This window comes from Legionella stuttgartensis (genome assembly GCF_977063405.2).
Genome location: NZ_CDRUHA020000058.1, coordinates 230,687 through 288,357, shown reverse-complemented (window position 1 = coordinate 288,357; position 57,671 = coordinate 230,687). Strand labels below are relative to the sequence as shown.

Sequence of the window (57,671 nt, the reverse complement as noted above, 5' to 3'; positions counted from 1 at the left end):
TCCGGGTTAGGTAAAACTAGTGGTAAAGGGCATAAAGGTCAAAAGGCTAGAGCTGGTGGTTTTCATAAAATTAACTTTGAAGGCGGTCAAATGCCAATTCAAAGACGTTTACCAAAAATGGGCTTTAAGTCACGAGTTGGTAGAACTATAGATCAAGTTTGCCTTAGTGAACTTGCAAAATTATCTGCTGATGTAATTGATTTAAATGTCTTACGCGAAGCTGGTCTAATCAATAGTTCTATTAAAGATGTAAAAGTTATTTTATCCGGTGAGTTAACTACAGCCATCAAACTTAAAGGTTTAAGGGTCACTAAAGGAGCTCGTTTGGCCATTGAAGGTTTAGGCGGCAGCATAGAAGAGTGACTATGAAAAACCAAAAACATAATGCAAGCCAATCACGTGGAGGATTGGCTGAACTAAAATCAAGATTATTGTTTGTTGTTCTCGCTATTCTGTTTTATCGTTTAGGCGCCCATATTCCTGTTCCGGGTTTGGATCCTGCACGGTTAGCGAATTTCTTTAATGAGCAACAGAATACAATTTTTGGCTTATTTAATATGTTTTCTGGTGGTGCTCTATCGCGTGTGACGGTTTTTGCAATTGGTATTATGCCATACATTTCAGCGTCTATTATTCTTCAGCTTTTTACAGTTGTCTCTCCCAAACTTGAGCAACTTAAAAAAGAAGGTGAATCAGGGCGTAGAAAAATAAACCAATATACTCGATATCTAACTTTAGTGCTTTCAGTGTTTCAGTCTTTAGGAATGGCACGTTGGTTAGCTGGACAACAAATTGCACTTCAAGCTGACTTTTCATTCTATTTTACTGCAGTTGCTACCTTAGTTACGGGTACGATGTTTTTAATGTGGTTAGGCGAACAAATTACTGAAAAAGGTGTTGGTAATGGTATTTCACTGATTATTTTTTCGGGTATTGTATCAAGTATGCCTACTGCAATTGCTTCAGTTCTTCAACAAGTTAAAGAAGGACAAATGCAAGCATTAACTTTAATCATTGTTGCTGTAGTGGTTGTTGTAGTAACAGGATTTGTAGTATTTATGGAGCGTGCGCAGAGACGTATAAGAGTTAATTATGCGCAAAGGACACAAGGTAGAAAGGTATATGCTGCACAAACCAGCCATTTACCTTTAAAGATAAATATGTCTGGGGTAATTCCTCCAATTTTTGCATCCAGTATCATATTATTACCAGCAACCTTAGCACAGTTTTTCTCTCATACTAAAGGTTTAGGTTGGCTTGCTGATGTTGGAATGGCTTTATCTCCTGGACAACCTTTATATTTAATTGTTTATGCAGTAGCAATTATATTCTTTGCGTTCTTTTATGCCGCTCTGGTGTTTAATCCCAAAGATACTGCTGATAATTTAAAAAAATCTGGTGCATACATTCCTGGAATTAGACCAGGAGAACAAACAACTAAGTACATTGATGGTGTAATGACTCGTTTGACATTAATCGGAGCAATTTATTTAGTTTTGGTCTGTCTTTTGCCTCAGATCTTGATGTATACATGGCATGTCCCTTTTTATTTCGGAGGAACGTCTTTGCTGATTATCGTAGTTGTTATTATGGATTTTGTAGCTCAGGTACAAGCTCACTTAATGACTCAGCAATATGATTCTTTAATGAAAAAGGCTAATTTCAAAGGTACAAAATTACCTGGTCTTTTATGATTTTTATCGGAGTTTGGAATGAAAGTAAGAGCATCTGTAAAGCGAATTTGTCGCAATTGCAAGATTATTAAAAGAAGTGGCACTATACGGGTTATTTGTAAAGATGCCAGACACAAACAAAAGCAAGGTTAATATCTGCTTGATTTAATTTTATAAAAATAGTATTCTTCTGTCCCTTTCGACAGAACAAATAACGTTCGGAGAAGTTAATGGCTCGTATTGCAGGAGTAAATATACCTGATCACAAACATGTTGTGATTGCTTTAACAGCTATATATGGTATTGGTAAACCTACATCCTTAAAATTATGTTCTACTGTTGGGATTGAACCTTCTAAAAAGGTATCAGAACTAACTGATGCTCAACTTGAGTCTTTGAGAACAGAAATTGCAAAAATAACAGTGGAAGGTGATTTGCGTCGTGTTGTGACAATGAACATTAAACGCCTTATGGATCTAGGATGTTATCGTGGTCTAAGACACAGAAGAGGGTTGCCATTGCGGGGTCAACGTACGAAAACTAATGCTCGTACTCGAAAAGGCCGCAGAAAGGGCACTACCGTTTGATTTTTCATGTAGGAAAGTAAGATGGCAATAACTAAGTCAAAACAACAAAAAGTACGCAAGAAGGCAAAACGTGTCGTATCTGATGGTATCGTTCACGTACATGCTTCTTTTAACAATACTATAGTGACCTTTACTGACAGGCAAGGTAATGCTCTGTGCTGGGCAACATCTGGTGGTTCAGGATTTAGAGGCTCAAGAAAAAGCACACCTTATGCTGCGCAAGTTGCTACTGAGCGTGCTGCTGCTGTTGCTAAAGAATACGGTATGAAATCTGTGGCTGTATTTGTTCATGGCCCTGGCCCTGGAAGAGAGTCCACTATTCGTGAATTGATATCACAAGATTTTAAAATTGTTGAAATTACCGATGTTACGGGTATACCTCATAACGGGTGTAAATCACCTAAAAAACGTCGTGTATAAGACTCAGGAGTAATTAATGGCTAGATATCTTGGTCCAAAATGTAAGTTATCACGTCGTGAAGGTTGTGATTTATTACTTAAAAGTGGTGTCCGTGATCACAAGTCCAAATGTAAATCAGAAAAATTACCTGGACAACATGGCGATAAGAAACCACGCCTGAATGGTTATGGAATCCAGCTTAGAGAGAAGCAAAAGATCAGAAGATTGTATGGTGTTCTTGAAAAGCAATTCCGTGGCTATTACAAAATGGCTGCTCGTATGAAAGGCTCAACAGGTGAAAACCTAATGTCTTTACTTGAAAGACGTTTGGATAATGTTGTGTATCGTATGGGTTTTGCAACCACACGCGCTGAAGCACGTCAATTGGTTACGCATAAAGCCATACTTGTTAATGATAAAATAGTTAACGTCCCATCGTTTTTAGTAAAACCTGGTGATGTTGTATCTGTTCGACAAAGAGCTAGAAGTCAAGGTCGCATCCAAGCAGCTTTAACTTTGTCTGAACAAAGAGCTCCATGTGATTGGATTACTGTAGATACTTCTTCTTTTAAAGGAACTTTCTCTACAGCACCAACGTTAACTGACTTATCTTCAGACTACAACGTAAACTTAGTTGTAGAACTTTACTCTAAGTAAGCTCGGAGAAATAGCTGAATGTATACTGAAATCAATGAAATGTTGACACCTAATGTTCTTAAGGTCCAGGCAGAATCGCCCTATAAAGCTAGAATAGTTTTAGAGCCTTTGGAGCGTGGCTTTGGTCATACTCTCGGCAATGCTTTGAGACGTATTTTACTATCATCAATGCCTGGAAGTGCAATTACTGAAGCCTCAATTGACGGTGTTCTACATGAATACAGCACAATTGAAGGTGTGCAGGAAGATGTCGTTGACATATTACTGAACCTAAAATTAGTTGCGATAAAAATGACAGTCGGTGAAGAAGCTATGATAACACTGAACAAGCAAGGTCCTTGTCAGGTTACAGCTGGAGATATTCAACTGACTCATGGATTAGAGATTGTTAATCCAGAGCTTGTTATTGCTAATTTGAATGAAAAAGGCAAATTAAATATGACATTGAAAGTTGAACGAGGAATTGGTTTCCACAGTACTGATTCATTCATTAGACATTTCGATGATGAAGTAGAAAGAAAATCTGTTGGGAAGCTTAAAATTGATAATAGCTTCTCTCCAGTTAAGAAAGTGGCTTATTATGTTGATAGTGCTCGTGTAGAAAATCGTACTGACCTTGATAAGTTAACTATCGAATTAGAAACGAATGGAACTATTGATGCTGAAGAATCAATAAGAATTTCTGCTAGTATTCTTCAAAGACAACTTCATGCATTTGTTGATATGAAATTTGAAGAATCTCGATCTGATAATAAAGAACGCAATGATTTTGATCCTATTCTATTACGTTCCGTTGACGATTTAGAGTTAACTGTGCGATCTGCAAATTGTTTGAAAGCAGAAAATATTCATTATATCGGCGATTTAGTACAAAGAACTGAGAATGAACTCTTAAAAACACCTAATTTAGGTAAGAAATCTTTAACTGAAATTAAGGATGTTTTAGCTTCACGTTCATTATCGCTAGGTATGAAACTTGAGAATTGGCCGCCAGCAAATCTTGGCGAATAATGTTTAGGAGTTTTGGTTATGCGTCACCGTAATTCTGGCCGAAGTTTTGGCCGTACAAGTAGCCACAGAAAGGCTATGTTTGCAAACATGTGTTGTTCTTTGATTGAGCATGAGTTGATAAAAACAACTTTGCCTAAAGCTAAGGACCTGCGACGTTACATTGAACCTTTAATTACTGTATCAAAGGTTGATTCAGTGGCTACTCGTCGTCATGCGTTTGATATTCTAAGATCCAAATCAGCTGTGGGTAAATTATTCAAAGATTTAGGTCCACGTTTTGTTGAGCGTCCTGGTGGTTATGTGCGTATCATCAAATGCGGATTCAGAGAAGGTGATAATGCACCTATGGCTATCGTTGAACTATTAGACAGACCTACCGTCAGTGACGAAACTGAAGAATAACGTACTATTTTTATTATTCTAAAACCCGCACTATGCGGGTTTTTTATTTATATACGGATCAAAGTTGTATCTAGGTAATTTATAGTGCCCTTCGAATTTGGCAATATAGTTATAACTTTTCGCACCTTATGCTTTAAAGTGTTTTAATAAAAGTTAAATCCACGGCTGTTGATACACCAGTAAATTACTTTCAATACCACCTGTTTGTTCTGTTGATTTTGGCTCTAACAACATGACGTGCACTTCTTCATCGGCTACCGGTTTATGTTCCACACCTTTGGGGACAATATAAAACTCTCCTTCTTTTAAAGTAATTATTTTATCTCTAAGCTCGAGTTTGAGTGTTCCTTTCAATACTAAAAAAAGCTCATCTTCTGTGGCATGGGTGTGCCATATAAATTCACCTTTGAATTTAGCAAGCTTGACATACTGACCGTTTAACTCCCCCGCAATACGTGGAGACCAGTACTCATTAAAGAGTTTAAATTTTTCTGTTAAATTCACTTTATCCATAATTACCTCATTGTATTAGTTATGTAGACATTGCTTAATTATTTTGTACTATTGGAAGAAATGATTGTTTAGTATAGTGAATTCCATGTAGTTTCGGTACGGAGGAGAAGTATTTGGCGAGAATAGTATTCCTGGGTTTCGCTTCGCTGCACCCAGGCTACAATTAGTTGAAACAACGTATATTTACATGTTTAGAATGGAACATCATCATCCAACTGATCAAAAGCATCTTGTGGTACTTGTGGAGATTGTTGTCTGCCAGAATTTTGATTGCTTGGTGCAAATTGAGCTTGCGGTATCTCATCGAAACTTGATGAGGCCGTTCCTTTACTGTCTAGCATTTGAATGTCATTTGCTACAATCTCAGTAGTGTATCTATCTTGGCCCTGCTGATCCTGCCATTTTCTGGTTCTTAAACTGCCTTCGATGTAGAGCTTAGAGCCTTTGCGCACATATTCGCCGGCTATCTCTCCTAAGCGGTTAAAACATACTACACGGTGCCATTCAGTTCGTTCTTGCTTTTCACCGGACACTTTATCTTTCCACGCCTCACTAGTGGCAATTGATAGTGTGGTTACAGCATTTCCATTTGGTAAATAACGTACGTCAGGGTCAACACCCACATTACCAATGAGGATGACTTTATTTATACCTCGTGCCATTTCTGATCTCCTGTATGCGAAAGTTAGGAGAAGAGTATACCTAATTTATATATCCCTTGCACGGATGAGTTGCAATAGAAATTCGCTAGAAAAAGGAACAAGCATACCCATCTCGTATGCTTGTTATTAGCTTATAATTCGGAAATTTTTTTAAGCCAATCTTTTGCTTCGCTACTCACGTGTTCATCATGCATTATCTTATCGTAAACAGCTGTTCTTAACTCACTTGAATTTCCACAGATGTTTTCCATGAGTTCATTCCAAGCGGTTATTGATTCAGCAAAGTGCATTTTATTCGCTTTTGCGAGTACTTCATGAATGCATTCAAACCAATATGCATCTATAGCACGATCGAGCCAGTCCACAATTTCGGTTGTTAGTCCATGATCTTCAAGACCTTTTCCTTCCTTAAAACCTTTTTCCCATTTGGTGGTTCGCAGATGTGCATGCTCCTTACCATATAGATTATTGATTAAAGTCATGCATTGTTTTGCTAAGGAAATACCAATTGTTGATTGAGGAGCATTATGTAAATTATTCTGAATTTCGTTTACCAAATTAAACCAATTATCCTCAAACTGTTTCTTTTCTTTTTCGTTAAAACGAGATTGCAGATTTGCTTCAAATTGCGCATATTGCTCTAACTCTTTGGGATTAAATACTTCTTTAATCCAAGAACTTTCAAGTTGTTGTGTCATACGATAAACCTCTATTAGCTGTATTATTTGTTCCCAAGGAATAGACTTTTCTCGGCCACAGTTTTCAGTTACTTGCTTTAGAATACTACTTGCTTGCATGAGTGTTTCTGCTTTTTCTTGCAAAAACTTTGCTTGTAGGCTGAAGTGCTCTAGCACCTCTGTATTGTGGGCAAGTAATTGTTTGATTTGCGCTAATTCAAAACCAAAAAATTTCAGCGCAATAATCTGTTGCAGCTTTAATAAGTCTTGTTCAGAGTACAAACGATAACGATTGCTTAGACGTAAACTGGGTTTAAGTAAACCAATTTTGTCATAGTGATGTAGCGTCCTTACTGAAATTTGTGTAAGTTGGCTAAACTCTTTTGCATACCATTGTTTCATCGTTTTTCCTCCTTGTTACCAAGGCTAATGTATGACGTAAGGTTAGAGTCAAGCAGGTTAATCAAAAAGAGTTTTGTCCGAACTGGAAACAAGTTCATACAGACGCGTAATTTGTTTTTGGGTCACCCGATGCGTTGAAAGTGGCGGTAAGCTGGTTATGTCAAAAAAATCAATTTCAGAAATTTCTAGATTTTCTGTTGCTGTTCCCGACAAAATGTCGCAATGAAAGAAACATTTATAAGTATGGGGCCATTGTAGTGGATGATCATGTTTTTGTTTATCCCATAATGCAAGTAGTCGGATTACTGAAACATCAAATCCAGTTTCTTCTTTAGCCTCTCTTATTACTGATTCTGAGGCAGATTCATTTGTTTCCGCCCATCCACCAGGTAAGGTCCAGAGTTCATCAGAGCGTTCCTTAACTAATAAGACTTTATTATTTTTTAAAACAAAAGCACGAACATCTATTTTAGGTGTTGCATATCCTTTTTCTAATGAAAAAATCTGCTTTATCTCTTTAAGTGGTGTATCCGAATAGTTTGCCATAAACTCAAACGCAATCTCCCGAAGTCTTAGGTAGCGTTCTTTATCAAACTCATTATTTGAGTAACATAGCCCATTTTGAGCAATTGCTTGAATTTCAGTAATGTATTTTAGCCAATTAAAATCAATTTTAGGCATAGTGTATAATCCCTGTGTATTTTCTTTCATTTTCAGTATTGACTCTCACGTTACGTGATAGTTTAGAATCAGCTCTCCAGGAGAAAGTTGAATGAAATATTACCAAATTAAAGAGATTAGCCAAATGACCTCATTAACAATTAGGTCATTACAGTATTATGATGAAATCGGTTTATTGAAACCAACAAAACGTTCTGATAGTGGCTATCGTCTTTATTCTGAAATGGATTTAATAAGATTACAACAGATCACTACTTTAAAGTTTTTGGGTTTTTCTTTGTCGACAATCAAAAAGATTATAGAAAGTCCAAATTTTGATGTGATGGCATCCATTAGCATACAAGCACGTGAATTAACTGAGAAAGCAAATCGGATTAATGAGGCGGCTTCTTTGCTTACTTACATTTCCAGTCAAATGGAAATGAAGCAACCAGTGAATTGGAAAAGTACTGCAAAAATTATAGAAATATTGGAGTTAAATACAATGAATGATCAAGTTCTGCAGAAATATAAAACTGAAGCTGAAAAATCCGAATTAGGTAAAAAGTCTGCCTATGATGATACGTATAATCCGGATCGATTATTCCCAATTCCGAGAGCGGGGAAGCGACAGGAAATCGGCGTTGATCCCATGCAATTACCTTTTTATGGCTTTGATTGCTGGAATCATTATGAAGTTTCCTGGCTTAATGCGAAGGGTAAACCTATGGTCGCAATTGCTGAATTATTTTATGACTGCAGCTCACCTAACTTAATCGAATCAAAATCATTAAAACTTTATTTTAATTCGTTCAACAACACGCGAATACAAAATGTCGATGACTTGGAGCATACGATTAAAAAAGACTTGCAAGAACGTGTTGGTGCAGAAGTTTGGGTGAAGGTTCATCCTTTAGAAGCAGCCAATCAGTTTGCGATACAACCATCTTTTACAGGGGAGTCACTCGATCATCTTGATATAGAATGTTCTGTGTATCTTGTTGAACCTTCGTTTCTTTTTACAGGTGATGAACTACTGGAAGAAACCTTATACTCCAATCTATTGAAATCAAATTGCCTGGTCACTAACCAGCCTGATTGGGGAAGTGTACAAATTGCTTATAAAGGAAAGAAAATTAACCGTGAAGGCTTATTGAAATATCTTGTATCATTCCGAAATCATAATGAGTTTCATGAGCAATGTATTGAACGGATATTTGTTGATATTATGAACTACTGCAAACCAGAACAGTTAACTGTATATGGTCGTTATACCAGACGGGGAGGCTTGGATATCAATCCATACCGTTCTACAGAAAAGACTCCCTTTATCGATAAAAATTTGCGATTGATTCGTCAATAATTAAATGCATACCTAATTTGAGTTATCAATAAAGATAACTCAAATTAGACAATCCAAATTTATTTTTGATCCTATTCATTGAATTTAAATTTTAGGAATGAAAACGACAAGACCTGGCCCTAGAGCCAGTGGCGTGTGATAAAATAAACAAATTGACCAATAAAAATCATAATAATGTGATGAATATAGTTATCCAACTTTTCAAGAATATAAAATGTATTGTTTTTAAAAAAGATAATATAACAATTTATTACAATGGATTTAATGAATTACTGAATTTAATGGAATTGGTTATTGAACTTGATAAAGATGAACATTCTGTTTTTACATATGTAGTTGACCATGATACAGAAGAAACTAATAAACTGAAGTACCACGAAGGAATTAATCCAGATTATAGTGATGAAGGTCATTATCATTTTGAACGAAAAGATAAAGGAAAAATATCTATTAAGGATGTTATCCGATTACTGGATTATTTAGTTCATTACAATCTATTGAATGATACAGATAAATTTACAGTGATTAAAAGGTATTGTGAAGAAAAAGAAGCCCAAAGAAAACCAAGTATTTTTTCTCATATAAGTGATAAGGACTCAGTGAGTCTTGTTCCTGCTGAGCGTATGATAAACCCAAAGTAAGTGTGATTAATGTTGATGAACTGCGACTTTTTATCGATTTCATCATATAGAAGGCAACAGGTGATTTATGGCAATTTGCTCAACTCAGGAACTAAATGTTTAGTGCGATGTAAATAATTACTGGCTATAATATGCTTCATATTTGATCTTGATGCTTATCTAATGAATATATTATACATACCATTTTCATTTGAGGATGCTTTATATGATTTGCAAAGGAAAGCCAAGGTTTGGTATGAGCGCTCTAAAAAGAAGAATAAAGAAGTATTCATTATTTATCACGATAGCGATAAAGTCACCAACCAAGACAATATTCATAAGGCTTTGCAAAATGGGGAATGTCACATTTATATTTTAAGCCATGGTATGGATACGTCTCAACTCATAGTATGTAACCAAACAGTTGATGATGATACTTATCGAGAACTTACGATAGAGAGCGTTGCAAAGAATTTTATAACTGATTTGGTGATACCAAACTTTAGTGATAAAAACGTCATTAAGCTATTCTTTTGTGATGAATACCGACTAGAGAATAAGTCTCGCTGTATGGCGGAGCAATTTCGTAAACAATTAGGTGAAGCACTCCAAAAGATGGAGATCGAGTATTATTCAAAGGTGAGTCTAACTGTCCCCGGAATAGAGGCGCAGAGCTTGTTTGCGGGAGCGAAGGGAGCTGTTAAAGTACTCCACATGAGCAATGATGTCTTTGACTTTAACTTAACTTGTCTTGTAGGAAAGGCTAAAATGTTTAGACATGGGCTAAATGAACAAACATCAGTAAGCGCTCCGTCTTCTTGTCTATTATCAGCACGATTCTTTGGCAGGCCGCTACAACACAAAAAAGTAGAATATCCTGAGTATTCGCACCCTATTCTAAAAGAGTTGGCTAAAAAATTTGTCAGAATAATACAGTCTGATAAATTATTATCAAAGAATCAAGATAATATTATTGATGAGTTATTATCTCTTTTACCTCGCAATATAAAAAGTTATATGGTGGGTTCGACAAAATTTACTGGTAAGAGTGTGAAACTTGAATTTAATATTAATAAGGAAATTCTTAAGCTTTATTTAAAGGAATTAGGAATTGCTCCTGAAAAATCTGAAATTTCAGAAAATCAAAAAAATAAAATAATTTAAAGTGAATGCCATAAAAGTGCGATTCATCACATTATTCGTCAAAGATCCTTTGATATTATTGACGCTGTTATAAAAATTTCCCTTTTCAGGAGGATAGAGTTGATAGAATTTTTTCTGCACTTCCTTCGGGGTAGTTCTCTCTATTAACGCGCAAATAGACAACCTGCTCTTTTTCTGCAAGTGCGACTTCAATCACTCCTTTAATACTTAATAGTTGAGCAATAATGTTCTCTTTTTTCTCGGACCATGGATAGGGTAAAATAAGTGTTGCAACAGAGACGTTTGAATTCATTGAAATTGAAGTAATTAACCAAAAAACACCCATAATGGCATTAGTAATAAAGATCCCTTCGCTACTGTTCCACTGATACAACACACCAGATAGTGCGCCACCAATAAAAAGACCTAAAAATTGACTGGTTGAATAAATACCCATGGCTGTCCCTTTACTGTTGGGATTTGCCTGTTTCGATACAAGAGAAGGTAATGCTGCTTCGAGGATATTAAAAGCAACAAAGTAAATTAACATGAGGGTGCACAAACTAAACCAATTTTGAAACGTATAGGCCAATAATAATTGTGCCACGGTCATTGTAAGAACTGAGGAAACAAAAACGCTTTTCATGCGCCTTTTCTTTTCTGCAAGCACAATAAAGGGGATCATCAGTATAAATGATATAAGCATAAGTGGCAGGTAAAAATGCCATTGTTGGGATAAATGCCCTAGTTCTACTTGCTTTCTTAAGATATAGGGGATGGCAAAAAAAGTTGCTGTTAGAATAAAGTGTTGGCAGAAAATGCCTACATTAAGCCGTTGTAGTTGCATGTTAGAAACAACTTGTTTCAATAAAGCGGGATTTGTTTCACTGTCAATATGAAAACGTTCACTTACCGGTTTAGGAATGACCAAATGAAGCAAAATGATTCCGGTTATTGCTAATAACGTAGTGAGGTAAAAAATACCGGCTAGGCCGAAATGATGCGTAATAGCTGGGCTCACAACCATAGCCAGACTAAAAGATGTGCCGATGGTCATACCAATGACAGCCATTGCTTTAGTGCGTTGCTCATCAGGGGTAAGATCAGCAAGTAATGCGATTAAAACGCTTCCAATTGCCCCAGTACCTTGTAATGTTCTGGCGAGGATCATTCCATAAATAGAATCCGTCATAGCGCCAAGTAAGCTTCCACAAGCAAAAAGGAGTAAGCCCAAAGTAATCATGGGTTTTCTACCTATTTTATCAGAAAGCATACCAAAAGGCATTTGAAGGACGCCTTGAGCCAACCCATAAACTCCAAGCGCGAAACCTACCAATGCAGGAGTCGCGTTTTGCAAATTTTCTGCATAAATACTAAATACAGGAATGAGTAAAAACAAACCAAGCATGCGAAAAGAAAAAATTGCAGCTATAGGAAATACAGTTTTAAACCAAGAATGCTTCATTCATTATTATATGTTTAACTTAATCGTGTGCCGATAGTACAAAGTTAGCCCTCTAGAAACAAGATATTTAAAAATTTAATGATCTAATCATTGCTTTATCGATAAATAAAAATGAAAATGTAGTTTTTTTGTAACTGTTCTTCCAAGGGTGTCGATATATGAGCGCTTGGTATCTTGAAATCGTAGCCTAGGCGGAGCGAAGCGGAACCTGGGTTTTTGTAGGGAACAAATTCCCGGGTCGCTTCGTGTTCACCCAGCCTCTACATGGACATGATTTCTTAAGTGGTACCATTGTTTTATCAACAGTTGCTTTTATTTTTAATAAATTGAAGTTGATGAGGAATATTCCATGAGTTTGGTTTTTGCAGATAAAGTTGGATTGATTACTGGCGGTGCACGAGGTATCGGTAAGGCGACTGCATTAAAGTTAGCACAGGCAGGATGTGATATTGCTATAGTTTATTACAACAGCTCTGATGAAGCCCAAGCTTTAGTTAAAGAAATTCATGCTATGGGGCGCAAGGCAATTGCCCTTCAAGCTAATGTGGCCGACCATCAGTCTGTGAAAGAAATGTTTGCTCAATTCCGAGAACACTTTAATCGACTTGATTTCTTAATTAGTAACGCGGCCAGTGGTGTTTTAAAGTCGGCACTTAAGATGTCAACGAAACATTGGCGTTGGTGTTTAGAAACGAATGCCTTGGCATTAAATCATTTAGCGACAGAGGCTCGTTCATTAATGCCCAAAGGAGGTCGCATTATTGCTTTATCCAGTCTTGGCGCATCTCGAGCAATTCCTAATTATGCCTTTATCGGTGCTTCTAAAGCGGCTCTTGAAGCATTAGTTCGCTCTTTGAGTCTTGAGTTAGCTGCTGATGGGATTACTGTGAATACTGTTTCTGCTGGAGTAGTTGATACAGACGCATTAAAGCATTTTCCTAACAGAGAACAATTACTTGATGAATATCAAGCTCACTCTTTGACCGATAGACCATTGACAACACAAGATGTCGCCAATGCAATTTATCTCTTATGCTTGCCGGAAGCGGCTATGATTAATGCGCATACTTTATTTGTTGATGCAGGGTATAGTCAGGTTGGCTAATACCTCATCACTTTAATTTTGTGTCTTTAAAAAAATATATGGTATAATTCCGGGCTTTTTAAATTAGCTGATCTCTGAGGAACAAAATATGAATGTAGCAGACGTTTATCCTAAGGTTAGGGAAATTGTTGCTGATGTGTTAGTAATTGATGCAGAAGAAGTATCTCTTAACAGTCGATTGATAGCAGATCTAGGCGCTGAATCTATTGATTTTCTTGATTTGGTTTTCCAGTTAGAAAAAGAATTCAAAATTAAAATTCCTCGTGGTCAATTGGAAAAAAATGCACGTGGTGATTTGGCGGAAGACGAATTTGAAAAAGGTGGCGTTATTTCTGAGCGCGGTTTGAAGGCATTGCAAAACTATTTAAGCGAGGTTCCTGCAGATCAATTCAAACCCAACATGAAAGTCAATGAAATACCCTTGTTATTTACCATTGAAACTTTTTGTAAATTAGTTGTTGTTGCGATCAAAGAGCAACAAACTGCCGGAGCAGGGGCTTAGTTTCGGTTTACTTTTAAAGATTAAATAGGGTTTAATAAATACTGATGAGATTCTTATTCGTTGATCGTATAGTAGAGTCATCTCCTGGAGAGTTAATCCGGGGGATCAAGCATATTACCTCAAATGATACGTTCCTCACAGTTGATGAACAAGGGCGGCCTTGTTTTATTCCTTCTTTAATCGGTGAAACACTAGGGCAATTGGCTGCATGGAATGTAATGGCGCTGCAAGAATTTACTCGTAGGCCTGTGGCTGGTATCGTCGCACGTGCCTCCATGCATCGGAGGGCATATGTCGGGGAGACTTTATTGCTGGAGTCATTTATAGAGCACATAGATGATTCAGTCATGCAATATCATAGTGAAGCCCGGGTGGGTAGTGAGCTTGTCTTCAGTCTTGACGGCGCTTTAGGCCCTTTGCTGCCTATGGATGATTTTATCAATTTGGATGAAGTGAAACAGCAATTTTCTGAAATTAACCGCCCTGGTGACTGGTCGGTTATTAGTAAAGAAAGTGGGCCCGAGGTAGACGATTATCTGCTAATGGGTTCGGAGTTATCCGTAATGCCCATGACATTTGATAGAATTCGTTCCAGTGAACCAGGGGTTAGTTTAATCGCTGAAAAAAGAATATCACGAGCAGCCCCTTATTTTGCAGATCATTTCCCCAAAAAACCTGTATTACCTTTGACGGTATTATTGGAATGCAAGCTTAATTTAGCTTATGAATTTGTTCAGCGCGCAGGATATACAACGCATTATCAAGTGAGCGAGTTTCGCAAAATAAAAATGAATGAATTTGTCTATCCCGGCGATGTTCTTGAATGTAATGTAACAGTTAAAAAGCAAACAGAAGACGAGTTGATCCTGGCCTACCGCAGCGAGGTTGCCGGGAAACGTGTTTGTGTTGTAGATGTGGTACTTATTCCCAGAGGGTAAATAAAGTGAAAAAAAGACGAGTGGCTATTACAGGTTTGGGTGCAGTTTCCCCTTTAGGACTTGATGTACAGTCCACATGGTCTAATTTATTGGCAGGACACTCCGGAATTGCTGAAATTAAGCAATTTGATGCCAGTGCTTTTCCGACATATATTGCGGCTGAAGTAAAAGACTTTACGCTTGATCCCAAATTAATTACCAAACGTAGTCGCTTTTCAGTGCATTTTACCCGCTATGCTCTTGCAGCCGCTCAACAAGCTTTTGATGATGCTGGTATTGTGCCTACCGAACAAACAGCAGGCCAGTGGGGAGTAGTTACAGGCAGTGGTATGATGACTGCTGAATTTGATTATCTATCTCGATTTCAACAAATTTGTGCCCAAGATGGTGAAGCAGATTGGGGACGCTTGCTGGATAACACACAAGAATTTTATAAATTATCTGATTTTGGTAAAACGACACCAAACTCAGGATTGTCTTTATTGATTCAACAATACGGAATTAGAGGTTATGCTTCCTCAGTTCATACCGCATGCGCTTCAGGTGGCCAAGCATTAGGATTAGCAATGCAAGTCATTCGGCGGGGTGAAGCCGATTTTATGTTGGCTGGCGGATTTGATTCAATGATTAATCCATTGGGATTGTCTAGTTTTTGCCTATTAGGTGCCTTATCAACGTACAACAGTACACCGGAAGCAGCAAGTCGACCTTTTGATGCGACACGTAATGGTTTTGTTTTGGGAGAAGGGGCTGCTTTTTTAATTCTTGAAGAATGGAGCAAAGCAAAAGCCCGTGGTGCTCGCATTTATGCCGAATTGGCTGGCGAGGGGAATTCCTTAAGTTCTTATCGAATTACTGATTCTCATCCAAATGGTGATGGTGCGATTCAAGCAATTGAGCGTGCGCTTCAGGATGCAGGAGTACAGGCTTCCGATGTGGATTACATTAATGCACATGGCACCTCAACCAAAATGAATGACTTAAGCGAAACGAATGCGATTAAAGCTGTTTTTGGAGAGTCTGTTGCAACTTTGCCAGTAAGTTCGACTAAAGGTCAAACGGGGCATTTGATTGCTGCGGCAGGGGCACTTGAGGCTGTATTATCCGTTAAATCAATAGAACAGGCACAGATACCTAAAACGGCCAATTTAACTAACCCTGATCCAGAATGTGATTTGGATTATGTGGTTGATGGGCCACGGGAACGATCTTTGGGCGTGGTTTTATCCAATTCTTTTGGATTTGGTGGCTCCAATAGTTGCTTATTGTTTAAGCATCCTGAGTTTGGAGGAGCAGATTTATGAGTCAGGACAATAGAGTATTTATCACGGGGCGCAGTGTATTAACTGCATCAGGTGCTACTGCGGATGCAACTTGGGATTCAATTCTTTCTGGTAAAAGTGGCATTGCTGAAATAACCCAGTGGGATTTGTCACAATGGTCTCATCGTTTGGGAGGGGAACTAAAAGAGTTCAATCCTGCAAAAATGCTACCGGACCGTAAGTTGATGAAAGTCATTTCACGTCAGGATGTGATGGGAATTAATGCTGCAGTACAAGCAATCGAACACAGTCAAATGATTGCTTATCGCGATACTCTTGAAGATCCCAATTCATTTAATGAGCAAACAGCGGTCTTTGTGGGTTCGCCGGGGAATAAATATTTTCAACAATATGATTTTTTACCGTTGTTAGCAAAAACCCACGGCAATATGCAGCAATTTGCGCAGCATTTGTTTGAAACAGTCCATCCAATGTGGTTATTACGAATATTACCTAATAATGTTCTTGCATATACAGGGATTACCTATGAATTTAAAGGCCCTAATCATAATGTAACCAATCATGCTGTGGGTGGAACCCAAGCTCTATTGGAAGCATATCATGCTATTCGCACCGGTCAGGCAGAGCGAGCGGTCGTTGTTGCCTATGATATGGGTATTGAACCACAAGCGCTATTTTATTATGACCAATTAGGGGTATTGAGTAATCAACATTTAAAACCTTTTGATGAGAGCCATGACGGCACAATTTTAGCTGAAGGTGCTGCGGCTTTGGTATTGGAAAGTGAAGCCAGCATGCGTGCACGCTCAGCAACGGGTTATGGTGAGATTATCGGTGGTTTATCTACTAGTGAAGCAGAAGGCCTGTTTTCTCTGGATACAAGTGGGCAAAAGCTTACTGAATTGATGCAGCGTACTTTGGATCTTGTAAAACTAAGTTCTAATGATTTAGGATTTATCGTTGCACATGGAAATGGTAATAGTAAATCAGATTATAGTGAATCTCAGGCAATACAAAATGTGTTTGCCGAAGAGGAAATTCCAGTAACAGCATTCAAGTGGTCTATGGGACATACTCTATGCGCTTCTGGATTGATTGACGCAGTAATGACAACCTATGCACTTTCATCTAAATGTGTGCCAGGGATAGCTAATTTGCAAAATATTGCATCCAGTTGTGATGGTTTATTCGTAAGTTCAGAGCATAAGACTTTAAAAAGAAAACCCTATGCACTAACGATTAATCGAGGATTTGCCAGTATGAATGCGTGTTTGGTGATCAAAGCTTGTGACTAAATTAGAGCAAAAAGTTAATGAATTGCCCGTGAGCTGGTTAGGTCGATTCGTCCATAAATTTTTACCCTATAAGCGGCAAATAGTTATGGCCAATATCGATCGTGTTTTCGGTGATCAATTAAGTCAAGCGCAAAAAAAGCGGCTTGCTATGTCCTATTATTCACATTTGCTTAAATCCTTTAAAGAAGCCATTCAATTGCGTTTTATGTCAGAAGATGATTTACGCAATCAGGTCGAGGTTCGCGGTCACGAAAACATGCTGGCGGTTGTCGCACAACAAAAAGGTGTTTTAGTTCTAACAGGGCATTTTGGCAATTGGGAAGTTGCACCAATCGGCGGTGTTTTAAATTTTAAAGAATTTCAAGGACAGTTTCATTTTATCCGTCGTACTTTATCAATCAAATTTATTGAGCGCAGTTTGTTTAAGCAATACTACCAAGTCGGTTTAAACGTTATTCCTAAAAAAAATTCTCTAGATAAGGTTTGCGCTGCTTTAGAGCAAAACCATGCAGTCATTTTTGTTCTGGATCAACATGCTTCTTTAGCGAATCGTGATGGTATCGCTGTAGAATTTTTTGGTACGAAGGCAGGGACTTACCGAAGTTTAGCAACGTTATCTCGTTATACGGGAGTCCCAGTAATTCCTGCTGCAGGCTATAGATTACCCAATGGGAAACATGTTTTAGAATTTTATGATCCTATTCCTTGGAACGATTATGGAAATGCTCAAGAATCCCTGTACCATAATACATTGGCTTACAACCAAGCTTTAGAACGTATTATTTTGGCTCATCCTGAGCAATGGAACTGGATGCATAAACGTTGGAAGCTCAAGGCCTAATCGTTTCACTACTACTGATTACATTTTTAAACGATTCAATATGTTCCACCTCAAAGGTATCTTCCTCTTCTTGTGTTGGTTCTTTCATTTTAGAAAAAAAACTTTCCGCCCAATGGAATGCGCTTTGTGCATATCCCGTTGCCTCACAAGCATATTCTGAAAATACTTTCGAGGCGTTCGTAACAAAGTCAGAAGATGCCTCTGTTTTTGAAGGTTTTGGGGGAGATTTGATTATTAGTTCTGGCATAGGGCAATCCAATTCATCAGAAACATATTGGAGGTGATCGGAATCGTCATTGACCTCCGCAAGCAAGGAATCCACCTCACTACGTTGTTTTTCTTTTAAGGTTAATTCCAACAAATGGAATCGATTGACAATAAATGGAGTTTGGTTTTCTTTTAACCAGCGATAAAGCTCTTCGTTGTGTTCTTTATGGATCATTACGTAATGATATAATTTATGGAGTTTTTGTCTTGTTTTGAGCTCTTCTTTAGGCATTATCTGTAACGAATAACTATCGAATGCTTTAATAATGGCTTCAAATTTTTCCTGTGTTAATGGCAATCGAATTTTGTTTAACAAAATCAAAAGATCTTTTTCTTGTTCTGGAGCTGAAATTGCTTTTTTTGCTGGATTTGTAGCTTTTTTTTTATTGTTTTCCACTGGGCCCAATGACTCAGGAGCAACATAATCAGGCGGGTTTGGTTTAAAAAAACCACTCCATCCATAAGTCCAACATCGTTTAATCCATTTAATGAGAGATGCAAAAAATCCTTGATTTTGGGTCCAAATTAACTCTTGTCGTGCTTCTGAAAGCCCTTGTTGAGCTACCTGGATGATTTCCTGATTTTTTTCGGAATTAAGATTTTTTAACGCTAAGGTACATAAATTAATCACGTGTTGATAATTTTCCTTCCCTCCACGTAAACCAAAATACCGGACGATCCTCTTTGCATCAAACAGAAATAATTGATAGCTGATTTGTTCGTCAAAGAACATGGGATGATTTAAAAAAGCAGTAAATAGTACTTCCTTAATTGTTTTATCTAATTCAGGACGCCTTAACATAAACCCAATGTGATGTATGGCTTGGTTTCGTGATTTTAAATGTTCTGAGCCTGCGAAGAACTCCATGTAGTCATTGATTAGTTTCGTAATGGGCTCAGGGTCCCCTTTATAGTGTATTAAAAAATACTCAAAAAAATTAATCGACTTATCATGCTTAATCAATCCTTCTATAAAGGGGTTTTCATCGGCATTTAATAATTGTTTTTGCTCTTTTGAGACCCCAGGAATAAGTGGATTTAAATAAACTGTTTGCATAACTCTTTGAGTGTTGATTCGCTTATTTTGATAAAATAATGAAACATCTCCGTTTAATGCATGATTTCTTAAGTAGCGATTAGTTAAAAAAGCGGTGCTTTTTGCTAATTCCTTAAATGCGAGTTTATCATTTAAATAAAAAAGTAATTCAATAGCTTCAAGTGAAAAAGGATGATTTTTATCTAATAATTTTTTTGTTAGTTGATTGATATAACTTGCATATGCCTTATTATAGTGGCCGTTGAGATATAGACGCATCGCTAAAATCAAATGAGATTCTTTATTCGCATGCTCTAAAAATTTAAGAGGGAGGTTATTAAATAATCCTAAATGTTCAATAATATTGATGAGGATTGTTTCTTTTTGATTCAACTCCATTTTGCTTAGTTCATCGATGACATTGGGGCCTGCAATGTGCATTAAATGCGCCAAGACGTAATGGGCATTAGGCATGGATGAAAAATGGCTGAGCCAATAGGTTAGAACGCGGTGTCTCTCATAGAGGGGATATCGTTCAATTAACGCTTCAATCTGCGTTTTGGTTAATTGATGAAAATGAGGGACTGAGCAAAGAATACTTATTGCAGCCTCGGGTTCCAATTTGCCAATTAATGGAGTTGAGAGCGTTGTCAAATCAAGTTGATGAATCAAGGGGTTAAGGCGTGAGGGGATATGATGATCTTGTTGCGTTAATCGATTTAATAATGAATCTCCTCTTAAACAAGATAGGAATTCTTTTTGACTTAACAAGTGAATAATTAAAAGGGATTTTACTGTGCGACTTTGCACTATTTTGATGGACTCAAGAATGTTTGAGGCGGTCAATTGCCCCTCTTCAAGAGTAGTTAAAAATTGAGTTTGGCTTCTTATATCCTTATTGATCTCTTTTAAGTACTCAGAGTTCCCCATAGCCGCTTTGAATAAATCAAAACTTTGTATTTTGCTTCCTGTCATGGCACTCTCCTTTTAGTCAAGCACCGGTTTCCAAAATAGCTTTCTTTCGAAACCTACTGTGGTGGCAAATTACTTCGTCGATGTGGTGCTTGAATCCTCATGTACTCCAGTACACTCCGGTTCTACGCGCTCTATTACTTCTCATACATGCTCGCCGCAGCGAGTTGCGATGGAAGTCTAATGAGTCAGTGCGAGTGTGAGGTCGTTCTTTCAGGATAACTCTTTGTAAATAAAATTCAATACTTGTGTTAATTTTGTATAAAAAGTTAAATGGGTACGAAGAGGATTCAATTCTCTATTTTTAAAACAAGCTCCCTTCATAAACAAAAACGGCCGGACCAGTGAGGGTGATGGCCTGATTAAATTCAGGCCATTCAATAAACAAATCGCCACCAGGTAATGTAACTTTTATTTGTTTATCCAATTGATGGTATAAACGACCAATAGCCGCCGCTGCAACAGCACCACTTCCACAAGCTTGTGTTTCTCCACAGCCGCGTTCATAAACACGTAAGTTAATATGCTGTGGACTCATAATTTGCATAAATCCAACGTTGGCTTGAGCAGGAAAACACGGATGCAAACTGATTTGTTTTCCCAGAGTATCAACTGGTGCTGTTTCTGTATCGGTTACCAATAACACTGCGTGTGGATTTCCAACGCTTAAGGCATGGAAGCTGACCATTTTTTTGGATGGAAGTTCTAAAGAGTACTCAATAGCTTGTTGCTCCGCTTTAAACGGAATAGACGATGGCTCTAATTGAGGAACTCCCATATCAACGCTCACACTAGAGTCTGGATTGATATGTAAATTCATCTGTGTCGTTTTGGTCGCAACGGTCAAGTGATTTTTGTCGGTTAAACCGTAGTATTTAGCAAATAAAGCAAGGCAACGTGCTCCATTACCGCATTGACCAACTTCCTGACCATCGGCATTAAAAATTCGATAATTAAAGTCAATACCCTCTTGCTGGCTAGATTCAATCAGCAAGCATTGATCAAAGCCAATCCCGGTATTTCGGTGAGCCATAGTCGCGATTTGCTGGGTACTTAGATTAATATTCTGATGGATCCCATCGATCACAATGAAATCATTGCCTAAGCCATGCATTTTTGTAAATTTAATGTTCATAAGTTTTTCTGTCGCGTTAAGAGTTGCTTTTCGTGGCATTTTTTGTTGGTTGTGGCAAATAAAGAGGTCCTTTTTGCCCACAAGCCGATAAGAATAGTACAAGACAAGCTATAAATAAAAAGCAAATTCGTTTCATTAGCAATAAGCAAGTTAGCGATTAAAGGATAACTATCTATTTATTTGAGTAAAAATTCAAGCAATATACAATGTTTTTGAAGTAACCCGGGAAAATTTTAATAAAAACCCCGGGTTCTGCCGCTTAAACGTTGAGCTCCAGTGCTTTTTCTGTTCTTTCATCATCGACATCGACATCGACATCGACATCGACATCGACATCATCAATCGATATATCAAGCTCTTTTCTATATTCATTCAATGCCGAAACCACATTGTCTCCAGAGGATTGCCAAAATAAAAGTGATTTAACAGAGGAATAGCCTACATGGGCATAAACTGCAAGTGCAATTAATCCAAGGCCAGCAAAAAGAATTCCTCCTGCAATTACGACATTTCTGATATACCGTTTTAATTGCGAATCACGATGTTTGGTCAGTGTCTTTTCTACTCTATCTAAATAGTTGTAAAATTGGCGGACTCTCTCTTTAGGATGAGGAATTTCCTTTTTATTGCGCAAAATATTAAGTAGTTTAGATACTTCTTCAATTTTGACGTTTATTTTATCATCGGCTTCTTTTATTTCATCATCTTGTTCTAAGTCTTTAGGCCTATGTGATAATTGAGATTTGAGTGAGGCCAAATATTCTTCGGTTAATGGAATGAGTTTTTTATTAATGAGTAATAAATGCTCAGCCTCTTTCTCATCGTTCAATGCTTTATGATATTCGGTTTTTTTGCGTTGTTCCGCTCTTAAGGCTGTGTTATTTTCTTTCAGTTGTTGATTTTTTTTCTCTAGGTTTTTCTGTATTTTATCAATGCGTGCAACTAGAGATTCCTTTTCCTCTTCTAAAGTAGTCTTTTCTAGCTTAAGTCTGTCAACTACTCCATATTTGTTAATAGCATGGCGTTCTACTAACTCCTTGAACGTTCCTTTTTCTGCGAGTTCAGGCAAAGCATCAGGGCGGTCTCGATAAAATTTTTGCGCCGCAACATCAATTAACGCTTCTGCTTTTTTTCGGAGATGCAGCTCATGCGTATTGAAAACAGCCACCTCAGTTGCAAGTTCTCGTACCCGAGCTAATGCTGCTATGTCATCAGTGAAGACTCCAATTTGATGATACAGTTTTTCAAACTCATCAAAAGAAATACTATATTGCTCCTCAAATCGTTGTGTAAGTTGGTCAACTAAACTTTCTTCAGTATTGCTTTTAGGTAGTTTTTCCCCCAGTTGCTGGCAGATGTATTCTATTTTTATTCTTATTGGATGATTCGCTAACTCAGCAAACCTAGGACTTTCCATGATCTCTTTGATATCCGGATTAATCTCTCCATCTGAATAACGATCATCTTTATTGATTTGGGTTAATAAAGCATTAAAAAAGCATTTCAAATTTGTATCGGTTGATGTTTGCAAACGGTTAAATTCATCTTGCAAGTTTGCATGCTGTTGTCCTACTGTTTGTGTAATTCCTTTTAAACTCAAGGTATAGAGGGAGTGGACAAATTCTTGAATGGTGTTATTGTTTATTTGTAGTAATTTTTCAAACTCTTCAAATGTAGCAATGATGGCCACAAAAAGGTCTTGCTTTTCTCGTTGCTTACTCTCTTCACTCCAGTCATCTGTCAGGTATTGTTGGCTTACTCGTTGAATTAATGACCCAAATGAATCTAAAACATCTTTGCGCGCACTTTCACTGTCAAGTATCGTTGTGGATGTAATCGAGTGCTCAGTAAGGGATGATGAAAGAGAAGTTGAAAGATTTGTTATTTTTTTAATGTTTCCAGAGAGCAATTTTTTGGCTGAGTCAATCAAGCGTGCTAAATTTGTTTCCGTGGAATTAACTTGGAATATTTTGAAGAAATACTCTTTCATTAATAGGCTATGCTCATCATTTACATACCCGATATTTTTAGGGAAAACTTCTGTTAAAAGACCATATTTATGACCAGTTCGAAGCATTTTTCTTTGAGGGGCCACACCCATAAGGGTATAATGGGTGGAATTAAATGCTTCATAGGCCGCTCTATTTGCATAAATTTTATCATAAAGCTTGCGGAATATGGCTTGAAAATCAAGTTTTGCTACATCAATGTCCCCTTTTAAGTTTTCAAGAAAAGGGATATTTTTTCTACCTAAACCTGTAGGCTCACGAAAAATCTCTTGAGCATTATTAAACTCAACTCCATGTACGGTTAAAAATTTAAGTAGCTTAAAAATCATCAATTTTTGCACGTGAGTCGCTTTAGTTGTTTCAGGCGAAACGACAATGTTTTGTTGAGATGCATTAGTTCCAGCCGAGCCTGTACCATGATGTCCAGGGAGGGTGTTGCGAACTATTATTTGATCAGCTGTAGACGCTTCTGGGTAGATTGGTGTAAAGCCCCAATCAGAACGTTCATTTTCGTAATAGACAAATTCCGCATGTTTTACAACAGGTGGAAGAGTAAAAAATCTTTGATCGTACCAGGTAACAGGCCAACAATCTCCAGGAACCGGATCAATGATAAAAAGATTCATTGATACGTTAGAGATATTCGTTTTTAATGAATTAAACCATAGTTCCTGGGCTTCTCTATCTTTAGGCAGTTGGGTTAGTAATGGTTTAATAATGTCAGGAGTATTATTAAACGGTTTATCTTTTTGTTTTGCTTGTTGGCGCTCGGTTTGTTGCAATGAGAGTAGTTTTATTAACTGCTCAAAATTATCGCAAGAATTAATGGCTTCTTTGATTGCATTTATTTCATGAGCAATCAGAATGGATTCAACGCCACCTCTACTGTGCGCAATTTCATTAAGTTCTGTTTGTCCACGAACAAGCGCATTTAAAGCGATACCCAGTCCAATTCCAATTTTTTCGCCAACATTGCCGCCGTCTGTTTTGGGACCATTAACAACAGCAACCTCTGAGGACTGATAAGGAACAAGTTGTTTGGGAGCAATCGTCGGCTTTTCTTCTGTTTTAATCAACGTAGAAACAATACTTAAAGTTTCTCCCTTCGGGTAGAAGTTCCGTATTATAGTTCCGACTTTCAAAGGTGTTTTTTTCTTATCTTTTAGAGTAGGCGTGTATTCTGTATCTGTCCCTAACATCGTAAGGGTAAATGACTTGGATTCTACTTTCTTAAACATGCTATTGCCGCTTCTTGATTCAGACTAGCGAACTATAATTCATGTTGGCTAATAATGGAATAGCCAGGGCTCTTTATTTGTTGATAAATAATACAGGTTGATATTATTTTGCAATAAATTGACTTTTATCAAATATCGATCGCATATAACTTGCACTGTATTGTTGCATTAGCGATAATTTCTCTTTTTTGTCTGTGAGGGGATTTGTTTTGAATGTAATTATAAATGAGTCACAGGCTCAAACAACACAAGCATGTGTTATTTGGATGCATGGTTTAGGTGCTGATGCTTCCGATATGATGGGTTTAGTTGATCAGTTAACGCTTGCAGATCTCGCGGTACGTCATGTATTTATTAATGCCCCCCAGCGTCCAGTGACTTTAAATGGTGGCATGGTCATGCCTGCTTGGTATGATATTATGGGCATGAAACTAATTGACAGAGAAGATAAAGAGGGAATTGAACAATCCGAATTGCTGATTCGTAAAGTCATGGATGAACAATTAAACCATGGTTTAGCGTACAATCAGATATTTTTAGCAGGATTTTCACAAGGTGGAGCGATGGCATTGCATACCGCTCTTCATACAACAGCTCGTTTAGCGGGAGTTGTTGCTTTATCTGCTTATTTACCTTTAGCTGCGCATACCAGACCAAAGTTGGATAAGAGCACACCTTTTTTTATGGGAGCAGGACAATTTGATCCCTTGGTTTTGCCTCAATGGACTGAATCAAGTAAAGATTGGTTATTGAATAAAGGATATGAACATATTTCTTATTATAAGTATCCTATGGAACATTCAATTTGTTTTGAGGAAATTAAAGACTTAAGTCTTTGGTTTAGAAATAAAATTAGGGGAGAAGCATAAATGCCCATAGTGAAAAAGTCACGTACGGTTAATTATACCTGTGAGCAAATGTTTTCATTGGTGAATGAAGTAGAACGTTATGCGGAATTTCTACCTTATTGCGCAGAAAGCATGGTACATCATCGTGATGAAGATGAAGTACAAGCGACCTTAGTTATTGGTGCTGCCGGTATGAGTAAGTCATTTACCACACGCAACATGTTACAAGTTAATAAAATGATAGAAATTCGTCTTGTTGATGGTCCATTCAGTCATTTAGAGGGGTTTTGGCGCTTTGATGAAGTTGAAGAGGGATGCAAAATCTCTTTTGATCTAGAGTTTGAATTTGCAGGACGCATGTTTTCCATGCTGCTTGGTCCTGTATTTGAACAAGTCACGGATAAGATGGTGGATTCATTTTGTGAGAGAGCCAAGGCAATTTATGGTCAAGGTTGAGCTGGTTTATGTGGCTTTAGACAAGACCACAGAACATATGACTTTAGAGCTCAAACAAGGAGCAACAGTTCTTGATGCGCTTAATGCATCAGGAATATATAATATTCATCCAGAAACACGAGGGATGTCTGTTGGAATTTATGCAAAGCAGGTTACTTTAGAACAAGTATTGCAAGAAGGTGATAGGGTCGAGATATATAGACCCTTGCTTTTAGATCCAAAAGAGAAGCGTCGTCAAAAAGCGATTCGTGCCCGATAATTTTCAGAGTTTGAGTATATAGTGTGTCCTTAGCGAAGCGAAACCCGGGTTTCGCTTCGCTACACCCAGGCTACGATACAGCACCGCTTTATGTCCTGCTTATTCTTGATTAATGTCTGGTGGTTGATTAAGTGATGCTACCCCTGGTTTTAGTTTACCACGTTCGATACGAGCCAGAGCACCGTTTTGGAAGTATAAGCTCACTGTGGACATAGTCATATATCCTCGGCCTCTACGCCAAGTGTATGCGTAGTCCCAGCGGTTTTCATTAAACGTAGGACTTAACAAACTAGTCCCCATTAATATAGCAACATCATTTTTACTCATCCCTATTTTGAGTCGGTCAATTTTCGATTTTGGTAACAAATTTCCTTGCTGTGCTACTCGTCGAGACAGATCAAATGATGAGCATTGAGTAAGAGTTAAGGTGCATACAATTCCTAGTAGAAAAATTATTATTCTCATTTTTTTGCCTATCGTGAAAAATTTCGCCATAATAACACGTCATTTAATGAAAGACACCTTTAACCTAGAAAAGCAGATAAACCTTACTGTGCAAGCTAAGGGTACCGGATCTACTGGAATTTTTTCAGGTTTCGATAAGACAAGTTCTTTACTGCGAAGGAGAATTGATGGAAGAGAGTAAGCAGCTAAAAGATGCTGGATTGAAGATTACTTTACCCCGTTTAAAAGTATTACAAATATTGGAGCAATCTCTTAATCATCATTTGAGCGCGGAAGGTGTTTATAAGGCGCTATTAGAGACAGGAGAAGACGTTGGTCTTGCAACTGTTTATCGTGTGTTAACGCAATTCGAAGCTGCAGGATTAGTGAATCGACATAATTTTGAAGGAGGACACTCTGTATTTGAATTGAGTCAGGGGGCACATCATGATCACCTGGTTTGTATTAAATGTGGTTGTGTTGAAGAGTTTGTTGATGAAGTCATTGAACAAAGACAGAAAACTATTGCCGAACGCGCCAATTTTCACATGACGGATCATGCATTGAATATTTATGGAATTTGTCCACGTTGCCATAAGGATAAATAAACGCTAACGGTGGTTTATACTTCTTTTTTTCCCAACAGGAAAAAAGTGTTTACCTTGCCAATTCCTTTCATTTCTAGAGTTCCTCGTGGCTCAATAATGAATTCATCTTGAAGCATAAAGGCCATTTTTTCCGAGATATGGATTTTATTAGGAAGGGAGGTTTCTTCTAGACGACTGGCTAAGTTGACCACATTACCCCATATATCATAAACAAATTTTTTATGACCAATGATTCCGGCGATTACCGTACCATAGGTGATACCAATCCTAAACTGAAGTTCCATCTTATGTTCTTGATTAAAAGTCATCATTCGATCCAGAATAGCCAACGCATAATTCGCTATATTTATTGCATGCCGGGTGGTTTGTTCGGGAACACCTGAGACTGCCATATAGTTATCACCAATGGTTTTAACTTTTTCTACATAATATTTTTCTGTGAGTTTATCAAGCTCAGCAAACAAGCGATTGAGGATATTTACCGTTTTTTTAGCACCCAATTGTTCCGTTAGTTGCGTAAAATTAATAATATCTGCAAACATAACACTGGCTTGAGAAAATTCATCGGCAATATCTTCCTCTCCCATTTTCAAGCGTGAGGCGATTGCTTCTGGCAAAATATTCAAGAGTAATAAGTCATTTGCCTCATTTACTCTCGATAATGTTTTTAATGCATGAATAATAAAAAAGAGCATGAGTATTGTTGACAGAAGTGAAAGCGCAAGAGCCAAGGCAATAATTTTTGACATCTTGAGATCAATTTTTTCATTGGTTATGAATGTACGGCTATCTACCAGTTTAAAAAATTCTTGTAAGGGTTTTACCACTTGTAATTTGGCACTCGTATAATCATCGCCAAAAACCATTTGTTGCGCTAATTGAGGGTTAGGTTTGCCAATTATCGTGTAGTTCCCTGATTTATCTGGATATTTCCCCTCAAATAAATTCATGGCTTTAATTTCAGTTTCTGATAGTTTATTACTTTGGTTTTCTGCTTTAGTTAGTAATGAAAATTCTTTGAGAGTAAAATGATGCTCCAACATCATTGAGGATAATGATTTTGCTGGGCCATAAGATTGGGGTCGTTTGTTTTTAATAACCAAATCCCAATACAATTCATCATAGTCTAAAGGTAGGGGCGAAGTTCCATTGCGTATGCTTAAAATTTCATTATAGTAAGTACGGTATTTTTTCTCGCCCGTTACTATATAAAGGCGGGCCATCTCGGTTAAATCATCAGAACTTTGTCGAAGTTTATTAGCTAACATATACAATTGATAACGCTCATTTCCATCAATAACCTCTTGAACTGCGATGTGTTTTAAGGCAAATAAACAAATGATAAGGCTCATTAACGTGAGCGCTAAGAAGAAGAAAAAGTAGTATAAAAGACGTGTGTTTTTAAGATGGAGCTTTCTGAGCACGTTTGACTCTTTTTTCCATTAACCTACCTTCAAGAATAGCTTATTTATATAATAATGGAGGCTATTTCTAATAACTTATTTTAAATGCTATTCTTTATAGAAGAGAGGTCTGTTAATTAGGGAATTCCAGGACGAGCCAGACTTGATCCTTAAACAGTTCAAGGATTATTTAATGAAATTGTTATTTTTAGGAGCCGGTAGCGGTATAGGAACGGATTTCGGAAATTTTCAATCAAATATGCTACTTTTAACAGATAGTGGTAAAAAACTTCTGATAGATTGTGGTACAGATATTCGTTTTTCTTTAACTAAAGCCGGATATCAATCTCAAGATATTGATGCACTCTATATTAGTCATTTACATGCCGATCATATCGGCGGGATCGAGTGGTTCGCTTTTCAACGAAAATTTGCCTCCCAACCGATGGGAATGCCTCGTTTAATTATCCATGAGGATTTAGTTGATCTCTTATGGAATGGCAGTCTAAGTGGAGGGTTAAAAACACTCGATGATAAAGAAGCGACTTTAAGCGATTATTTTAAAGTTCAATTAGTTCGTACTGGTCACCCTTTTAACTGGGAGGGCTTAACATTGAACCCAGTACAAACTTTCCATATTTATTCTAATAAAGAATTAATGCCCAGTTATGGTTTGAATATTGGTTACAAAGGGAAAAAAATCTTCATTACAACGGATGCGCGGTTTACCCCTGAACACTTTTCGCCCTATTATCATGATGCATCTGTAATTTTTCATGATTGTGAAACCATGGAAACTCCTAGTGGAGTTCATGCTCATTTTGATCAGTTAGTCACCTTAGAGCCTGAAATTAAAGCCAAGTGTTGGTTGTATCATTATAATGATGGAGCGCTACCTGATGCACAAACTCAAGGTTTTGCTGGTTTTGTTCGTTGTGGTCAGGAATTTGATCTCAGTTAAAAGTGGGTAAGTTCAATCCAAAACAAAATCTCATTTGCAGCTGACTTGTTGAAATCTTATTATAAATAATTCCTCTTTTTCAAAAAAGAGGATTATCTAAATGAGTTTAGGCATAATTTCCCAATAAAAACTCAAGTTTATTCTTAATATTTGATGTATTTCATGGATATAATGGTCTACTTTTCAAATCGTTAATATGGATATTTATGTGGATTGTATGGATTGCACTTTCGCGACCTTACACGTTTATTGTAATGGCCTTAATGCTCCTTATTATTGGGCCACTAGCAATAATGCGTACTCCTACAGATATTTTTCCTGACATTAATATCCCGGTTGTGAGCGTTGTATGGAATTACTCAGGCTTGCCTCCTGATGAAATGGGTAATCGCATTGCGAGTGTTTTTGAGCGGGCCGTTACTACCACCGTAAATGATATTGAACATATTGAATCATCGTCGCTGATTGGTGTCAGTGTAATCAAATTATTTTTTCAACCCAATGTGAATGTTGATTTGGCTTTAAGCCAAGTCACAGCAATCGCACAAACGATGCTCCGTAACTTACCACCTGGGACACTACCGCCATTGGTTTTAAGCTATAAAGCCTCAACAGTTCCTGTTTTACAACTGGTATTATCGAGTGCAACCATCCCAGAACAAAAATTAAATGATTTGGGCAATAACTTTCTGCGTACTCAACTTGCAACCGTACAAGGAGCCGCATTACCGTATCCCTATGGGGGTAAAATACGTCAAATCCAGGTCGATTTAGATCTTCCAGCCATGCAAACCTATGGTATTTCCGCACAAGAAGTTAATAGTGCAATTCTTGCGCAAAACCTGATTATCCCTGCAGGTACACAAAAAATAGGTGAGTATGAATACATTGTTAAATTAAATGGTAGTCCGCTTTCAGCCGTTGATTTAAATGATGTGCCGGTTAAATCAACCCCTGGTCGGGTTTTATATATCCGTGATGTGGCACATGTGCGTGATGGATTTGCACCCCAAACCAATATAGTACGAGTGGATGGAAAACGGGCTGTGATGATGTCAATCCAAAAAACCGGTAATGCATCTACTTTAGATATCGTGAATCGAGTTAAGGATTTATTGCCTAAAGTTAAGAACATGCTTCCAGAAGGACTTAATTTGTCCAATTTTGCAGATCAATCAATCTTTGTTACCGCCGCGATTCACGGAGTTATTACGGAGGGAGTGATTGCAGCGGCATTAACCGGGCTTATGATTTTACTCTTTTTAGGAAGTTTACGGAGTACGCTTATAATTACTTTGTCCATTCCTTTATCCATTATTGCATCGATTACTATTCTTTCTGCGTTGGGAGAGACAATCAATATCATGACCCTAGGTGGTTTGGCACTTGCTGTGGGTATTTTAGTTGACGATGCGACGGTTGCTATTGAAAACATTAACTGGAATTTGGAACAGGGTAAAGAAGTAGAACAAGCAATTCTTGACGGTGCCAAACAGATTGCAATACCTGCCTTAGTCTCAACTTTATGTATTTGTATCGTGTTTGTCCCTATGTTTTATTTAGGGGGCGTGGCTCAATATTTATTTGTGCCTTTAGCTGAGGCGGTAATTTTTGCCATGCTCATGTCTTATATTTTATCACGTACTCTGGTCGCTACCCTGGCAAAATATTGGTTGCATAAACACGATTTGAGCGGGGAAGCGCAAGATAAGGGACGATTTGCGCGCCTACACCAATCATTTGAAGAACAATTTGCACGATTGCGCGGCCAATATTCCAAATCATTATCTTGGGTATTAAACAATGCAAAAGTTTTTATTTGTTACTTTTTAGGTTTTGTTGCCATTTCAATATTATTGCTTTGGCCATGGCTTGGTTCGAATTTCTTTCCTGATGTGGACGCAGGACAAATTAAATTACATATTAGTGCTCCCACGGGAACCCGAGTAGAGGAAACTGCACGAATTGTAGATAATATTGATACTGTGATTCGCCAAGTGATACCCCCTAAAGATATGGGGAGTATTGTTGATAATATTGGGTTACCCGTTAGCGGTATTAATTTATCATACAGCAATTCAGCAACGAATGGACCAGAAGATGCTGACATCTTAATTTCTTTAAAAGACGGGCATCGCCCCAGTTCTGATTATGTGCATCAATTAAGATCAGTCCTAAGAGAACATTTTCCTGCTGTGACGTTCGCATTTTTACCGGCTGATATCGTAAACCAAATTATCAATTTTGGTTTGCCATCACCTATTAATATTCAGGTTATTGGCTTAAAAAAAGATGACAATGCGCGTTATGCCAATAACTTGATGAAGCAGTTAAAGCGTGTTCCTGGTCTCACAGATGTGCGAATAAGACAATCTAACAATTATCCTGAGTTTTTTGTGGAGGTTGACCGTAGTTTGGCAAATGAACTTGGATTTACTCAATTCAATGTCGCCTCTGATTTATTAGTGACCTTATCAGGTAGTTTTCAGACGACCCCCACATTTTGGTTAGATCCTAAAAATGGGGTGTCTTATCCAATTGTCACTCAAGCACCCCAATACGTCATGACCTCATTAAATGATTTGCTTAATATCCCAATTGGAAGTTTAACTCTGCCCAGTCAACTGCAAATTTTAGGTTCTTTTGCAAAATTGAAACGTACTTGGACCTCTGTTGTTGAGTCTCATTATAATGTTCAACCAGTGATTGATATTTTTGCTTCAATCCAAGATAGAGATTTAGGGTCGATAACTAAAGACATCCAGAAAATTATTAATGATACGCAAAACAAGTTGCCCAGAGGATCCTCGGTAGCGATTCGTGGGCAAATTGATACTAAGGAGCATGCATTTAATGGTTTGTATTGGGGTTTGGCTTTTTCGATTTTGTTAGTCTATCTGCTGATTGTTATTAACTTTCAATCATGGGTTGATCCATTTATTATTATTACTGCCTTGCCTGCTGCGATTGCAGGAATTGCCTGGATGTTATTTATTACTCATACCGCATTAAGCGTGCCTGCACTCACAGGAGCAATAATGTGTATGGGAGTTGCAACATCAAATAGTATCCTTATTATTAGTTTTGCTCGCGATCATCTTGCAACTGAAAATGATCCCATGAAAGCAGCGCTTGAGGCAGGACAGACGCGTTTACGACCTGTTATGATGACTGCATTAGCCATGATAATCGGTATGTTTCCTATGGCCTTAGGCTTGGGAGATGGAGGGGAGCAAAATGCTCCATTAGGACGGGCGGTAATTGGAGGGTTATCTTTTGCAACGATGGCTACTCTCTTTTTTGTCCCTTCAATTTTTTACGTAATTCACGAACGCAAGTTGAAGAAGAAGCAAAGGAAGGACCATGCTTAAATCCATTCGATCATATGTACAGAACCATAAACATAGACGACTTGTTATCGCGATAACAGTTTTTTTACTCTTCATTTTAGTGATAATTGTTTTACGTATTTATGCAGCGATAAACTTACGTAATGAGACTCTTGCAGATGCTGTTCCTGTGGTCCGAGTGATGGAAGCCAAACAAGAAAAAGGGGTTGATAAAATTATTTTACCAGGCAATGTTCAAGCTTGGCACGAGTCACCTATTTATGCACGGACTAATGGTTATATAAAAAAATGGTATGTAGATATTGGCAGTCAGGTTAAAAAAGGTGATTTGCTTGCCGTTATTGAAACACCGGAGCTTGATGCGCAGGAACGTCAGGCAAGGGCTGATTTGAAGACTGCAATTGCAAATAATCAATTGGCGCAGATTACTGCAAAGCGTTGGCTTCATTTAGTAAAAACAGAATCGGTATCTCAACAAGAGACTGACGAAAAAGTGAGTACAGCTGCGGCTTTAGAGGCTGCGATGTTTGCTGCTAAAGCTAATTTGCAACGATTACAAGAATTAGTCGGTTTTGAACGTGTTATCGCTCCTTTTGATGGTGTTATTACAGATCGCGCCACCGATATTGGTGATTTAATTGACGCAGGAAGTAGTTCAACAGCGCAACCCTTGTTTCGTATTGCCCAAACAAGTCCTTTGCGAATTTATGTCAAAATTCCTCAGTATTACTCTTCACGAATTAAACCCAATATGACAGTAGATCTCCATTTTGCGGAGCACCCCAAGCAAGTTTTTTCGGCCAAATTATTTGAAACAGCGCAAGCGATTGATCCAAATACCCGTACTTTGCTCGCTCAATTTATTTCTCCCAATAAAAATAAGGAGTTATTGCCAGGTGGGTATACTGAAGTTTGGTTTACTTTAGCTATTCCTCCCAAAACGGTGATTCTTCCTGTTAATACCTTGCTTTTTCAGGCTCAAGGATTACAAGTCGCGACTTTGGATAAAGACAACAAGATTGTCTTAAAATCGGTTACGCTACGACGCGATTTTGGTGCAACAGTTGAAATTGCCACAGGAGTTTTGCCCGGTGATCGCGTTGTACTTAATCCTCCTGATGCCATTATGAATGGTGAAACTGTGCGAGTTGTTTCATGAAAAAATTGCTTGGTGCTGGAGCACTTGTTTTTGCATTAATGGGTTGTTCTTTGGCTCCAACATATCATCGCCCGATTATGCCTATCCCTGAACACTTTAAGGAACCAGGAAAATGGGTGGAAATTAAATCGACACCAAAAATTGTTTCACCCGATGCTTGGTGGCAAGCGTTTAATGACCCTGTTTTAAATGATTTAGAAAACCAGCTGAATGGAGCAAACCAAAATTTGAAATTGGCCTATGCTCATTTTCAAGAAGCAACTTCATTAGTACAAGTAGCTCGATCGTATTTTTTCCCCTTCATGCAGGGATTGTTCAATGCGGATCGCCAGCAAAACTCACGAACGGTAGCGAATCCTGTAACTCCTCCTGTATTTAACCAATTTTTAGTGGGCGGTTTTCTCTCTTATGAGCTTGATGCATGGGGTAGCGTTCGCAATTCGGTCATTGCTAGTGAGCGCACTGCTACGGCGAGTGCTGCTGATGTTGCTTCGGTTCGTTTGAGTCTACAAGCAGAACTTGCGAATGATTATTTTGCATTAAGAGGAAGCGATGAGGCACAACGTATCTTGGATACTACCGTTATCGCGTATCAAAAAGCTCTTTATTTAACAAAAAATCGTTATCGAGGTGGGGCTGCACCTATAGCCGATGTGGATGAAGCTGAAACTCAGCTTGAGAATGCAAAAACCATGGCAGCAGACATGCGATTACAGCGCGCTCAGTTTGAACATGCAATTGCAGTATTGGTTGGGGAAATACCTAGTAATTTTTCTGTGCCTCCAGCCAAATCACCTAAGATTTTTCTGGAAATAGCCCCCAACATTCCTTCAACTCTTCTAGAAAGAAGACCTGATATTGTTGCTGCTGAATCTCGGGTTCAAGCGGCAAATGCAAATATTGGCGTCGCACGAGCTGCTTTTTTCCCTGAGATTGACTTAAGTGGAAGTGCTGGTTTTCAGAGCAAAAGTCTTGCGAATCTCATTTCAAAACCCAGCCTTTTTTGGGCACTTGGTCCGTTGAGTTTATTGACCTTAACGCAACCTGTAGCACAAGTAACGATTTTTGATGGTGGTCGATTGCGAGGCTTATTAAATCAAGCCAAAGCTCAATATTTTGAGACCGTTGCTACTTATCGGCAAACGGTCTTAACTGCATTCCAAGAAGTGGAAGATAATCTGATTGCGATTCATCAGCTCGATAAGGAGTATCGAAGCCAAAATGCCGCAGCTCGTGCAGCACAACGCGCTTGGGATCAAGAGTTATACCGATACGAAGGAGGATTGGTTACGTTTCTGCAAGTTGTTGTCGCTGAAAATACCGCACTACAATCAAAACTTGCATTAGTTAATATCCACACTCGTCGTCAAATTGCGAGTATTCAGTTAATTAAAGCTTTAGGTGGTGGTTGGTCTTTAGATATGGGCAAGAAAAGATAAGACGTGCTGGGCCATCGGGGGAAACTTGGATAAAGGCAAGGAGTCCAGATTAATATTTATCTTAATATTATAGGAGTCTCTCTTGCCTTAATTCTTCAGGACAAGGGGTAACTTTGTTAATCAAGATTAATCGTATAGGAGTAACTTCCCATGCCATCGTATACTGTATCAATGTAGCGAATTCCGTTACAAGAAGCATTAACAACTGGATGGTTCATTAATGGACCGTCTTTAATATCAAGAACACACCAATTCTCTGAGTCATAAGCAACAGTAACATGAGCGTAACCTGAACGACATGCAAAGCCGTCTAAAATCTCAAAACTACGTGGTCCAATTAGGTGAAGCATGACATCTGCATCATTAAATCCGCTAACCACATAGATACCAGGGTGGGATGTATCGCTTAAGCGGAAATAATCTTTATATCCACACCAAGATTTATCTGCATGAGCACTCATCATCATTAAGCTGGTTGTTGCCAGTAGAATCCATTTTTTCATTTCAGAACACCTTTATTATTATTTTTATTATTTAAAGCCGATGGCGATTATAGGGAAGAATTGGCTCAAAAACAATCACTCTGTTGCAATCCTTACGGACGAGCGTACATAGGTAGGTTCAGCAAGCCAAATCATGGCCAGCAAAAAAATGAAAATCCAGGCCGCGAGTCTGAAAATGTCATTTGTAGCCAGCATAAATGCTTGATTGATGATTGTTGCATAGAGAACCCCGAACCCTTTGAGGCCCGATATTCCCAATGAATGAAGTTGATTGAGTGATTGTTGCACTAAAGGATTGTACGCGGTTATTTGTTCCACCAGATGGCTTTGATGTAACGCTTCTCTATGATTCCATAACGTGACACTGATGGATGTGCCAAAACTGCTACCCAAAATTCGACAAAAGTTGACAAGGCCCGATGCACTCGCCAGGCGATCAGGAGGGAGTTCAGTCAAAATGAGCGTGATTAATGGGGTAAAGAAAAAAGCAAGGCCAATGCCTTGAATAAAGCGCGGCATAATAAGTTGATTAAAACTCATTTCAGTGTAAAAGGTAGATTGCCATATGCATGTCCCTGCAAACACAATAAACCCAAGGCTGATAATAATGCGTAGATCAAATTTACCCATATAATTACCTACAAGAGGTGTTAAAAAAAAGGGTAAAATTCCCACCGGGGCAACTGCAAACCCTGCCCAAGTTGGCGTGTAACCCATTTGCGTTTGTAGCCATAAGGGAAAAATAACTACGGTGGAAAAATAGACCATAAAACCTAAAGTTAGACTGATTGTTCCAATAGAAAAATTGCGATTAGTGAATAAATATAAATCAATGATCGGGTGTTTTTGCGTTAAAAGCCAAATAATTAAAAAGCTAAGCGTAACCGTCGAGATAATTGCTAAAGTCATAATGAATGGTGAGTGAAACCAATCTAAATCTTGACCTTTATCTAATAAAATTTGCAAACTGCCGATGCCTATTGATAATAATATCAGGCCAATAAAGTCAATAGGAAATTTAGTAATTGGTGTTTCTCGCCCACTAAGAGTAATGAGCGTAAATATTACTGAGAAGATGCCCACGGGGACGTTAATATAAAAGATCCAGGGCCAGGTATAATTATCGGTAATCACACCACCTAGGATTGGACCAAATATCGGTCCCACAACCGCAGTCATAGTCCATATTCCGGTTGCCAATCCTCTCTTTTCAGGAGGATAATTAGCAAGGAGGATGCTTTGTGATAAAGGAATCATCGGTCCTGAAACAGCACCTTGAATTACTCGGAAAAAAACCAACATCTCCAAACTTATTGATAATCCACAAAGCACGGAGGCAATGGTAAATAAGCTTGTAGAGAAGATGAATAAACGAACTTCACCAAAACGCTTGGCTAGCCATCCTGTTAACGGCAGCATAATGGCTTGACTTACGGCAAAAGAGGTAATTACCCAAGTGCCATTATCTGGACTCACACCTAAATCGCCTGCAATGGTTGGAATGGCAACATTAGCTATAGAGATATCGAGGACATTCATAAAGATGGCCAATGATAAAGAAATGGTCATCAGAGCCAATCTACTGCCAACTAGAGGAGGACGCTCAGCCATTATGATTTGTCCTTGGGAGGAACATGTCGGGTGAGTTAGCATGTAAAATTTCGTCAATCAGCGATTTTACTTCAGCAAGCTGTTTTTTATAAACCGTTGTTTGATATTTAAATTTAGATTCAGCAGTTTGTGGAAGTCGATGGCCGTCTAAGTTATGAATATCAACAGTCACGCGCATGGATAATCCAAGTTGCAATGGAATTTTTTTCAACTCATCGGGGTTTAAACTAATACGCACAGGAAGTCTTTGTACGATTTTAATCCAGTTTCCAGTTGCATTTTGTGGCGGGAGTAAAGAAAAGGCAGACCCTGTTCCTGCATTTAAACCAACAACGGTTCCATGATATGTCATTTCGGGGTACGCATCGGCATAAAGAGTAACTGGCTGCCCAATACGAATATCATTTAGAGAGGACTCTTTGTAGTTAGCATCTACCCAGGTATCGTGCAGTGGGATAATAGCTAACATGACGGAGTTTAGCGAGACTTGCTGTCCGGGTTGCACACTGCGTTTTGCCACGTAACCGGTGATGGGGGCTGCAATCGTTGTTCTTTGCAAATTCAGATAAGCTGTTTTTAGATTTGCTTTGGCCGTTTCAACAAGTGGATGAGTGTACAAATGTGCATTTTCAACTAAAGCAAGAGCTGCATCTAGTTGGTGCACTGAACTATCATACGTTGCCTGAGCTGTCTCTAATGTCGTTTTATAATGTTGCATCTCTTCCCGGGATACTGCTCGATTACCAACCAGACCTTCGCGACGTTTTAAATCTAATTTCGCTTTTATTAGATTTGCTTTGCTCACATTCACATTTTGTTGTGCCTGAGCCGCATTTTCAAAATACTGACGTACTTGCCTGACGGTTTGTGCTAGATCGGCTTTAGCTCTTTGTAGGGCTATTGCATAATCGGTAGGATCCAATTTAATTATGATTTGGCCTTCAGTAACTAATTGGGTTTCATCGGTGTTAATCGTGATAACGGTGCCTGGGATTTGAGGCATCAGTTGCACCATGTTTCCGTTTACATAGGCATCATCGGTATAGAGTGCAAATCGTCCCCAAATGAGCCAATAGAAAAACCATAAAAATGCAGTTAGTAAAAAAATACCGCCGAGGAGGAGTATAGCAAATTTACGTTTACGTAATGTTTCAGGTGTTGCACCTACTTTTTTCGAGTCGGCTTCAGTTTCTGTTTGTTCTGCCATAATTCTATAGCTCTCCACCTAAGGCTGCTAATAAGGCTACAAAAGCTTGTTTTTGACGTGTTTGCAAATTATTCAAAATGGCTTTTTGTTGGATTAATAACTGTTTGATTTCAATTAGTTGAGTGTAATCAATAATTCCCTGAGTATAACGCGCCTGGAGTAATTTGTAATTGGATTGGATATTAATTAATGCTTGGTTCTGGGCTGTAATTTGAGTATTAAGGGTTTTTAAGGTAGAAAGTTGATCGCTGACTTGTTGCAATGAATTTAAAATAGTTTGATTGTACTGGTTTACTGCAAGTTCAAATTCAGCATAGTTAACTCCAAGATTCGCTTTTCGTGCACCCGCATCAAAAATCGGTAGATCAACTGCAGCAGAGGCATGATCGTTTTGGAGCCATACATTAAACGCTTTGCTAAAGTACAGACTTTGTAAACTGAGCAATCCTTTCAAATTAATATTGGGGAAAAAAGCGGTTTTTGCAACATTCACTTGATGGGCTGCAGCTTCAGTAAGGGCGCGAGCTGAAGCAATATCGGGTCTTTGGGCCAGTATATTTGCAGGAATTATTGCAGGTAACTGGAGTTGTTTTTTGTTATAAACAAAAGCAGCGGGTTCAATTTGTGTATTTAAGGGATTTTTACCTATTAAAACGGCTAATTGATGTCGCGATTGCATTTCAGCGCGTTTGTAATTTTCTATGGATAATATGGCTTCCTGAGCATCGGCTACAGCTGTTTTTACAGGAATATTCGATTCAATACCTTGGCGTTCTCGGTCCACGATGATATCAGCAAGTTGCTTTAACAGGCGTGCATTTTCTTTGGCCAAACGCTGTTGGATAATGTTATTTTGTACTTCAAAATAAGCGGTAGCAATCGCTGCGCTCAAAACAAGTTGGGTTTCGGCGAGATCCATCTGTGCTGCAAATGTTTCACTTAATCTACTGGCTAAGGTTTCTCTATTTTTGCCCCAAAAATCCAGCTCATAATTAAATTTTAAGCCAATATTTGCAATATTCGCTTGGTCAATTTTTATTGAGTTTACAGGTGGTGGTATTTTTCCGTGTATTGGGAAATAGGCTTTGTCCAAATAACCACTGGAGTCTATAAATGGCCAAAGTGATGAATAGGCAATTTTTGCAAGTTGTTTGGCACGGACAACTCGTGCTTTGGCGCTGCGCATATCAGGGGCATCAGCAAGAGCTACAGAGACGAGTTGCTCTAACTGTGGATCATTAAACCGTTTAAAATAAGGTGCTGATTTGCTTTCTTTAGGTTTTTTATAAATGTGTTGTATTGCTAAATCAGGGGCGTTGATTGGCTTTGTATTCGTATGTAGCTCACCAAAAAAAGAGCAACCCGTTAATGTGAGCGCGATTAAAACATAAATTACAAAGAGTGAACGCAAAATTTATATCTCTTTTTTATAGCGGAAGATCGAAATACTGTAGCAATATTTTTTAGAAAATACATTAATGATCTATCAGTTAAAAATCATTTATTAATTTCTAACTTATAAAAATATGGTCTAAAATAATAGACATGCAGAAATCATTTTAAAAATAAAAATAGGGGAAAAAGATGAACATTCTGAAAAAAATAATGATTATTGGCGTATGTTTTGCAACACTTGGGGCATTAAGTTCTTGTGGTACTGTTCATGGTTTTGGGCAAGACGTATCTCATGTGGGTAAAGATATTCAAAGAGCATCACGATAATTTCTTTACGACTCCCCCTAGGGGGAGTTCCCACCTGTTGTGTTGCAGGATAAATATTCGGTTATGCCTGAATCAATATAAAAATTACACGTGTGGGGGGTGGCTTTTATTGTAATGGATTGATCGCCCCGGGTTAAAAAGTGATGATGTTCAATTGCCTCAGGATGAAGAATAAAATAATGCCCCTTAAAATCAAATTGTTGGACTATTTTTGTTAAAGACATAACTTCAGCTTCCGTCCCCTTCAGGATTAGTTCATCACCGTCAATTTCTTTTTTTTCTCCACCGATAAATTGAAGTGATGCTATTTCAATCGGAGTAAGATGGGATAATTTAAATGCAATACGAAGATTTTTTAAGAAACATTCCAAGGTTTCTTGAGCTAACTGGTCTTGGTTTTTATTTGAAATTCTAAAACCTGACCAATGATATAACCCACAAAAATTGATTTTCTCAAGCTCATTATCTAAATATGTACCCTTAATTACAAAAGCAATGCAAGTACAAACCCCTTCGGTAATCAATGCGGTGGATCCATTATTTGTGAATGCATGCTCATCCATCTCAACAGTCTTTTTAGTGAATATTTTGGGGCTAGTAAAAAATGATCTAGAGCGCATGATTACTTTGTATCTTTTGTGTAAAAAAACATCATTGTACAGGAACAAAATTCAGAAGTCTTATTCTTTGAGTACTCGTTCTATGATGAGTTTAAAAAAACTGCACGATTTCGGGTAGTGTTTGGATTCTTCGGTTTTTAGCACCAAGCTCTTTTTTTATAAAAGGTTGCCATTGCCATGCAGGAATATCGAAATCTAGTGCTTGAAATAATTCGTTTAAGTGAGCGATTAAGGCATCTTTCTCGGGTAAATCAGGAGTGATTTGAATGGTAAATTGGTTTAAGGCATGTTGTTGGATGGTGTAATCATCGAATTCAAAAGTGAAGGATGCCATTTTCTGGCGTATCAGATCGGCAAAGAGGGGAAATACTTTATTATTTTGGGTTGCATAACAAATATCACCCACACGTCCTTCAATTCCTGCCAATCGTGTAAAAACACCATTTGATTGTTCTTCAACAAGTACATCATCTAAACGATAGCGGATGATGGGTTGTGTTGTTCGCATTAAATCCGTGATTATAGGTACAAAGCGTTTTTCATCTAGCCATTCTTTTTCAATAATCAAATATTCTTCATTCATTAATAAATGATTACTGTCTTTATTACTAATGGCTAAAAATCCCTCGGTGCATTGATAGATTTGTGCGACCTGGCAATTAAAAGCATTCCTTATAATTGCTTCATCACGTTTCTCTAAAACTTCAGCCACAGCAAATATTTTTCCAGGGGTTATGGATAAACGATGTTTTTCCTTTGTTAAAGCAAGTAATACTGAGGTGGGTGCTGATAAAATGGTAGGTTGTATTTGATTTAAACGATCAATATGAGTTTGGAAATTTTCGAGTAAATCAAAAAAATGGAATTGAATTTTTTTGCTTTTGTTGAGGGTTGTGTAGAGTTTACTATTTGCTCTAAGGAAAAAAGCAATGCGCTCCTTTCGTTTTAATCCTTGGGGTAAGGCTTTAGCCAATAAAATCCCCGCCCAGGCATCCCTCTCTTTTTCATCGGCAAGAAATAAACCCCGATTTCCTGATGTGCCAGAAGAAAGTCCCACAGCAATACCATCGATTAAGGGGGAAAAATCGCGGGTCTTTTCCGCTTTTAAAGCCAATTCTAGCGCCTGGTCCTTTTTTATATTCATCGTATTTATTTCATCAAAGTGTTGCATCATTATTTTTTTATTAATAATGGGCCATTCACTCAGGGGTTTATCCAAATAGGGTTGATAAAAAGGGGATTTATATAAAGTTGTTTTAACGAGCTTTCTAAATTTTTTTTCCTGGTAAGTAGACAGTTGGGCTCGTGATTTAAATCGTTTTCGCAGATAGTGTGTCTTAAAATAATAATAAAGGAGTCTAAGTATCATGATTGATTTCCTGAAAGACGAGCGCGAATGTGCTGACAATGGGAAGGAATCATATCGATTTCTTTATTATTTTTAAAAAGTTGGTGTAATTTCTGGATTGTTTGCTGATAGCTTTCTTTATTATCGTGAATCAAGTAGGTTAGATTACTTGGAAAAATCAATTCTTTAAACGTTTCTTGGTGCCAACAACTGTCTGCAATTAAAAAAGTATCTTGCTCGGCTTTAAAGTATAAACCTATTTGTCCCTTTGCATGTCCTGGTAAGGGGATGGCAATGATCTGTCCATCATTAAAGAGATCGAATCCAGTTGTAAAGGGGAATAGGCTGGGCTTCAGCTCAATTTCGTTTTTTAATAAAACCAGGCGCTCATAAAAGTCTTTAGGAAGTAATCCGGGTAAGAATCCTTGTATTAATGCTTTTATTCCGGTTTTTTGATGAATGTCGTTTATGGCATCAGGGTGGCAGAAAAATTGGGCATTGGGAAAATCCTTTAAACCGCCTATGTGATCTGCATGAAAATGTGAGATCACAATTCCTTTAATTTCTGAAGCCTGGATATTATTTTCCGCTAATTGTTCTTTAAGCGATTTTTTTAGCATTACTGGGGTTAGGTGTCTATAAAGGGAAAAGGGAAATTTTTGGGTTAATTGGAAGAACCGGTTGGTATAACCCGTATCGAATAAGATATAACCGTAAGTTGGATGTTTGATTAAAGTACAGAGGGCTGGGTATTCGCTTTGTTTCCAATGGGCATTCTTTAAGGTCATTCGCGCACAATATTTGCAAAAACCAACTTCAAATAATTGATACTCTATCATGATTTTTGATACCACTCCGTAAAACGTTCTATTCCTTGATTAATGGGGATCTTTGGTTGATAACTCAAGTCTTTTTGGGCCGCTTCAATATTTAATGTTTGTCCCATACATAAAACGGCTGCACTGTATCGGGTTAAACGTGGTTCTTTTTGAATAAGTGGGAAACTATAGAGTCCTTCCATACATGCAGCATATATTTTCGCTATCGAGTAGGGGATGTATTTAGGTATAAATGGCTTTTCTAAGACTCTAAAAAGTTCAGAAATAATGGTGATTAAAGTTCGTGGTTCATCGTTGGTGATATTATATTTGTTACCGCAAAATTGCTGCTTTGCTTGGGCTGCTAAAAGCAGACTTTCTACTACATTTTCAACATAAGTAATGTCAATTACATTAGTTCCATTCCCAATAATAGGCAGGATCCCCTTTTTTTCATTTTGGAGTATACGCGGTAAAATAGCTCGATCATAAGGACCAAAAATAGCTCGTGGACGTATCGTAATCACATTAAGATTTTTTTCTTGAAAGGCTTTATCAATCAGCGCTTCAGCAAGTAATTTGGTTTTTACATAATAGTTGGCTGGTTTTGCGGGTAAGGGTGAATCCTCTCTAATATTATGTTGTTCTGTGAAATCACAATAAATACTTGGCGATGAAACATGAACTAACCGCGTATTTGGGGGCGTTGCTTCAATAATATTTTGGGTGCCCAGCACATTGGCATCATAAAAATCTTTATACCGTCCCCAAGGACTAGATAGGGCCGCACAATGAAAAATAGTTTGAGCATTCAGAGTTATTTTTTTTAACTTATCTTGATTAAGCAAATCGACTGCTATGAATTGGGCACCAGATTCCGTAATGATTTTGCCAAGCCGCTCATTGCGTCCTAAGGCAATTACCTCATGGCCCTCTTTGATCAATCGTTGAGTCAAATTCAATCCGAGACAACCTGTTGCTCCTGTCACAACGCAAACCATATTAGTACTCCAAGATGAGGCCACCAGCTGCTAGACCAGCTCCAGTACCGATTAATAACACTAATTGTCCACGTTGTAACTGGCCGCTATTAATTAAAGTACATAATGCCGTAGGAATAGATGCTGCAATTTGATTTCCATGATAGGGATAAATAGAAACAAGTTTTTCAGTTGGAATATTTAATCTTTTCTGTATGTGATTCATCGCGAGCAGGCTTGCTTGATGCGGTACGAACCAATTAATGTCACTTAAGTTAAGATTGGCTTTACTCAAGAGGTTGTCCATGAGATTGTCCAATAATTTGGACGCTAATTTGAATACTTTTTTACCTTCCATATAAAAGAGGCCTTGTTCTATATGTTGTAATGGATTTTTAGGGGGAAGGCGTGTCCCCCCAGCCTCTATTTGACAGAACGTAGAGCCAATACTATGCGTTTCGTGATGTGACGAGAGAGTACGGTGTGTTCCTTTACTTTTTTCAAGTACACAGGCCGCAGCACCATCGCCGAAAATAGTACAGGTTTCCATATCCTCCCAATTCAATCCTGCCGAAGCGATATCACTAGAAATAATGAGAATACGTTTAAAGCGTCCGCCTTCGATTAAATACGATGCAATGTCTAAGGCGCTAATAAAACTTAAACACGTACTATTTATGTCAAAACAAGCTGTTCCGGATTGCTCCAACCCCAATTCTTTTTGGATTAATGCAGCAGTACATGGAATTGGCTGTTCACCTACACCGCAGGCACTGATAATGGCATCAATATCTGTTAATTGAATATTTGCCTTTTGGACTGCAATTAATGCTGCTTGGGCTCCCATATAAGAAGTTGTTTCATCGGAGGATGCAAAGTGTCGTGAAATCAGGCCGGATTTTTTTTGGACACTGCCTTGAGGTAAATTAAGTTGTAAATCAAGTTCAGTGGAAAGTACTTTGTTTCTAGGTAAATAACATCCCATTCCTGTTATTTTTACAGCAGGCATATTTAATTCCTTCGTTGCTCATTGAATCGCACCCTTAAAGTGGTGTTCATTATACTGTATGATCATTTATTGCTCAATCAAATTAAACTACACTACATCTGCTGAAAACAACAATTCTGCTCACTAAAACTGTCAACCCACACTGATCCATGATAAATTAATAACTATTCATTGGATGATTGGCAAAGGATTGTGGTTAGTGTTTGATTTTAAACGTCATATAAAAGTTTTTATACTGGTTTCGCTGAGCGCAGTGTTGCAAACTTCTTGTATGGTAGGGCCCAATTTTCATACACCTAGACCACCAAAAGTCAAAAAATATACTGAAAAACCGCTACCGAAAAAAACCGTAAATACTTCAGGGGCTGGTGGACAAGCACAAACGTTTATTACGAATAAAGATATCCCTTTATTGTGGTGGGAGCTTTATCATTCACCCGAAATCAATGAATTAATTCATACGGGCTTAACCAATAGTCCGAATTTAGCGGCTGCTTCAGCTGCTTTGCGTCAAGCACAAGAAAATCTAAAAGCCCAAATTGGTAACTCAATGTGGCCGGCAATTGATGCATCTCAGATGGTTCAAAGACAACGTTATTCAGGGCTACAAATAGGAATTCCAAGTGACAGCGTCACGTTTAATCTTGTTTATACTTCATTTAATTTATCCTACACCTTGGATGTTTTTGGTGGCGCAAGGCGTCAAATTGAGGGTTTAAAAGCACAGGTGGATTATCAGCAATTTCAAGTAATTGCTGCTTATTTGACGTTGACATCTAATATTGTTACAACAGCAGTAGCAGTTGCATCTTATCAAGCTCAAATTGATGTAACAGTGGACTTAATCAAGGCTGAACAAGGGATTCTTAATATTTTAAATCAACAGTATCGTTTGGGAGGCGTTTCCAAAGAAAATGTATTAACACAACAAACTCTACTCGAACAAACAAAAGCAACTTTGCCACCACTTCAAAAAAACTTAGCACAAGCCAGACACGCTTTAGCTACGCTTGTAGGAGTTTTTCCAGATGCTCCTTTACCCGTTATTCGATTAGATCGTTTAAAATTACCCACTGAGTTACCGGTGAGCTTGCCTTCAAATCTTGTTCGTCAACGTCCGGATGTGCGCGCTTCTGAAGCATTACTACACCAAGCATGTGCACAAATTGGCGTAGCAACGGCTAATTTATTCCCGCAATTTACGATTACTGCGAATGAGGGGTGGTTGAATACCACGTTTACAAACCTTTTTACCAAAAGAAATGAAGTTTGGGCGCTGACTGGTCAGGTGGTGCAGCCCTTATTCCATGGCGGTGCTTTATTGGCGCAACGACGTGCAGCAATGGCTGCTTATCAACAGACGGCTGCTCAATACAGACAAACCTTATTGCAAGCTTTTCAAAATGTGGCGGATGTTTTAAGAGGATTAGAAGTCGACGCCCGTACTCTGCAAGCACAAATAAAAGCTGAAGACGCGGCTCGAGCTGCTTTGAATCTTACCCTGCAACAATATCGTTTAGGCGGTGTAAGTTATATCAATTTATTAAATGCACAACAGCAGTACCAACAGACGCGAATTAGTCGTATTCAAGCGCAAGCTGTGCGTTATAGTGATACGGCCGCATTATTCCAGGCCTTAGGTGGGGGCTGGTGGCATAAACCTTGGTGTGTCAAAGAGTGTCTATGATGAAAGAAATTTTTTTGAAAAAACAGATGATCATAATGTTAATTACGGTGGGGATTCTTTTTGGCCTGATTTTTGGCTGGAAAGCTTTTGTTAATTACATGAGGAACCAATTTTTTCTCCAAATGAAGTCACCTCCTGTGACGGTATCGACCATGAAAGTCGAACCTTCCTCATGGCAACCCGCCTTAAAAGCAGTAGGGAGCATACGGGCACGTTTAGGTGTGAACGTCACTACAGAACTTGCGGGTATGGTCCAAACAATCTATTTCACTCCTGGTACAACGATTAAGGAAGGCACTGTTTTAGTGCAATTAAATGCGGGTACAGAACTTGGATTATTGCACTCATTACAGGCGCAAGTTGAATTGGCAAAAATTACCTATAAACGTGATAAAGCCCAATATATGGTCCATGCAGTAAGTAAACAGACAGTAGATGCTGATGAATGGAATCTGAAAAATTTACAGGCCCAAGTTGCACAACAAGCCGCAACCGTGGAAAAAAAGACGATACGAGCTCCTTTTTCTGGACAATTAGGGATAAATAATATTAATCCAGGACAGTATCTTAATGTAGGGGATGCAGTGACTACATTGCAGTCTTTAGATCCAATTTATGTGGATTTTTATTTACCCCAACAAGTTTTGGCAAAGTTAGAACTTGGACAAACAGTAAAAGTGGTAACTGACACGTTCCCCGATAAAATTTTTCAAGGAAAAATTACTACAATAGAACCTATTGTAGATAACGCTACGCGAAATGTTCGAGTGGAAGCGACGCTCCCTAATCCTGATTTTAAATTAAAACCAGGTATGTTTACTCGCGTAGAGGTTCTAACAGGAGGGAAACAAAACTATCTAACATTACCGCAATCGGCGATTAGCTTTAATCCTTATGGTGATATTGTATTTCTTGTTAAAGATAGTGGAAAAAAAGACAAAAATAATCAACCAATTCTGGTGGTAAAACAGATTTTCGTGGCCGTGGGAGATACTCGAGGCGATCAGATTGCTGTTTTAAAAGGGTTGAGTCCAGGAGATGTTGTTGTGACCAGCGGCCAATTAAAGCTTAAAAATGGTAGCCAGATCATCATAAACAATAAAATACAACCGAGTAATGAGGCATCTCCAAAAGTGCCTGAGAAATAACAGAAGAGTAATGAAAGTTATCTAGCCTGTGTTCATCCAGGTTTACGATGAACAAAGAGGATAAAGAATAATCTAAGGATTGTAAGAATGCGGTTTACGGATATTTTTATTAAAAGACCTGTACTTGCTACAGTGATTAGTTTGATGCTTTTAGCAATGGGCTTACGCTCTATTAGTTCGTTGCCTATCATGCAGTATCCATTTACCCAAAATGCAATAGTGACTGTTACTACAGTCTATACTGGAGCTGATCCCGATGTTATTGCCGGTTTTATTACTACTCCCTTAGAGAATTCCATAGCACAAGCTAATGGTATTGATTATATGACATCCGTTAGCTCTCCAAGTACCAGCACAATAACAGTAAATCTGTTACTAAATTATGATCCCTTAAAAGCTTTGTCCGATATCACTACCAAAGTGAATGCAGTACTGAATCAGTTACCTAAAAATTCACAGCAACCAGTGATTACTGTGTCGGTGGGACAAACAATTGATTCAATGTACATAGGATTTTACAGCGATGAATTGCCAATCAATAAAATTACCGATTATTTGATTCGTGTCGTGCAACCTAAATTACAGGCAGTTAATGGTGTACAAAAAGCAGAGATCCTTGGGAATCAAACGTTTGCTTTGCGTGCCTGGCTGGATCCGGTAAAGCTGGCTGGATATGGAATTTCAGCAGCAGAAGTTGGAGCAGCTCTTGCAAATAATGATTTTATTTCGGCAGTAGGTCGTACCGATGGACAAATGTTCGTTCAAAATCTTACTGCAAGTACCGATCTAACGGATGTTAATCAATTCAAGAAGATGATCATTAAAGCCCAAAACGGCGCAATTATCCGTTTGGAAGATGTGGCTACAGTGAATTTAGGAGCTCAAAATTATAATACTTCAGTCAGTTTTGATGGGCGAACAGCAGTTTATATTGGGATTGTGGTGGCACCTTCTGCTAACCTTTTAACAGTAATTGATGATATTAAAAAAATATTTCCAACAATTCAGGAGCAATTACCTCAAGGATTACAAGGAAAAATTGTATATGATGCCAGTTTATTTGTTAATTCTTCTATTCATGAAGTTATTGTTTCTTTATTAGAAGCATTTTTTATTGTAACTGCTGTTATTTTTATCTTTCTTGGTTCGATTCGATCCGTTGTGATTCCAATGGTTACTATTCCCTTATCTCTCGTTGGTGCCTTTTGGATTATGCTTATTCTGGGTTTTTCAATTAACTTACTCACTTTATTGGCTTTAGTGCTTGCAATAGGTTTGGTAGTTGATGATGCGATTATTGTTGTAGAAAACGTACAACGGCATATCGAGGAGGGCAAAACTCGATATAAAGCCGCTTTATTGGGTGCCCGGGAATTAGCAAATCCAATTATTGCAATTACAGTGGTTTTAATTGCAGTTTATTTACCAGTGGGATTTATGGGGGGTTTGACTGGAGCTTTATTCACTGAGTTTGCTTTCTCACTTGCAGGTGCAGTCACTGTTTCTGCTGTAATTGCATTAACTTTATCTCCAATGATGTGTTCTAAATTTCTTAAGGTAGGAGATGGGGAGACTAAAGGACGTTTTATGACCTATGTTGATAATGCGTTTGCAAAACTAGAGAAATCTTATGAGCGAATATTATCCACAACATTAAATCATCTGCCGGTCGTTATTGTCTTTGCGGCGATCATTTTGTTTAGTAATTACTTCCTCTTTATTTCATCAGATTCCGAGCTAGCACCGCAAGAAGATTTAGGTATTATTATTGCCCAGGTTACTGCTCCAGCAAACGCATCTTTAGCTCAAACCAAACTATATGCAAATGCAGTGAATGAGATTTTTAAAAAATATCCGGAAACGGATCACATCTTTCAAGTTGATGGAGCTCAAGGGTTGAATACCTCTATTATTGGTATGGTTTTAAAACCATGGGACCAACGTCAGAGGACCTCGAATGAATTACAGCCGTTAGTTCAAGCGGAACTTGATAAAATAGCTGGCGCTAAAGTAGCTGCATTCCAGTTACCTTCGTTGCCCGGGGGCGGAAGTGGTCTGCCTATTCAATTTGTTATTAATACAACTGAAACTTTTGATAAATTAAACGATGTGTTAGACCGGATCTTGGAGAAAGCGTATGCCTCGGGTATTTTTGCTTATATTGATCCGGATCTCAAAATCGATCAAATTCAGACAAAGATTAATTTAGATCGCGAGAAAATATCCCAGTTTGGTTTGACCATGCAAGATATTGGTAATGTGTTTGGGTCGGCGCTCAGTGAGGGATATATTAATTATTTTAATTATGCAGGTCGTTCTTATCAAGTTATTCCACAAGTAATGAGAGACACTCGATTAAATCCGGAGCAAATATTAAATTATTATATTAAAACCGCTTCAGGAGACTCAATTCCTCTTTCCACCGTTGCTAGCTTGCAACGTCAAATTGTTCCTGAGTCGTTAAATCATTTTCAACAGCTCAACTCTGCAACAATTTCGGCCGTTGCATTTCCTGGAGTATCCATGGGTAAGGCGTTGGAAACTTTTGCAAATATTGCCAAGGAGGTCTTGCCGCAGGGGTATTATATAGATTATGCGTCACAATCCCGACAATTTATTCAAGAAGGATCTAATCTAGTTGTCACTTTTTTCTTCGCGCTCATTATTATCTTTTTATCATTAGCAGCCTTGTTTGAAAGTTTTCGTGATCCACTTATTGTTTTAATTAGTGTGCCTATGTCGATTTGCGGCGCGATGATTTTTGTTAGTTTAGGTATTGGCGAGGCGAACCTTAATATCTATAGCGAAGTAGGTTTGGTTACTTTAATTGGCCTTATCAGCAAGCATGGGATTTTGATTGTACAATTTGCCAATGACTTGCAAGCCAATGGACAAAAGAAGCTGGATGCGATTAAAGCGGCTGCTGCAATTCGACTGCGTCCTATTTTAATGACTACAGCGGCTATGGTTTTAGGAGTTATCCCTTTAATTTTTGCTACTGGCGCTGGTGCTGCGAGTCGCTATAACATCGGTTTAGTGATTGCAATGGGTATTTCAATTGGTACTTTATTTACTCTTTTTGTGGTTCCTTCAATGTATCTTTGGTTAGCAGCAGATCATACAAAAAAAGCTGAAGCGGAACACTTGAATGAGGAAGAGTCTTTAGGGTGATAATTTTTAGTTAGAAAAGAATAAGTCGCGAATAAGATTAGGGAAGGTTAACTGGCATAGCCGGTGCAGCATATCTTTTAGCTTCGACCTCTTTGACTGTCTGAGTAGAGGAAAATAAGCCGAAACGTTTGGTTAGTTCAGCCATATCAGGTGGGTTTTTTACCGCTTCATTGATCTGATCAAGAAGTTTCTGCGAAGTAGGGGTATATATATTTAATGCTTCAAGTAGTGAGAAAAAGCACATTTTTAAGTATTCAAAACTAAAGGTATTTACTCGCTTATGTGCTAGGACAACTGTTTTAAAATCAGGATATTTAACTACTTGGTCTCTTATTTGTCGCAAACGGTCTTTAACTTCCAATGTTGTATTAGTCGCAATTTCATCTAATTTATTAATACGCTTGGACTTATTATTTAAAGTTTCATTACTTTCAAATAAGGATTCTTCGTTTCTTATTGCAATTCTCGAGTTCTTGAAATAAATTTTAAATTGAGCCAAGGCTATAAGCACTTCATCAAGTTGATAATAGTCCACATAGTATTTTGTCTCAAATTTGCTGATTTCAGTTCGCAATAATTTTTTAATGCTCTGATCAATATCTTCAACTGTTTCTGACTTGGCAATTATTTCAGTTTTTAGTTTAAGTAAATAAGCCTTCAGTTCGGTTCTATATTCTTTATCAGTATATTGTAAGCCCACATGGTCATTGCACATTGCTTCCATATGTTTATCAAATGACTCTGTGGTGTATTGTTTAATAAAAGTCAGTTTCTCGTCTTTCTGGATTGGTTCCAAACTCTGAAGATAGCCTAATTTCTCTTTTAAAGTGTCTAATCGCATTTGATGTGTTGCTTTTAGACCCAGATAGTAATGATGGCTTGCTGCAATTAATGCCTCGATTTCTGTATGATGTGGGTCATAGGCTTTAAGTCCATAATTACATAGTTCATCAAGTTTATGGTCTTCAGGATATTGGCTTGGCGCAATTTCAACTTTTTTATCTAGCTTTAGTTTTGTCAGTTTGGGAAGAGCTTTTTTATAAGCAGCATGTAACTCAATTTTCGCTTTCTTCAAATCCTCTGCTGATCGGGTTGGTGTAGTTAGGTCAAACGTTTCAACTGGGGTGATAACGATACGATACCAATAATATAGATTTTCAATATCTTGATATTCTTCATCTATTTTTTTAAGAAATCTGGTTACATTTTTGACCTTTTTTCTTGTTATCTCCGTCCTTCGTTTCAGTGGTTCTTCATCACAAACTAGAGCGATCCGTTTTTGGGATTTTAAATCCAGTGGGTGTAATAGGCCCTTGAAGAATTCATCAATAATTCGTCTTAATGGGCCTGATAATGTTCCTGGAGTGAGTCCTAATTTATCTTCCCAGCGATCTGCTTCAAGAAGCATGGGAGTAAATACAGTAGATTGAATCTTCTCAAGATTATCCATTATTCCATCGTGAGAAGTAACCGTAAATTCATTGAGTTTGGTTGTAAGTTCCTGGTACAGGTAAATCATACGAGGGGTTTGCAAGAACAATTTAAAATATGAGTTCGAGTTATTAATCAGGCCTTCTATAAATGAGGTTGCTTTTCTGGCTCGCAGATGTAGTTCATTAAGTTCATCAGTGGTTAGAAAATTGGTATTTTTTAAAGCTCGAATATGTTTAGGGCTAATATAAAAGGCATTTAGAACATACCAGAGGGAGTTGAATTGTACTGTTGTCTCCCCGTATGGAACTTGTTCGGGACTCACCTGATATGCATCAGAGTGTTCTTGAAACGTGGCATAAAGATCTTGTGCCTTCTTAAGTAAATCACGAGCTATAAATCCTAAATGTGGATCAGCCGCTAAGCGCTTAGACGACTTAATAATTTCATTGAGATGTCCATACGCTTGTAATAAATAATAAACATAGCGGCTTTTAGCACTTTGATTATTTAAATTTTCTAATTCAAGAACAATCCCTTCTAAATGAAATAAACTATTAAATATGTCTTTTAAAGCACAAACTTGTACGCTTTGAGCCAATCTCTGGTTATTATCCTCCATTTCCGGGAATGGTAGCGATGAGGGTGGAAATACAGCTTGAATGGCTTGGTTCAACATCCCGGTGGGTGAAATATCGATTACGTTCGATGATTTATTTGAATCATGGGGTGTTAATGCAGCTTGCATTGCCTTGTTAAATATTTGAGTTACCCCAAACAAGGATTGTCTAAATTCATGAATGCACTTGGAATAATTGGTATGTTGGATGACATAGTGTTCTCTTCCCGTTTTGGGATTGGCTTTGAGTTCCGTTGAATTATTTTCCAGAGTGAATTTTTTCTGTGCTAAGTTATAAAACCGTTGAGTCTTTTGATTCCATTTATTAGTGATGCCAGCAAAAAACTCTTGGAAGTGCATATCGAAATCCAAGAACATTCTCACTGAAGGTGCTTTCTTCATAGCGATTTTTTTATTCGATAAGATGGCAATCAAATACTTATCAAACTTTAGAGCATCCTTTTTCATTTCAGGAGGTGCGGCACAAATAAAGAATGGTTGGAAAATGTTATATAAATTACGACATTGATCGATTACTTTGGGATCAAGACGATTTAGAAGGAGCATATTTCCTTGGATCTGTGGCTTCGTACGGATTTCTCTTCTGAGCAAGGTGATAAATTGAATATATGCATTTTGAACCACCAGGAACTTGGTATGTTTATTTCGATACCATTGGTAGACCTCAAGCGCCTGGTCCGCACTTAGTTGCTCGGGGTTTTGCAGCAAATTATCGCCATCTACATTTTTAAAATGCAGTTTCTTGTCTTCCTCGCGTTTGCACCTCAGAGCTGTTGATTCCCTTTCATCAAGAAATCTAACTTTTGCAAAATCATAATACGATGTATTTTTATCTCGCCATTTAGCAAAAACCTCTTGAACGTGCTTATCTAATTCTAGAAATAAAGATGGGGGAGGAGTTTCTAAAATTTCAACTGGCTTATTTGCAAGTAAAGCAGCCAAATACTTCTCAAAACTTTTAGCGGATTCTCGAAGATGTGGTGGGATGGCAAACTTGAAGAACGGCTGGAAGATTGGATATAAGTCACGACATTCCTCTTTAGCACGCTCATCCATACTCGTTAATAATAAGCTATTACCGTAGAGCTGCGGTTTTTCCTCGATCTGCTTCTTTATGATCTGAGCAAAACGGGAGTATGCCGCTAGGATTTTTTGAAACTCATCTTTATTGAACCATTCGAAATTAATATGATCGAAGAAGGTTTGAATATTTTGATCCAGTTTTAGAAAGAGTTCTGTAGATGGAATATCTTTCACTGGCTTGTTTGCAAATACAGCCGATAAATAGCGTTCAAGATTTTTTGCCGATTTTTTAAGTTCAGAAGCGATGATTGAACTTAAATAAGGTTGAAATACCTTCTTTTTTTCTGCGTCATTAAATTCAGGTAAGATGATTGATGTTAAGTAAGGTTGGAATGTCAGAAATAACTGCTGGCATTCTGCTTTTACTCTATCATCCAATAAGTTTAAATCCAGATCTTTTTCATAGCATTCAGGTTTTGCTTTTATTTGTTTTTTTATTATCTGTGCAAAACGCAAATAAGCATCTTGGACTTGTTGATACTCTGCTTTTGAGAGCCTGGATTTTTTATCTTTTTCTTGTTCGACTTGTAAGGGCATTGATTCATCAAGAGAATATACATTTCTCTTTTCCCTAAATGGGAATAAAGCTAAATTTGCTTTTTTATGTACCGAATCAACTAAATCCTTATTTAAATTAATATGAAAGAGCTGGCTGTTTTCATCTTTGGTAATTAAATCTGTTAACGCGTCTCTTTTTGCCAAAACAAAGCTTAAATGGTCTGCGGGAAGTTTTCTTCTTATAAAACGTAAAGGTTTTCCTATAAGATAAGAGGACCATTCCTCTCTTTCCGGTCCAGTCAATTTCGAGATGATGAGTTCATTTAAATCAATATCCAGTTGATTCATATAAGGCTTAAGAAGCTTATAGTGTTTTATAAGCTCTTGCTTTACCTCTGGAGGGAGTTGATATAAACGAAGATCTCTATAATCAGGGCTATTTAATATTTCAAAAAAACTCTTGCACGCGTCCTGCGCTTTTTGGATTTTATATAATGCTTTATTGGCCTTATCGATCCTTTTATAGACCATTTCTAATCTTAATTCGATAAATCGGTGATCTTCTATCTCGAGTAATTCTTCTCCTTTAGCTTTAAAGTCAATTGCTTTTTTAGGTAGATAAAGAAGTTGCTCATACAAAACTTTGACTTTTTCCATTAAAGGAACAGACAAAGTTCCAGGCTTAAGCATGGCATTGTCTTCAATTTTATCAACCAAACTAAATAGACCTGGTAATACGTTGTATTTAAGTTGGGCTAATTTATCACGGAGCAAGTCTTGAGATGATTCACTGAGCTCGCCTATTTGTTCTAATGAGCTCATGGATAAAGTGATTACATTGCGGATTATATGAATGTAATTTAAAAACTTAAGTGAAACAAAAATACTGTTTCCCTTTAAATTTTCGATCTCATTTAATAAGTTAAGCGCTGCATTTTGTAATTCGTCCAGTTTTTCTTTATTAAGTTTTTCTTCTGATTCTTTAATTTCAGAGGAAAATTGTTTTATGTAGTTGGTTAATGTATCAATATAACTTGGCAAAACGGCACTGAATTGAGCAAGGAAGTTATAATCTACATCACCATCAACTGGACGCATTTGATCTACGGCAATTCCTGCTACGGTCCCCGCTTTGTAAGCTAAAGGTAAGGGGGTTAGTGCTTGTACAAATGATTTATTCTCTTTAGCATATTTCTCTGCAAAAACTTGTATTTGATTGAATAAGGGCAGAATAAGAGAGAGTTCCTCTTGAAACATATCTCTTAGGTCAACATCTAAATGAGTGAGTAAGTAACTTGCTTCATAAGCTAAATCTATTGTTTTACCGTAGAGTAATGTCAGATCCGAAAAACTTCGTTTTACGTTTCTGACATCGATGTTTTCCAAATCTAAAAAAGTCAGACGAGCGTAGTAAAGGGCATTGATTAGTTTCTTAATTTGGGAAATATTATCAGGATCGAGAGAGTAATTAGTAAAAGGAACCCACTTCGTATGACCTTTCCTCGAGGTCGCTGACAGTACCCGCGCTCTAAAGGTGTCCAGTGTATAGGGAAGAGTATGATTTCTTTTCGATGTAATATTAAGAATTTCAGGCATAAAAGGCTCTAGATCTTTAGGTGTAAAATTTGAGCCTAAATTAATTTTTAATTCTTCTTTCTTAATTACAGCGATTACCAATTTGCCAGAAGGGTCTATAACCGTATATTCAAGACCTGTTGCGACCATGCGGGCATAAAAAATGCCTGCTTGAGGTTTAACTACCCCAGTCATAGATGCGATGGTATATTTAAAAGGTGAAGGTGCAGCCAGTTCTTCCAAAACAACATCCTTGATGGTTTTGTTGTCTGGAGTGAGTACTGAATAGGCTATTTTACCTTCGTGTTCTCTTATATATAACTTTCCGGGTTGTAATTCTGTTTCATCGGACATGAAACAAAGTTCGTAGCGGGGGAAATAAGGAATTATTCGAGGACTAACGTTCTTGCTATAGAGAATTTCAAAAATTTTAGTGTCAATTTGCTCCAGTATCTTAGATATCTGGTTTTGCTTGAATGACTCTAATAATTTTACATATTCTTCAAATATCATTACAGATAGCCTAATGAATTCATAAATCGTTTACTGTCAATATAAGTCGGAACTAATAATACCACAGTTTGGCAATATTTTCGTCTGTTCTGGGAGATAAATCAATGATTACTTTAGTCCTTCCTAATTAAAAAAGTAGATTGATTAAGAACGTATTTTTAACGACAACTCTAAAACAAACTCTGCAACTGATTCTTTAAGGTCAGGATAATCGGTATAGGCTTTAATCTGGATGGGCTGCGTTATGCGTTCTCCAGTTTGCTTCGATTCTTCTAACATTGCTTCGACTTTTGCTCCGTCACGACAAACAAAATAAACATCAGA

General features: G+C 37.8%; 51 protein-coding genes and 1 pseudogene (2 of these 52 running past the window's edge). 30 read left to right on the top strand and 22 right to left on the bottom strand.

Going from position 1 to position 57,671, the window contains the following annotated elements:
- The 8 genes from rplO to rplQ all read left to right on the top strand — a co-directional run.
- Positions 1 to 363: the 3' portion of a 50S ribosomal protein L15 gene (rplO, locus tag ACWTEW_RS18125; RefSeq protein ID WP_454783059.1), read on the top strand. It extends 72 nt beyond the left edge of the window; the window shows 363 of its 435 coding nt (coding positions 73-435); its start codon lies off the left edge, out of view; it ends in the stop codon at positions 361 to 363.
- 2 nt (positions 364 to 365) lie between these two features.
- On the top strand, positions 366 to 1,694 hold the full coding sequence (gene secY / locus ACWTEW_RS18120; protein WP_454783058.1) for a preprotein translocase subunit SecY: 1,329 nt from the start codon (positions 366 to 368) through the stop codon (positions 1,692 to 1,694).
- Positions 1,695 to 1,712: 18 nt separating this feature from the next.
- Positions 1,713 to 1,826 carry a 50S ribosomal protein L36 gene (gene rpmJ / locus ACWTEW_RS18115; protein ID WP_010946099.1) on the top strand — a complete coding sequence of 38 codons (114 nt, stop codon included), beginning with the start codon at positions 1,713 to 1,715 and terminating at the stop codon, positions 1,824 to 1,826.
- 77 nt (positions 1,827 to 1,903) lie between these two features.
- Positions 1,904 to 2,260, top strand: a complete 357-nt coding sequence (gene rpsM, locus ACWTEW_RS18110) for a 30S ribosomal protein S13 (RefSeq protein WP_028381376.1) — start codon at positions 1,904 to 1,906, stop codon at positions 2,258 to 2,260.
- A gap of 21 nt (positions 2,261 to 2,281) precedes the next feature.
- Positions 2,282 to 2,680, top strand: a complete 399-nt coding sequence (gene rpsK, locus ACWTEW_RS18105; RefSeq protein ID WP_454783057.1) for a 30S ribosomal protein S11 — start codon at positions 2,282 to 2,284, stop codon at positions 2,678 to 2,680.
- Positions 2,681 to 2,696: 16 nt separating this feature from the next.
- The gene (gene rpsD / locus ACWTEW_RS18100) at positions 2,697 to 3,317 is read left to right on the top strand and encodes a 30S ribosomal protein S4 (protein ID WP_454783056.1); all 621 of its coding nucleotides are present in this window, start codon (positions 2,697 to 2,699) and stop codon (positions 3,315 to 3,317) included.
- Positions 3,318 to 3,335: 18 nt separating this feature from the next.
- Entirely contained in the window at positions 3,336 to 4,328 is a 993-nt protein-coding gene (locus tag ACWTEW_RS18095) for a DNA-directed RNA polymerase subunit alpha (RefSeq protein ID WP_454783055.1), read from the top strand.
- A gap of 18 nt (positions 4,329 to 4,346) precedes the next feature.
- Positions 4,347 to 4,730: a 50S ribosomal protein L17 gene (gene rplQ, locus ACWTEW_RS18090; protein WP_454783054.1), complete on the top strand. Its 384-nt coding sequence runs from the start codon at positions 4,347 to 4,349 to the stop codon at positions 4,728 to 4,730.
- Positions 4,731 to 4,883: 153 nt separating this feature from the next.
- On the opposite strand, the gene ACWTEW_RS18085 is transcribed toward rplQ, so the two are convergent.
- The 4 genes from ACWTEW_RS18085 to ACWTEW_RS18070 form a co-directional block, all read right to left on the bottom strand.
- Positions 4,884 to 5,243 carry a cupin domain-containing protein gene (locus ACWTEW_RS18085; protein ID WP_454783053.1) on the bottom strand — a complete coding sequence of 120 codons (360 nt, stop codon included), beginning with the start codon at positions 5,241 to 5,243 and terminating at the stop codon, positions 4,884 to 4,886.
- 191 nt (positions 5,244 to 5,434) lie between these two features.
- Positions 5,435 to 5,905, bottom strand: coding sequence for a single-stranded DNA-binding protein (gene ssb / locus ACWTEW_RS18080; RefSeq protein ID WP_182391646.1), 471 nt, complete (start codon positions 5,903 to 5,905; stop codon positions 5,435 to 5,437).
- A 131-nt stretch (positions 5,906 to 6,036) separates the two neighbouring features.
- Positions 6,037 to 6,984, bottom strand: coding sequence for a MerR family transcriptional regulator (locus tag ACWTEW_RS18075; protein WP_454783052.1), 948 nt, complete (start codon positions 6,982 to 6,984; stop codon positions 6,037 to 6,039).
- A gap of 57 nt (positions 6,985 to 7,041) precedes the next feature.
- Positions 7,042 to 7,665 carry an NUDIX hydrolase gene (locus tag ACWTEW_RS18070; protein WP_454783051.1) on the bottom strand — a complete coding sequence of 208 codons (624 nt, stop codon included), beginning with the start codon at positions 7,663 to 7,665 and terminating at the stop codon, positions 7,042 to 7,044.
- Positions 7,666 to 7,756: 91 nt separating this feature from the next.
- Here ACWTEW_RS18070 and ACWTEW_RS18065 point away from each other — a divergent pair.
- The 4 genes and pseudogenes from ACWTEW_RS18065 to ACWTEW_RS18050 all read left to right on the top strand — a co-directional run.
- A pseudogene (locus ACWTEW_RS18065) lies at positions 7,757 to 7,909 on the top strand (MerR family DNA-binding transcriptional regulator); the annotation flags it as partial.
- A gap of 240 nt (positions 7,910 to 8,149) precedes the next feature.
- Entirely contained in the window at positions 8,150 to 9,007 is an 858-nt protein-coding gene (queF, locus tag ACWTEW_RS18060) for an NADPH-dependent 7-cyano-7-deazaguanine reductase QueF (protein ID WP_454783075.1), read from the top strand.
- A 179-nt stretch (positions 9,008 to 9,186) separates the two neighbouring features.
- On the top strand, positions 9,187 to 9,648 hold the full coding sequence (locus ACWTEW_RS18055) for a hypothetical protein (RefSeq protein ID WP_454783050.1): 462 nt from the start codon (positions 9,187 to 9,189) through the stop codon (positions 9,646 to 9,648).
- A 162-nt stretch (positions 9,649 to 9,810) separates the two neighbouring features.
- Positions 9,811 to 10,791 carry a hypothetical protein gene (locus tag ACWTEW_RS18050; protein WP_454783049.1) on the top strand — a complete coding sequence of 327 codons (981 nt, stop codon included), beginning with the start codon at positions 9,811 to 9,813 and terminating at the stop codon, positions 10,789 to 10,791.
- Between the two features lie 85 nt (positions 10,792 to 10,876).
- On the opposite strand, the gene ACWTEW_RS18045 is transcribed toward ACWTEW_RS18050, so the two are convergent.
- Positions 10,877 to 12,235 (bottom strand): MFS transporter, encoded by a 1,359-nt coding sequence (locus ACWTEW_RS18045; RefSeq protein WP_454783048.1) that lies wholly within the window; start codon positions 12,233 to 12,235, stop codon positions 10,877 to 10,879.
- Positions 12,236 to 12,584: 349 nt separating this feature from the next.
- Between ACWTEW_RS18045 and fabL the strand changes: the two genes are divergently transcribed.
- The 6 genes from fabL (at position 12,585) to ACWTEW_RS18015 (ending at position 18,199) form a co-directional block, all read left to right on the top strand.
- Entirely contained in the window at positions 12,585 to 13,340 is a 756-nt protein-coding gene (fabL, locus tag ACWTEW_RS18040; protein WP_454783047.1) for an enoyl-[acyl-carrier-protein] reductase FabL, read from the top strand.
- Positions 13,341 to 13,428: 88 nt separating this feature from the next.
- Positions 13,429 to 13,842 carry an acyl carrier protein gene (locus ACWTEW_RS18035; RefSeq protein ID WP_454783046.1) on the top strand — a complete coding sequence of 138 codons (414 nt, stop codon included), beginning with the start codon at positions 13,429 to 13,431 and terminating at the stop codon, positions 13,840 to 13,842.
- Positions 13,843 to 13,886: 44 nt separating this feature from the next.
- Positions 13,887 to 14,780: an ApeI family dehydratase gene (locus ACWTEW_RS18030; protein ID WP_454783045.1), complete on the top strand. Its 894-nt coding sequence runs from the start codon at positions 13,887 to 13,889 to the stop codon at positions 14,778 to 14,780.
- Between the two features lie 5 nt (positions 14,781 to 14,785).
- The gene (locus tag ACWTEW_RS18025) at positions 14,786 to 16,084 is read left to right on the top strand and encodes a beta-ketoacyl-[acyl-carrier-protein] synthase family protein (protein WP_454783044.1); all 1,299 of its coding nucleotides are present in this window, start codon (positions 14,786 to 14,788) and stop codon (positions 16,082 to 16,084) included.
- Entirely contained in the window at positions 16,081 to 17,358 is a 1,278-nt protein-coding gene (locus tag ACWTEW_RS18020) for a beta-ketoacyl-[acyl-carrier-protein] synthase family protein (protein ID WP_454783043.1), read from the top strand. The genes ACWTEW_RS18025 and ACWTEW_RS18020 overlap by 4 nt, the downstream gene beginning before the upstream one ends.
- Positions 17,351 to 18,199, top strand: coding sequence for a lysophospholipid acyltransferase family protein (locus ACWTEW_RS18015; RefSeq protein WP_454783042.1), 849 nt, complete (start codon positions 17,351 to 17,353; stop codon positions 18,197 to 18,199). The genes ACWTEW_RS18020 and ACWTEW_RS18015 overlap by 8 nt, the downstream gene beginning before the upstream one ends.
- On the opposite strand, the gene ACWTEW_RS18010 is transcribed toward ACWTEW_RS18015, so the two are convergent.
- From ACWTEW_RS18010 to ACWTEW_RS17995, 4 genes are all read right to left on the bottom strand, one after another.
- On the bottom strand, positions 18,189 to 20,477 hold the full coding sequence (locus ACWTEW_RS18010) for a hypothetical protein (protein ID WP_454783041.1): 2,289 nt from the start codon (positions 20,475 to 20,477) through the stop codon (positions 18,189 to 18,191). The two genes, ACWTEW_RS18015 and ACWTEW_RS18010, sit on opposite strands and share 11 nt — an antisense overlap.
- 301 nt (positions 20,478 to 20,778) lie before the next feature.
- Positions 20,779 to 21,609 (bottom strand): diaminopimelate epimerase, encoded by an 831-nt coding sequence (dapF, locus tag ACWTEW_RS18005; protein WP_454783040.1) that lies wholly within the window; start codon positions 21,607 to 21,609, stop codon positions 20,779 to 20,781.
- Between the two features lie 16 nt (positions 21,610 to 21,625).
- Entirely contained in the window at positions 21,626 to 21,745 is a 120-nt protein-coding gene (gene lptM / locus ACWTEW_RS18000; RefSeq protein ID WP_454783039.1) for an LPS translocon maturation chaperone LptM, read from the bottom strand.
- 123 nt (positions 21,746 to 21,868) lie between these two features.
- Positions 21,869 to 24,856: a hypothetical protein gene (locus ACWTEW_RS17995; RefSeq protein ID WP_454783038.1), complete on the bottom strand. Its 2,988-nt coding sequence runs from the start codon at positions 24,854 to 24,856 to the stop codon at positions 21,869 to 21,871.
- A gap of 209 nt (positions 24,857 to 25,065) precedes the next feature.
- On the opposite strand from ACWTEW_RS17995, the gene ACWTEW_RS17990 reads away from it, so the two are divergent.
- The 3 genes from ACWTEW_RS17990 to ACWTEW_RS17980 are packed head-to-tail and all read left to right on the top strand — an operon-like array spanning position 25,066 to position 26,419.
- Positions 25,066 to 25,725: an alpha/beta hydrolase gene (locus ACWTEW_RS17990; protein WP_454783037.1), complete on the top strand. Its 660-nt coding sequence runs from the start codon at positions 25,066 to 25,068 to the stop codon at positions 25,723 to 25,725.
- Complete coding sequence (locus ACWTEW_RS17985; RefSeq protein WP_454783036.1) at positions 25,726 to 26,160, top strand: type II toxin-antitoxin system RatA family toxin; 435 nt, start codon at positions 25,726 to 25,728, stop codon at positions 26,158 to 26,160.
- Positions 26,147 to 26,419 (top strand): RnfH family protein, encoded by a 273-nt coding sequence (locus ACWTEW_RS17980; protein WP_454783035.1) that lies wholly within the window; start codon positions 26,147 to 26,149, stop codon positions 26,417 to 26,419. Before ACWTEW_RS17985 ends, ACWTEW_RS17980 begins: the two co-directional genes overlap by 14 nt.
- A 99-nt stretch (positions 26,420 to 26,518) precedes the next feature.
- Here ACWTEW_RS17980 and ACWTEW_RS17975 read toward each other — a convergent pair whose 3' ends face one another.
- Positions 26,519 to 26,914: an outer membrane protein assembly factor BamE gene (locus ACWTEW_RS17975; RefSeq protein WP_454783034.1), complete on the bottom strand. Its 396-nt coding sequence runs from the start codon at positions 26,912 to 26,914 to the stop codon at positions 26,519 to 26,521.
- A gap of 137 nt (positions 26,915 to 27,051) precedes the next feature.
- Between ACWTEW_RS17975 and fur the strand changes: the two genes are divergently transcribed.
- Positions 27,052 to 27,471: a ferric iron uptake transcriptional regulator gene (fur, locus tag ACWTEW_RS17970; protein ID WP_454783033.1), complete on the top strand. Its 420-nt coding sequence runs from the start codon at positions 27,052 to 27,054 to the stop codon at positions 27,469 to 27,471.
- Between the two features lie 14 nt (positions 27,472 to 27,485).
- On the opposite strand, the gene ACWTEW_RS17965 is transcribed toward fur, so the two are convergent.
- Positions 27,486 to 28,895 (bottom strand): adenylate/guanylate cyclase domain-containing protein, encoded by a 1,410-nt coding sequence (locus ACWTEW_RS17965; RefSeq protein ID WP_454783032.1) that lies wholly within the window; start codon positions 28,893 to 28,895, stop codon positions 27,486 to 27,488.
- A gap of 172 nt (positions 28,896 to 29,067) precedes the next feature.
- On the opposite strand from ACWTEW_RS17965, the gene ACWTEW_RS17960 reads away from it, so the two are divergent.
- The 4 genes from ACWTEW_RS17960 to ACWTEW_RS17945 all read left to right on the top strand — a co-directional run bounded on the left by ACWTEW_RS17960 (position 29,068) and on the right by ACWTEW_RS17945 (position 35,783).
- Positions 29,068 to 29,835, top strand: coding sequence for an MBL fold metallo-hydrolase (locus tag ACWTEW_RS17960; protein WP_454783031.1), 768 nt, complete (start codon positions 29,068 to 29,070; stop codon positions 29,833 to 29,835).
- 206 nt (positions 29,836 to 30,041) lie between these two features.
- Positions 30,042 to 33,206, top strand: coding sequence for an efflux RND transporter permease subunit (locus tag ACWTEW_RS17955; RefSeq protein ID WP_454783030.1), 3,165 nt, complete (start codon positions 30,042 to 30,044; stop codon positions 33,204 to 33,206).
- Positions 33,199 to 34,344, top strand: coding sequence for an efflux RND transporter periplasmic adaptor subunit (locus ACWTEW_RS17950; protein ID WP_454783029.1), 1,146 nt, complete (start codon positions 33,199 to 33,201; stop codon positions 34,342 to 34,344). The genes ACWTEW_RS17955 and ACWTEW_RS17950 overlap by 8 nt, the downstream gene beginning before the upstream one ends.
- Positions 34,341 to 35,783 carry an efflux transporter outer membrane subunit gene (locus ACWTEW_RS17945; RefSeq protein ID WP_454783028.1) on the top strand — a complete coding sequence of 481 codons (1,443 nt, stop codon included), beginning with the start codon at positions 34,341 to 34,343 and terminating at the stop codon, positions 35,781 to 35,783. Before ACWTEW_RS17950 ends, ACWTEW_RS17945 begins: the two co-directional genes overlap by 4 nt.
- 116 nt (positions 35,784 to 35,899) lie before the next feature.
- On the opposite strand, the gene ACWTEW_RS17940 is transcribed toward ACWTEW_RS17945, so the two are convergent.
- The 4 genes from ACWTEW_RS17940 to ACWTEW_RS17925 all read right to left on the bottom strand — a co-directional run bounded on the left by ACWTEW_RS17940 (position 35,900) and on the right by ACWTEW_RS17925 (position 40,515).
- Positions 35,900 to 36,286 carry a hypothetical protein gene (locus ACWTEW_RS17940; RefSeq protein ID WP_454783027.1) on the bottom strand — a complete coding sequence of 129 codons (387 nt, stop codon included), beginning with the start codon at positions 36,284 to 36,286 and terminating at the stop codon, positions 35,900 to 35,902.
- Between the two features lie 75 nt (positions 36,287 to 36,361).
- Positions 36,362 to 37,897, bottom strand: a complete 1,536-nt coding sequence (locus tag ACWTEW_RS17935) for a DHA2 family efflux MFS transporter permease subunit (RefSeq protein WP_454783026.1) — start codon at positions 37,895 to 37,897, stop codon at positions 36,362 to 36,364.
- Positions 37,890 to 39,104: an HlyD family secretion protein gene (locus ACWTEW_RS17930; RefSeq protein WP_454783025.1), complete on the bottom strand. Its 1,215-nt coding sequence runs from the start codon at positions 39,102 to 39,104 to the stop codon at positions 37,890 to 37,892. The genes ACWTEW_RS17935 and ACWTEW_RS17930 overlap by 8 nt, the downstream gene beginning before the upstream one ends.
- 4 nt (positions 39,105 to 39,108) lie before the next feature.
- Complete coding sequence (locus ACWTEW_RS17925; RefSeq protein ID WP_454783024.1) at positions 39,109 to 40,515, bottom strand: efflux transporter outer membrane subunit; 1,407 nt, start codon at positions 40,513 to 40,515, stop codon at positions 39,109 to 39,111.
- Positions 40,516 to 40,688: 173 nt separating this feature from the next.
- On the opposite strand from ACWTEW_RS17925, the gene ACWTEW_RS17920 reads away from it, so the two are divergent.
- Complete coding sequence (locus ACWTEW_RS17920; RefSeq protein WP_454783023.1) at positions 40,689 to 40,826, top strand: entericidin A/B family lipoprotein; 138 nt, start codon at positions 40,689 to 40,691, stop codon at positions 40,824 to 40,826.
- A gap of 17 nt (positions 40,827 to 40,843) precedes the next feature.
- Here ACWTEW_RS17920 and ACWTEW_RS17915 read toward each other — a convergent pair whose 3' ends face one another.
- The 5 genes from ACWTEW_RS17915 to ACWTEW_RS17895 all read right to left on the bottom strand — a co-directional run bounded on the left by ACWTEW_RS17915 (position 40,844) and on the right by ACWTEW_RS17895 (position 45,601).
- Positions 40,844 to 41,446 carry a hypothetical protein gene (locus ACWTEW_RS17915; protein WP_454783022.1) on the bottom strand — a complete coding sequence of 201 codons (603 nt, stop codon included), beginning with the start codon at positions 41,444 to 41,446 and terminating at the stop codon, positions 40,844 to 40,846.
- 91 nt (positions 41,447 to 41,537) lie between these two features.
- Complete coding sequence (locus tag ACWTEW_RS17910) at positions 41,538 to 42,815, bottom strand: F390 synthetase-related protein (protein ID WP_454783021.1); 1,278 nt, start codon at positions 42,813 to 42,815, stop codon at positions 41,538 to 41,540.
- The gene (locus ACWTEW_RS17905; protein ID WP_454783020.1) at positions 42,812 to 43,633 is read right to left on the bottom strand and encodes an MBL fold metallo-hydrolase; all 822 of its coding nucleotides are present in this window, start codon (positions 43,631 to 43,633) and stop codon (positions 42,812 to 42,814) included. Before ACWTEW_RS17905 ends, ACWTEW_RS17910 begins: the two co-directional genes overlap by 4 nt.
- On the bottom strand, positions 43,630 to 44,613 hold the full coding sequence (locus ACWTEW_RS17900) for an NAD-dependent epimerase/dehydratase family protein (RefSeq protein WP_454783019.1): 984 nt from the start codon (positions 44,611 to 44,613) through the stop codon (positions 43,630 to 43,632). Before ACWTEW_RS17900 ends, ACWTEW_RS17905 begins: the two co-directional genes overlap by 4 nt.
- 1 nt (position 44,614) lies before the next feature.
- Positions 44,615 to 45,601, bottom strand: a complete 987-nt coding sequence (locus ACWTEW_RS17895) for a beta-ketoacyl-ACP synthase III (protein ID WP_454783018.1) — start codon at positions 45,599 to 45,601, stop codon at positions 44,615 to 44,617.
- Between the two features lie 199 nt (positions 45,602 to 45,800).
- Between ACWTEW_RS17895 and ACWTEW_RS17890 the strand changes: the two genes are divergently transcribed.
- From ACWTEW_RS17890 to ACWTEW_RS17880, 3 genes are all read left to right on the top strand, one after another.
- The gene (locus ACWTEW_RS17890; protein WP_454783017.1) at positions 45,801 to 47,288 is read left to right on the top strand and encodes an efflux transporter outer membrane subunit; all 1,488 of its coding nucleotides are present in this window, start codon (positions 45,801 to 45,803) and stop codon (positions 47,286 to 47,288) included.
- Entirely contained in the window at positions 47,288 to 48,436 is a 1,149-nt protein-coding gene (locus ACWTEW_RS17885) for an efflux RND transporter periplasmic adaptor subunit (protein ID WP_454783074.1), read from the top strand. The genes ACWTEW_RS17890 and ACWTEW_RS17885 overlap by 1 nt, the downstream gene beginning before the upstream one ends.
- 87 nt (positions 48,437 to 48,523) lie before the next feature.
- Positions 48,524 to 51,607, top strand: coding sequence for an efflux RND transporter permease subunit (locus ACWTEW_RS17880; RefSeq protein WP_454783016.1), 3,084 nt, complete (start codon positions 48,524 to 48,526; stop codon positions 51,605 to 51,607).
- Positions 51,608 to 51,644: 37 nt separating this feature from the next.
- Here the strand turns inward: ACWTEW_RS17880 and ACWTEW_RS17875 are convergent, their stop codons facing one another.
- Positions 51,645 to 57,347, bottom strand: coding sequence for an SdhA (locus tag ACWTEW_RS17875; protein ID WP_454783015.1), 5,703 nt, complete (start codon positions 57,345 to 57,347; stop codon positions 51,645 to 51,647).
- Positions 57,348 to 57,491: 144 nt separating this feature from the next.
- Positions 57,492 to 57,671, bottom strand: the 3' end of a protein-coding gene (locus ACWTEW_RS17870) for a hypothetical protein (protein WP_454783014.1). It continues 294 nt past the right edge of the window; the window shows 180 of its 474 coding nt (coding positions 295-474); its start codon lies off the right edge, out of view — the gene reads right to left on this strand; the stop codon is at positions 57,492 to 57,494.

Coding starts and splice junctions, on each gene's coding strand:
- ACWTEW_RS18050 (WP_454783049.1), top strand. CDS start 9,811: ATGAATATATTATACATACCATTTTCATTTGAGGATGCTTTATATGAT.
- ACWTEW_RS17875 (WP_454783015.1), bottom strand. CDS start 57,347: ATGATATTTGAAGAATATGTAAAATTATTAGAGTCATTCAAGCAAAAC.
- lptM (WP_454783039.1), bottom strand. CDS start 21,745: ATGAAACGAATTTGCTTTTTATTTATAGCTTGTCTTGTACTATTCTTA.
- ACWTEW_RS17950 (WP_454783029.1), top strand. CDS start 33,199: ATGCTTAAATCCATTCGATCATATGTACAGAACCATAAACATAGACGA.
- ACWTEW_RS18010 (WP_454783041.1), bottom strand. CDS start 20,477: ATGACAGGAAGCAAAATACAAAGTTTTGATTTATTCAAAGCGGCTATG.
- secY (WP_454783058.1), top strand. CDS start 366: ATGAAAAACCAAAAACATAATGCAAGCCAATCACGTGGAGGATTGGCT.
- ACWTEW_RS18075 (WP_454783052.1), bottom strand. CDS start 6,984: ATGAAACAATGGTATGCAAAAGAGTTTAGCCAACTTACACAAATTTCA.
- ACWTEW_RS17995 (WP_454783038.1), bottom strand. CDS start 24,856: ATGTTTAAGAAAGTAGAATCCAAGTCATTTACCCTTACGATGTTAGGG.
- rpsK (WP_454783057.1), top strand. CDS start 2,282: ATGGCAATAACTAAGTCAAAACAACAAAAAGTACGCAAGAAGGCAAAA.
- ACWTEW_RS17955 (WP_454783030.1), top strand. CDS start 30,042: ATGTGGATTGTATGGATTGCACTTTCGCGACCTTACACGTTTATTGTA.
- ACWTEW_RS17930 (WP_454783025.1), bottom strand. CDS start 39,104: ATGGCAGAACAAACAGAAACTGAAGCCGACTCGAAAAAAGTAGGTGCA.
- ACWTEW_RS17905 (WP_454783020.1), bottom strand. CDS start 43,633: ATGATAGAGTATCAATTATTTGAAGTTGGTTTTTGCAAATATTGTGCG.
- ACWTEW_RS17985 (WP_454783036.1), top strand. CDS start 25,726: ATGCCCATAGTGAAAAAGTCACGTACGGTTAATTATACCTGTGAGCAA.
- ACWTEW_RS17885 (WP_454783074.1), top strand. CDS start 47,288: ATGAAAGAAATTTTTTTGAAAAAACAGATGATCATAATGTTAATTACG.
- ACWTEW_RS17980 (WP_454783035.1), top strand. CDS start 26,147: ATGGTCAAGGTTGAGCTGGTTTATGTGGCTTTAGACAAGACCACAGAA.
- ACWTEW_RS18055 (WP_454783050.1), top strand. CDS start 9,187: ATGAATATAGTTATCCAACTTTTCAAGAATATAAAATGTATTGTTTTT.
- ACWTEW_RS18085 (WP_454783053.1), bottom strand. CDS start 5,243: ATGGATAAAGTGAATTTAACAGAAAAATTTAAACTCTTTAATGAGTAC.
- rpsD (WP_454783056.1), top strand. CDS start 2,697: ATGGCTAGATATCTTGGTCCAAAATGTAAGTTATCACGTCGTGAAGGT.
- ACWTEW_RS17910 (WP_454783021.1), bottom strand. CDS start 42,815: ATGATACTTAGACTCCTTTATTATTATTTTAAGACACACTATCTGCGA.
- fabL (WP_454783047.1), top strand. CDS start 12,585: ATGAGTTTGGTTTTTGCAGATAAAGTTGGATTGATTACTGGCGGTGCA.
- fur (WP_454783033.1), top strand. CDS start 27,052: ATGGAAGAGAGTAAGCAGCTAAAAGATGCTGGATTGAAGATTACTTTA.
- ACWTEW_RS17895 (WP_454783018.1), bottom strand. CDS start 45,601: ATGCCTGCTGTAAAAATAACAGGAATGGGATGTTATTTACCTAGAAAC.
- ACWTEW_RS18095 (WP_454783055.1), top strand. CDS start 3,336: ATGTATACTGAAATCAATGAAATGTTGACACCTAATGTTCTTAAGGTC.
- ACWTEW_RS17915 (WP_454783022.1), bottom strand. CDS start 41,446: ATGCGCTCTAGATCATTTTTTACTAGCCCCAAAATATTCACTAAAAAG.
- ssb (WP_182391646.1), bottom strand. CDS start 5,905: ATGGCACGAGGTATAAATAAAGTCATCCTCATTGGTAATGTGGGTGTT.
- rpsM (WP_028381376.1), top strand. CDS start 1,904: ATGGCTCGTATTGCAGGAGTAAATATACCTGATCACAAACATGTTGTG.
- dapF (WP_454783040.1), bottom strand. CDS start 21,609: ATGAACATTAAATTTACAAAAATGCATGGCTTAGGCAATGATTTCATT.
- rpmJ (WP_010946099.1), top strand. CDS start 1,713: ATGAAAGTAAGAGCATCTGTAAAGCGAATTTGTCGCAATTGCAAGATT.
- ACWTEW_RS18020 (WP_454783043.1), top strand. CDS start 16,081: ATGAGTCAGGACAATAGAGTATTTATCACGGGGCGCAGTGTATTAACT.
- ACWTEW_RS17900 (WP_454783019.1), bottom strand. CDS start 44,613: ATGGTTTGCGTTGTGACAGGAGCAACAGGTTGTCTCGGATTGAATTTG.
- ACWTEW_RS17920 (WP_454783023.1), top strand. CDS start 40,689: ATGAACATTCTGAAAAAAATAATGATTATTGGCGTATGTTTTGCAACA.
- ACWTEW_RS18070 (WP_454783051.1), bottom strand. CDS start 7,665: ATGCCTAAAATTGATTTTAATTGGCTAAAATACATTACTGAAATTCAA.
- ACWTEW_RS18045 (WP_454783048.1), bottom strand. CDS start 12,235: ATGAAGCATTCTTGGTTTAAAACTGTATTTCCTATAGCTGCAATTTTT.
- ACWTEW_RS18030 (WP_454783045.1), top strand. CDS start 13,887: ATGAGATTCTTATTCGTTGATCGTATAGTAGAGTCATCTCCTGGAGAG.
- queF (WP_454783075.1), top strand. CDS start 8,150: ATGAATGATCAAGTTCTGCAGAAATATAAAACTGAAGCTGAAAAATCC.
- rplQ (WP_454783054.1), top strand. CDS start 4,347: ATGCGTCACCGTAATTCTGGCCGAAGTTTTGGCCGTACAAGTAGCCAC.
- ACWTEW_RS17935 (WP_454783026.1), bottom strand. CDS start 37,897: ATGGCTGAGCGTCCTCCTCTAGTTGGCAGTAGATTGGCTCTGATGACC.
- ACWTEW_RS17945 (WP_454783028.1), top strand. CDS start 34,341: ATGAAAAAATTGCTTGGTGCTGGAGCACTTGTTTTTGCATTAATGGGT.
- ACWTEW_RS17880 (WP_454783016.1), top strand. CDS start 48,524: ATGCGGTTTACGGATATTTTTATTAAAAGACCTGTACTTGCTACAGTG.
- ACWTEW_RS17960 (WP_454783031.1), top strand. CDS start 29,068: ATGAAATTGTTATTTTTAGGAGCCGGTAGCGGTATAGGAACGGATTTC.
- ACWTEW_RS17975 (WP_454783034.1), bottom strand. CDS start 26,914: ATGGCGAAATTTTTCACGATAGGCAAAAAAATGAGAATAATAATTTTT.
- ACWTEW_RS18035 (WP_454783046.1), top strand. CDS start 13,429: ATGAATGTAGCAGACGTTTATCCTAAGGTTAGGGAAATTGTTGCTGAT.
- ACWTEW_RS17940 (WP_454783027.1), bottom strand. CDS start 36,286: ATGAAAAAATGGATTCTACTGGCAACAACCAGCTTAATGATGATGAGT.